The organism is Streptomyces sp. NPDC047117, from assembly GCF_040643545.1.
In the GTDB taxonomy this organism is placed as follows: Bacteria; Actinomycetota; Actinomycetes; order Streptomycetales; family Streptomycetaceae; genus Streptomyces.
Window position 1 is genome coordinate 173,014 of sequence record NZ_JBEYUN010000012.1, and the last position, 54,235, is coordinate 227,248.

The following is a 54,235-nucleotide window of genomic DNA, read 5'->3' on the forward strand; positions in this document are numbered from 1 at the left end:
GCCGCCAGGCAGGCGAAGGACCGCCACGAGCCCTCGGGGTCGTAGGCGTCACGCGCCGGGTCCCGCGGCGCGGCCGGCCGCTTCTCGACCATGTCCTCGTAACGGACACGCGCGGGCAGGGAGCCGAAGCGTGTGCGGCGTGCCGCGGAGGCGTGGTGTTCGGGGGTGTGGTGTTCCGCCAGGTCGTGGATGCCCATCATCATCTCCAGTCGATCGGTGGCCGGTGTGCGCTGTTTCAGAGGTGATCCGCGTCGACGACGGCCCGGGCGAAGGCCGCGGGGGCCTCCTGCGGGAGGTTGTGGCCGATGCCCTTCAGGGTGCGGTGGTCGTACGGCCCCGAGAACCGGTCGCGGTACGAGGCGCCGTCGCCCGGCGCGGTGAAGGGGTCCCGTTCGGCATCGAGGGTGACGGTCGGCACCTCGATGACCGGGCGGGTGGCGAGCTGTTTCTCCAGCCGGTCGTAGCGGCGCTCGCCGTCGGCGAGGCTCAGCCGCCAGCGGTAGTTGTGGAGCACGATGGCGGCGTAGTCGGGGTTGTCGAAGGCGGCGGCCGTGCGCGCGAACGTGGCGTCGTCGAAGTCCCACGTCGGCGACACGGTCTGCCAGACGAGCCGGGCCAGGTCGTGCCGCTTCTCCTTGTCCTCCATGGCGAGCCGGCCCCGCTCGGTGGCGAAGTAGTACTGGTACCACCACGCGTACTCCGCTGCCGGTGCCAGTGGTTGGAGGTTCGCTTCGAGGTTGGTGATGAGGTAACCGCTCACCGACACCAGTGCCTTGCAGCGCTCGGGCCACAGTGCCGCGATGACGTCGGCGGTCCGGGACCCCCAGTCGAATCCGGCGAGCACGGCCTTCTCGATGGCGAGGGCGTCCATGAGCGCGATGATGTCGAGGGCGATGGCCGACTGCTGGGCGTTGCGGAACGTCCGCGCGGAGAGGAACCGCGTCGTGCCGTGCCCCCGGAGGTAGGGGACGATCACGCGGTACCCCTTCGCCGCCAGCAGCGGGGCCACCTCGACGAAGCTGTGGATGTCGTACGGCCAGCCGTGCAGGCAGATGACCACCGGCCCGTGCGCGGGCCCCGCCTCGGCGTAGCCGACGTTCAACAGCCCGGCCCTGACCTGCTTCAGCGAGGCGAAGGAGGTGTGTCCGCCGGCGCCGGTGGCGGGTGCGTTCCCCGTCCCGGCCTCCTGCGGAGTGGCGGCGGAGGCGGCCGGGGCGCCGGGCAGGCCCGCCAAAGAGGCGGCGGCCGCGGTGCCCGTACCGAGCCCCAGGAACTTGCTGAACGTACGCCTGTCGATCATGCGAAGTCCTCCGCGCGTTCGATGAGTTGACCTGATGCCTGAGCCAGGTGCCGGGATCAAACGACGGTTCGCGACGTCACCGCTCTTGCCGTGCGCCATGACTTTGGCACGCGGCGCGTCACCGGTCAAGCCGGTGACGCGAGCGGAGTGGAAGTGGGAGTCAGGCGTCCGGGTCCAGCGCCTCCCGGATCAGTTGGACCGGGTGCCAGGCCGTGCGTTCCGTGCCGTGGAAGATCTGCTGGCGGCAGGAGACGCCGGTGGCGACGACGACCGTGGCAGCGGGTTCCGCGGTGATGGCGGGGAAGAGACGGTCGCTGCCGACGGTCATGGAGAGGTCGTAGTGCTCCGACTCGAAGCCGAAGGAACCGGCCATGCCGCAGCAGCCGGCGTCCAGTTCGGCGACCTCGACGCCCGGTATGCGCGACAGCAGGGCGACCGTCGCGGCCGTCCCGACCTCCGCCTTCTGGTGGCAGTGCCCGTGGTACAGCAGCTTCCGCCCGCGCAGCCAGGAGTCGGCGCGCAGCCGCAGCCGGCCGTCGTCCAGCGCCTCGGTCAGCAACTCCTCCACCTGGCGGACGCGGTGCGCGATGTCCCGGACGGCCGTGTCGTCGGGGAGCAGTGCGCGGTGCTCGTCCCGCAGCGTCATCACGCAGGAGGGCTCGCAGCCGACCACGGGCGATCCGGGCGGCGCTGACCGGGCGATCCGGTGCGCGAGGTCGAGCGCCTTGTCGCGTGCGTCGTCGAGCAGCCCCTTGGAGAGGCTGGAGCGGCCGCAGCAGCCGCCGCTCTCCAGCCGGACGTCCCAGCCCGCGCGTTCCAGGAGTTCGACGGCGGCCCGGCCGATCTCCGGCTCGGTGTAGGTGGTGAAGGAGTCGGCCAGCCAGGTCACCGTCCCCGCGGGCCGCGCGCCCGCCGCCGCGGTACGGCCACGGAACCAGCGCACCAGGTTCCGCCGCGCGAAGCGGGGCAGCGGCCGGGCCGGTGCGATGCCGAGCCGGCGGTCCAGCAGCCGGCGCAGCACCCCGGTACGGCCGGGCAGGTTGGACAGCGGTGCGGTGGCCGAGCCGAGCCGGTTGAGGAGGCGGATCGCGCCGAACACACGGGAGCGCAGCGGTACGCCGTGCAGGTCGTGGTGGTGGGAGAGCGCCTCGGCCTTGAGCGAGGCCATGTCCACGCCGAGCGGGCACTCGCTCTTGCACGCCTTGCACATCAGGCACAGGTCGAGCACCTCGTGCAGCCGCTCGTCGCCCAGCGCGCGCTTCGGGTCGGGCTCGGACAGCGCCTTCACCAGGGCGCCGGCCCGCCCGCGCGTGGCGTCCTCCTCGTTCCGCGTCGCCATGTACGAGGGGCACATCGTCCCGGAGTCCGCCTTGCGGCACAGGCCGATGTTCATGCAGCGGTCGGCCGCGCCGCGCATGCCGCCGACCACCTCGAAGTCCAGCCGGGTGCGGAGGGCTGGCGCGGGCGGCAGGGCCGGGTCGCGGAGGTGGTCGGTGAGGGCCGGGGCGTCCACGATCTTCCCCGGGTTCATCCGGTTCTCCGGGTCGAAGATCCGCTTCACCCGACGCATCGCCTCGTACAGGTCCGGGCCGAACAGCTCCCGGTTGAACTCGCTGCGTGCCAGTCCGTCGCCGTGCTCGCTGGAGTTGACCCCGCCGTACTCGGCGACGAGGTCCTTGACCTCCTCGGCGACGGCCCGCATCGTCTTCTGCTGGTGGGGGTCGGTGAGGTCGAGGAACGGGCGGACGTGCAGACAGCCGACCGAGCAGTGGCCGTAGAAGCCCGCCGTCAGCCCGTGCCGGTCCAGCACCGCCTTGAACCGGCGGGTGTAGTCGGCGAGATGGGCCGGGTCGACGGCGGTGTCCTCGACGAAGGCCAGCGGCCGATTGGTGCCTTCGCTGGCCGCCATCAGCAGGCCCAGGCTCGACTTGCGGACCTTCAGCAGCGCGGACTGCTCCGCCGGGGTGACCGCCTGGAGCGTGTGGTAGCCGTGGCCGTGCCGGTCCCACAGCGCGGCCAACCGCTGCAGCTGCCCGCGGAGTTCGGCCTCGTCGTCGCCGGTGAAGGAGACGAACAGCAGTGCTTCCGGATCGCCGTGCAGGATGGTGCCGAGCGAGGCGTACTCGATCTTCTGCCGGGACAGGTCGAGGATCGTCCGGTCCATCAGTTCCACCGCGGCCGGGTCGCAGGCCAGCGCGTCCTCGGTGGCGCCGATGGCCCCGGCGACGGAGGTGAAGTGGCCGACGGCGATGACGGTGTGCGCCGGCTCGGGGACGAGGTCGACGAGGGCCCGGGTGACGACGACGAGGGTGCCTTCGGAGCCGACGACGAACTTCGCCAGGTCGAACGGGGTGTCCTCGCGGGCCAGCCGGTCGAGGCGATAGCCGCCCGCGCGTCGCCAGAAGCGTGGGAACCCCTCCTCGATGGCGTCGGCGTTCTCCCGTACGAGGGTGGGGAGTTCGCGGTAGAGGCGGCCTTCGAGCGTGGCGGCCTCGGCGCGCCGCCGGCGTTCCTCCTCCGTCACCGGGCCGAGGCGGGCGGTCGTCGCGTCGGACAGCACCACGTCCAGGGCACGGATGTGGTCGATGGTCATGCCGTAGCGCAGGGAGCCGCTGCCGGCCGAGTTGTTGCCGGCCATCCCGCCGATGGTGGCCCGGTTGCTGGTGGAGGTGTCCGGGCCGAACATCAGGCCGTGCGGCGCGGCGGCACGGTTCAGCTGGTCCTGGACCACGCCCGGCTCCACCAGCGCGGTACGGGCCTCGGGGTCCAGCTCCAGGATGCGGTTCATGTGCCGGGACAGGTCGAGTACCAGCCCGGCGCCGGTGGTCTGGCCGGCCAGGCTGGTGCCCGCGCCGCGCGGCAGCAGCGGTACGCCATACTCCGCCGCGGCCGCCACTGCGGCCCGTACGTCGTCCGCGTGACGCGGGAACACCACCCCGAGCGGCATGATCGCGTACATGCTCGCGTCCCGCGAGAACAGATGGCGGGTGTACTCGTCGAACCGCACCTCCCCGTCGAGGTCCTCCCGCAGCCGCCGCTCCAGGTCGCGGGCGTGACCGGCGGGCGCCTCGGTGGCCGCGGTCCGGGGAGCGGGGGTGCCGTCGCTGATCGCTGTCATGGGCGGGGCTCCAAGTGAGCAATGGATACCGAGAGTTGGAGTGGCTGATGGCGGCCGGCAGGGGTGCGCAGGCTCGGGTCCGCCGTCGGGTCACGCCGCGCGCAGGTGCTCCAGCGCGTCGAGGGTGCCGGCCGGGTCGACGGGGACGTCCGCGAGTTCCAGGCCCATCTGGACGCCCGCGAGCGTGCCCGCCAGCGTCAGGTCGTTGAAGTGGCCCAGGTGGCCGATGCGGAAGACCCGTCCGGCGAGCCGGCCGAGGCCCGTACCGAGCGACATGTCGAAGCGTTCGAGGATGACCTTGCGTACGGCGTCGGCGTCGTGGCCGTCGGGGAGCAGTACGGCGGTGAGCGAGGCGGAGTGTTCGCGCTCGTCGGCGCAGAGCACTTCGAGGCCCCAGCCGCGGACGGCCGCCCGGGTCGCCGCGGCGTGCCGCCGGTGGCGGGCGAAGACAGCCGGCAGCCCCTCGTCGGCGAGCATGCGCAGCGCTTCGTCGAGGCCGTAGAGGAGATTGGTGGCGGGGGTGTACGGGAAGTAGCCCCGCTCGTTCGCCTCGATGACGGGGGCCCAGTCGAGGTACGCCCTGGGCAGCCGGGCGGTGCGCGCGGCGTCGAGGGCCTTGCCGCTGACGGCGTTGAAGGCCAGGCCCGGCGGGAGCATCAGGCCCTTCTGCGAGCCGGCGACGGTGACGTCGACACCCCACTCGTCGTGGCGGTAGTCGATCGAGCCGAGGGAGGAGATGGTGTCCACCAGCAGCAAGGCCGGGTGGTCCGCCGCGTCCATGGCCGCGCGGATGTCGGCCACCCGGCTGGTCACGCCGGTGGAGGTCTCGTTGTGCACGACGCAGACGGCCTTGATGCGGTGTGCGGCGTCCGCGGCCAGCCGGTCGGCGAGCGTCCCGGGGTTCGCGCCGTGGCGCCAGTCGCCGGGGACGAAGTCCACCTCCAGTCCCAGCCGGAGGGCCATCTCCCGCCAGAGGGTGGCGAAGTGACCGGTCTCGAAGCACAGCACCCGGTCGCCGGGGCTGAGGGTGTTGACCAGGGCGGCCTCCCAGGCCCCGGTGCCGGAGGACGGAAAGATCACCACCGGTCCCGCCGTGCCGAAGACCGGTTTGAGGGCGGGGAGCAGACGGCGCGTCAGCTCGGCGAACTCCGGGCCACGGTGGTCGATGGTGGGTGCCGCCATGGCGCGGAGCACCTGATCGGGGACGTTGGTGGGGCCGGGGATCTGCAGGAAGTGGCGGCCGGTGCGGGAGGTCATACGGTCAACTCCCCTTCCACGCTTGTGCCGTGAGACGGCACGACGTATCGTCTTGTGGCACGCGGAGCATAGGTGCGGTCCGTGGAGGGAGTCAACGGGTGCAGAACGTCCTCAACGCACTGCGGGCACTGGAGGAGATCGCCGCCCGGCAGCCGGTCGGCGTCGCGGACCTGGCGCGGGCCATGGAGCTCCCCAAGAGCACCGCGCAGCGCACGCTCACGACACTGCGCACCGCAGGCTGGATCAGGCCCGCGGCGGGCACGCCGACCCGCTGGGTCCTCACCACCAAGGCACTGCTGGTCGGGCGGCGGGCGGCCGGTGAACTCGGTCTGCGGGACGTGGCCGTACCGGTGATGGAGGAGCTGCGCCGCCGCACCGACGAGACGGTCCACCTGGCCGTTCCCGAGGGGGAGCGGATCATTCTGATCGAGCGGCTGGAGACGAGTCAGCCGGTCCGGATCATCCTGCCGCTGGGCCAGAACCTCCCCGCGCACGCCTCCGCCAACGGCAAGGCCGTCCTCGCCGCGCGCTCCGACGACGCCGTGGAGCGCTACCTCGCCGACGGGCTCGCCGGCTACACCGGCACGACGATCACCGACCCGGCCCGGCTGCGCGCCGAGATCGAGGGGATCCGGCGGCAGGGGTACGCCACGAACGGCGGGGAGTGGCGCGCGGACGTCTCGGCGGTGGCCGCGGCGGTACGGAACGATGCCGGTCTCCCGGTCGCGAGCATCAGTGTGAACGTGCCGACGAGCCGGATGGCCGCCACGTCCGAGGAGGAACTCGGTGCGCTGGTCGTCGCGGCGGCGAAGGAGGTCGAAGCCGCACTCGGTCAACTCCCGGGCGGACGCCGGGGCTGAGGGGTTCGTACGGCACCTCTTGACGCGGTGTGGCGCCGCTCACATACTCGCCCCGGATCGGAAGAAGTGTTCCGTCATGCGGAACATCTTTGGCGTGCGCGGACGCGCTCCGACGACGCCTGCCGCCGGTGGCGGGCGGCCCGTCGGCACGGCCTGCCCCGTGGCATGAAGGGGAGTCGCGCGCGCCTCTCCTCATGACCGTCGACCGAAGGCGAGGCAGCCTCGTGTCAGATCACGTCATCTCCATCATCGCGCTGGTGGTGGTGTTCGCCGTCGCCACCCTCACCTCCGTACACATGGGCGCCCTCGCCATCGTGGCCGCCTTCGTGGTGGGTACGGCCGTCGCCGGCGAGACCGCGGACGACATCTTCGGCGGCTTCCCCGGCGACCTGTTCGTCGTCCTCGTCGGCGTCACCTTCCTCTTCGCCATCGCCAGGAACAACGGCACCGTCGACTGGCTCATCCACACCGCGACCCGCGCGGTCCGGGGCCGCATCGCACTGATCCCTTGGGTGATGTTCCTGGTCACCGCGGTGCTGACCGGCGTCGGCGCGGTCGTCCCGGCAGCCGTCGGCGTCGTGGCCCCCATCGCCATCGGCTTCGCCACCCGCTACCGCATCAACCCCGTCCTCATGGGCCTGTTCGTCATCAACGGCGGCAGCGCGGGCGGCTTCTCCCCGATCAGCATCTTCGGCAGCATCACCAACGGCGTCGTCGCCCGCAACCATCTGCCGGGCGACCCCGTGCTGCTGTTCGCCGCCTCCTTCCTCTTCAACGCGGTGCTCAGCGTCCTCGTCTTCTTCCTCTTCGGCGGACGCAAGCTGATCGGGCAGCGGGCCCAGGACGTGACCGCCGGCGGCCCCGGCACACCCGCAGCCGACGACGACCGGCCGACGGGCGGTACGGGAGCCCCGGCCCGGCCGGCCGCGTACCCCAACGGCGGCACCGCGGCGACCCTCGCACCCGCGACCGCGCCCGCCGCCACCGGAGCGGACGGCAGCCCGCTCGCCGCCGCGCCCGTCACCCTCGACCGGATGCGCGCCCTCACCCTCCTCGGCCTGCTCTGCCTCGTCGTCGGCGCGCTCTTCTTCGACCTCGACGTCGGCCTCATGGCGCTCACCGTGACCGTCGTCCTGGCCCTCTTCTCGCCGAGCGCCGCCAAGGGCGCGGTCGACCGCTGCGCCTGGTCCACCGTCCTGCTGGTCTGCGGCATCGTGACCTACGTCAGCCTGATGGAGCGCATGGGCACCATCACCTGGTTGGGCGACAGCGTCGCCTCGGTGCAGGCCCCGCTGCTCGGCGCGCTGCTGATCTGCTTCATCGGCAGTGTGGTCTCCGCCTTCGCCTCCACCACCGGCATCCTCGGCGCGCTGATCCCGCTGGCCGTGCCGTTCCTCCTCGGCGGGCACGTCGGCGCGGTCGGCATGATCACCGCGCTGGCGATCTCGGCGTCCGTGGTGGACTCCTCACCGTTCTCCACCAGCGGCGCCCTGGTCACCGCCAACGCCCCCGAACCCGTCCGGGACCAGGTCTTCCGGCGGCTCATGGCCTGGGGGATGAGCATGACGGTGGCCGCGCCGCTGGCCACCTGGGCGGTCTTCGTCGTACCGGGGTGGCTCTGAGAGTGCGCGCGCCGCGGCGGCAGGGGCGCCTCAGCGCCCCGTCCACCGCGGCGGCTCCTTGCGCAGGAACGCCTCGACGCCGTGGTGGAAGTCCGCGCTGCCGAACACGGTGGAGACGAGGTCGTCACCGTCGGGCAGGGCCGCCCGGCGCAGCCGCGCCACCGCCTCCTTCGCCGCCCACATCGACAGCGGGGCGTGCGCCGCGAGCGTGCGTACCGTCTCCTCGACGGCCTCGTCCACCGTGTCCTCCGTGCACACCCGGGTGACGAACCCCGCGGCCGCCGACTCCTCCGCGTCCAGCAGCCGGGCCTGCAGCAGCAGATCGAGCGTGCGCCCGCGGCCCAGATGCTGGACCAGGAGCGACATGGTGTTCATGGACAGGCAGTTGCCGAGCGTCCGGGCGATCGGCGCGCCGAAGCGCGCGGCAGGCGTGGCGATGCGCAGATCGCAGACGGCCGCGAGGATCAGGCCGCCGCCGACACAGGGGCCGGTGACCACCGCAACGGTCGGTACGGTCACCGACTCCAGCCGGTCCACGACCTCGGTGATCCCCGCTTCGTACGCCACACCGTCCTGCCCGTCCCGGAACTCCCGGAACTGGCCGATGTCGGTACCGGCCACGAACGCCTTCCCACCGGCGCCGCGCAGCACCAGCACGCGGATGCCGTCCTCGCCGTCGGCCCGCTCACACGCCTTCCGTAGCCCCTCGTACATCCGCCATGTCATCGCGTTGTGCTGCGCGGGCCGGTTGAAGGTCACGGTGAGCACCGGCCCGAGGCGGTCCACCAGCAGTTCGTCGTCCGGGCCCGTCTCATCCATCGCCGCGCTCCTGTCCGTCGTTGTGGCCGTGGTCCGGACCGTGCACGACACCGGCAGCCATCAGCGCACTGATCCGCTCCGCCGGGTACCCCAGGTCCGCCAGCACCCCGGCGGTGTCCGCGCCGAGCACCGGCCCCGCCGTGTCCCGGCGGGTCGGGGTCGCGGAGAACCGCATGGGGGAGCCGAGCTGCCGTACCGGGCCCAGCAGCGGATGGCCGGCGTCCCACAGGAAATCGCGCTCGGCCAGGTGCCGGTCCGTGAAGACCTGATCGGTCGTCGAGATCGGCGCGCACGGCACCCCGGCCGCGTCCAGCCGACCGACGATCTCCGCGCTGTCGAGCGTCGCGGTGACGGCCTCGATCGCCGGGATCAGTGTGTCGCGGTGCGCGTGGCGGTCGGTGGTGGTCGCGTACCGCGCATCGTCGAGCAACTCCTCCAGCCCGAGCGCGGTGGCGAAGTCCTTCCAGGTCCGCGGCGTGATGGCCCCGACCGTCACCCAGCCGTCCCGGGAACGCACCGCCTGGTACGGCGCGTTGGTCTGGTGCGCGGACCCCAGCCGCTGTCCGGCCTCACCGGTGGCGAAGTAGCGGCCCGCCTCCCAGATGGTCAGCGACACCGCCGATTCCAGGAGCGACACGTCGATGTACTGCCCCTCGCCGGTGACGTCCCGGGCCCGCAGCGCGGACACCGCCGCCAGCGCGCCGTACAGCCCGCACACGAGATCGCACACCGGGACCCCCGCCTTCACCGGCCCGCTGTCCGGCTCACCGGTGATGCTCATGATCCCGGACCGGGCCTGCGCCATGATGTCCAGGCCGGGCAGGTGGGCCAGCGGCCCGTCCTGGCCCCAGCCGGAGGCGGAGACGTAGACCAGCCGCGGACAGGTGGCGCGCAGGTCCTCGTAGCCCAGCCCGAGCCGCCGCATCGCGCCCGGCCGCAGATTCTCCACCAGCACGTCGGCGGTGCCGGCCAGATCCCGCAGCAGCTCGGCGCCCTCCGGGGCCTTCAAATCCACCGTCACCGAGCGCTTGTTGCGGTTGAGCCGGAGGAAGGGCGAGCTCTCCGACCCGACGAACGGCCCGTTGGCACGCGTGGGATCGCCGGTGCCGGGGCTCTCCACCTTGATCACCTCGGCGCCGAGATCGGCGAGCTGCATGGCCGCGAACGGGGCGGCCATGTAGGCGCCGATCTCGACGACCCGTACGCCGCTGAGCGGGGCTGTGCCGTCCGGGGAGGGGGGCATGCGCTACCTGCCTCTCAGCCGGGCCCGGCCCGGCGGTACGGTCGGTTCTGCTGCGCCGTCCCGTGTCTACAGTCGGCACAACCCCGAGGCAAGAGGGCAGTGTTGCCCGGGTGTCGGGCGGTTCAGCGGAACAGCGCGCCCGACACCTCCGCCGCCCACTGCCACGGTGCGGCCGTGCCGCCCGGCTCGGAGTTGAAGTACTCCCAGCCGGCCACTCCTCCGAAGCCGCTGTACTTCGCGCGGAGGTTCGCCACCGTCCGGGTGAGGGCCGGCACGTCGACGTAGCCGTTGCCGTTGCCCGGGGAGGTCAGTGCGCCGGCGACCACCTTGTAGGCGGGGATCAGGCCGCGGCCGACGATCGCGTCGTAGTCGCGGGTGGCGGTCATGCTGCCCCAGCCGTTGTAGAACTGGGCGTTGAACCATGCGATGTCGCCGCCGCGGTCCCGGTACAGCTGCTCGTAGTCGAAGCCGGAGAGGTTCCCGCCGCCGCCGAGCGCGCTCGCCACCGGCGCGAGCGTGATGAGGAAATCCGGCCCGAAGTCGGCCCGCAGCGCGTCGACGACCCGCTCGATCCCGGCGAGCGACATCCGCTCCTCGACATCGAGGTCAACGCCGTCCAGACCGTAAGCGCGCAGGAAATCCCGCAGCAGCGGATAATACGTACTGAATTCGGAGTCCAGCCGCTGGAAGCTGCCCGGTGCCGCGCCGCCCAGCATGGCGAGCACGCGTACGCCCTGCCCCTGCATCGTCTTCAGGTCCCGCCACATCGGGGCGAACTTAGCCGCCTCCGGCGGGTCGTCGTTCAGGTGCACCGGCGCGTACGGCCCGTTCACGTCGTTGAGGTGAACTGCCGCCACCAGTACGTGTGTTGTGCCTGTACCGTGCTCGGTGAGGCCGAGCGGGGAGACGTACGTGCCGTTCGTGTACTGCGTCTGGTAATAGACGGCGAGCCGTCGGCCCGGCGCGGCGGAACCCGCCGCCCACGCCGGTGTTGCCGCGGTCATGGACAGTGCCATGGACGCGAGGAGCACGCCACGTCTGGTCATGTGCATCGGGTCTCTCCCTTTTTCCGGACGAACGCGGGCCGGGCCGCGGGCAATTCTGGCGAGAGAGGAATGCGGAAGGCCAGACCCCGGCGGCTACTAATGCGCTTTAGTGCCGCCGGGTGCGCGTCTCAGAAGGGCCGGGGCGGGAGCAGTACGGCGAGTTCCTGGGCCGCGCTCGCCAGGGCGGGGCGGAACGCCAGGAGTTCGTCGAGCGGCATGCGGAAGGCGGGGGCCGCGATCGAGAGCGCGGCGTGCGCGACGCCGTCCGGGCCGAGGATGGGGACGCCGAGCGCGCGGATGCCGGGCTCGTGCTCCTCGTCGGCGACCGCGTGCCCCCGGGCGCGCACCTCCTCGATCTCGGCCCGGAACGCGGCGCGGTCGGTGAGCGCGTGCGGGCCCAGTGCGGTCAGTTCGACGTCCTCGACGAGCGCCTCGCGCACCTCGGGCGGGGCGAACGCGATCAGCACCTTGCCCATCGACGTGCAGTGGACCGGGCCGTGCTTGCCGGGCTCGCCGCGCACGCTCACCTGCTGCGGGCCCTCCACGTGATGGATGTAGAGCTGCTTGTCCCCGTCCAGTACCGACATCAGGACCGCCTCCCGGCAGGTCTCGGCGAGCTTGCGCATCACCGGGAGCGCGACGCCCGTGAAGCCGTGCGCGTGCGAGACCCGCTGGCCGAGCTGGTACACCCGCAGCCCGAGCGTGTAGTGCTTCGCGCGCGCGTCGAACTCCACGAAGCCGTCCCGGGAGAGGGACTTCAGCAGCCGGTAGCACGTACTGGTCGGGAAGCCGGAGGCACGCGCCAGCTCGGAGAGGGTGACGCCGGCCGGGCGTTCGCCGAGCAGGGTGAGGACGTGCAGGGCCTTGCCGACCATGTCGGAGGGCGGAGCGGGGGAGGGGGCACTGGCGGACATGCCGCCAGTTTCGCACATCGTTTCTCGCATCGCGGCAAGGTTTTCTTCCATGCGGAAACAATCCGTTGACAGGCAGAAACGCGCCCGTCATTCTCTTTTTCAGCTTGCGGCAGCCCTTGCCGCATCGTGGCAAAACTACTGCGCTCTCTGCCCACCTGCCGTCTCGGGAGAAAGGCCTCCTGGATGTCGACCCCGCCTCCGGCCGCCGCCCCGGCGTCCGCCGCCGCCCTCAGCCGTCGGCGCTGGACCCGGCTGATGCCCGTGGTCTTCGTGACCTACAGCTTCGCGTACCTGGAACGCTCCAACTTCTCCGTGGCCGCCGCCGGCGGCATGGCCGACGACCTGCACATCACCGGCTCGGTCTCGGCCCTGCTCGGCTCGCTGTTCTTCCTCGGCTACTTCGCCTTCCAGATCCCCGGCGCGATCTATGCCGAGCGGCGGAGCGTCAAACGGCTCATCGTCTGGTGCCTGCTGCTGTGGGGCGTGCTCGCCACCGCCCAGGGACTCATCCCGGACGTACGCGTGCTGATGGTGGTGCGGTTCCTGCTCGGCGTCTCGGAGGCCGCCGTGCTGCCCGCGATGGTCATCCACATCACCCACTGGTTCACCTCCCGCGAGCGCGGCCGCGCCAACACCTGGCTCATCCTCGGCAACCCCGCCACCGTCCTCTGGCTCACCGTCGTCTCCGGCTACCTCGTCGAATGGGTCGGCTGGCACGGCATGTTCATCGCCCAGGGCGTCCCCGCACTGATCTGGGCGTTCGTCTTCCACAAGACCATCGACGACCACCCGCGCGACGCCAAGTGGCTCACCCCCGAGGAGCGCACCGCCCTCGAAGGCGCGCTCGCCGCCGAACAGCGCCGGCTGCCGCCCGGCGCCGGCGGTTACCTCGCCGCACTCCGCTCCCGCAACGTCCTGCTGCTCTCCCTCCAGTACTTCCTGTGGAGCCTCGGCGTCTACGGCTTCGTCTTCTGGCTGCCCTCCATCGTCCGCGCGGGCAGCGACGAGGGCATCGGCCTCACCGGACTGATCTCCGCGCTGCCGTACCTCTTCGCCTGCGCCGCGATGCTCTGGAACAGCCGCGCCTCGGACCGGGCCGGCGCCCGCAACCGGTACGTGTGGCCGTGGCTGCTGCTCGGCGCCGCCGGCTTCTACGGCTCCTACCTCCTCGGCGACGCCTTCTGGCTCTCCTACCCGCTGCTCTGCCTCGCCGCCGCCGGCATGTACGCGCCGTACGGCCCCTACTTCGCCACCATCCCCGAGCTGCTGCCGCAGAAGCTGAGCGCCGCCGCCGTCGGCCTCATCAACTCCTTCGGCGCGCTCGGCGGCTTCGCCGGCAGCTACCTGATCGGCACCCTGAACGACGTCACCGGTTCCACCGCCGCCTCGTTCCTCACCATGGCCGGCTGCCTGGTCCTCGCCGCCCTGCTGATGTTCGCGGTACGGGCGCCCCGGAGTTCAGCGGTCCAGGAGCCCCGGCCCGTCCCCACTCCGAAGGACGCCTGACAGCAGCATGCGCATCGCCCGAATCGCCCACGCCGGCGGCACCGCCCACGCCGTAATCGACGGAGACACCGCCGACCTGGTCGCCGATCCCTTCGCCGGCCCTTCCGCGGCCGGGGGAGCGGCGGACGGCGCCGCCGGCCGGGCACCCGTACGGCTCGGCCGCCGCCTCCCGCTCGCCGAGGTCCGGCTGCTCGCCCCCGTCGAGCCGCGCACCGTCGTCGGCATGGCACACAACACCGGCCCGGCCGACCGTGCCCTGCCGCCGCAGGCCTTCCTCAAACCCGCCCGCTCCGTCATCGGCCCCCACGAGCCGGTGCGCCTCCCGGACGGCATCGGACGCGTCGACGCCGAGGCCGAACTCGCCGTCGTCCTCGTCGCCTCACCCGCCGGACACACCCCCGACACCGTCCTGCGGACCGTCTTCGGCTGGACCGTCGCCAACGACATCACCGCCCGCGACCTGCAACGCAGCGACCCGCTGTGGACCTCCGCCAAGGGCCGGCCGGGCTTCACCCCGCTCGGCCCCTGGATCGAGACCGGCCTGCCCGCACCCGACGACACCGAGGTGGCCCTCGCCCTCGACGGCGTACCACTCCGCCCCGCATCGACCGGCGGACTCGCCCGCTCGATCGCCGAAATCCTTTGCTACGTCGGCGAGTTGCTGCCCCTCGGCCCCGGTGACGTCGTCCTCACCGGCGCGCCGGGGGAGTACGGCCCGCTCGTCCCCGGCGGCCGCGCCGACGCCACCGTCGCCGGCATCGGCACCCTCACCACCCCCGTACGCGCCGGAGGCCCCCGTTGACCCCCACCGCCGCTCCCGCAGCCCGGCCCCGACTCGACGTGGTCACGTTCGGGGAGGTCATGGGAATGCTCGTCGCGGCCGACACCGGACCGCTGGCCGATGTCACCCACTACACCCGCTCCCTGGCCGGCGCCGAGATCAACGTCGCCACCGGGCTGGTCCGCCTAGGCCACACCGCGGGCTGGGTGGGCCGGGTCGGTGACGATCCGCTCGGCGCCCACGCACTTGCGGCACTGCGTGCGGAAGGCGTGGACACCGGCCAGGTGACCGTGGACCCCGAGGCGCGTACCGGCTTTCAGCTCAAGAGCCGCGTCCTGGAGGGCGACCCGGAGGTGGTGTACTTCCGCAAGCACTCCGCCGGCAGCCGCCTCGCCCCCTCCGCAGCCGCCGACGCCTACGTACGCGACGCCCGCCACCTCCACCTGACCGGCATCCCCGCCGCCCTGTCACCCACGGCCCGCGCCTTCACCCACCGCGCCCTCGCCGCCGCCCGCGACTCAGGCCGTAGCGTCTCCTTCGACCCGAACCTGCGGCCGACGCTCTGGTCGGACCGCGCCGAGATGGTGCGGACCGTCAACGACCTCGCGGTGCGCGCGGACTGGGTGCTCCCCGGCCTGAGCGAGGGCCGGCTCCTCACCGGTGCGCGGGAACCGGCCGACGTGGCCCACTGGTACCTGGAGCGCGGCGTCCGCCGTGTCGTCCTGAAGGACGGTGCCCGCGGTGCCACCCTGTACGACGCCACGGGCGGGAGCTGGGCACAGCCGGTGTTCCCGGTCCGGGTCGTGGACACCGTGGGGGCCGGCGACGGCTTCGCGGCCGGGCTGATCAGCGCCCACCTGAACGGCCTCGGCCCGGCGGCGGCGCTGGCGAGGGCCGCCGCCGTGGGCGCGCTCGCCACCACCAGCCACGGCGACCGCGACGGCCTCCCCACCCGCGCCCGGCTGGACGCCTTCCTCCACTCCCGAACCGCCGCCTGAACCACCCCGAAGCACCCCAGCAACACAAGGAGTTGGCCCCATGGCCGTACAGCTGCAGATCGCCCTCGACCGGATGCCGCTGGCACGGGCGGTGCGGATCACCGAGGCCGTCGCGCCGCACACCGACTGGATCGAGGTCGGCACCTCGCTGATCAAACACTTCGGGATGCGGGCCGTGACCGAGGTCGCCGCGGCGGCCGGGCCCGTTCCCGTACTCGCCGATCTGAAGACCGCGGACGATGCGGTGTTCGAGTTCACCCTCGCCTACGACGCGGGCGCCGCCTCCGCGACCGTCCTCGGCACCGTCGCGGACGCCACCCTGGACGCCGCCGTACGCGTCGCCGAAGAGCGCGGCACCGAGACCGTGGTCGACCTGATGCAGACTACCGAGGAGCGGCGGGCAGCGCTCGCCGCGCGGCTTCCCGCCCACGCCGTGCTCGCCGCGCACGTCGGCAAGGACGCCCAGCTCACCGGCGGCAACCCGGCCGACCTCCTGGGGGACTGGCGGCACGGCCGCCGGGTCGCCGTCGCGGGCGGCCTGACCGCCGCCGACCTGCCGGCCTTCACCGGCCCCGACCCCGTACGCGTCATCATCGGCTCCGCCGTGACGGCCGCCGACGACCCCGAAGCGGCGGCCCGCTCCCTCGCCGCGGCCGCCGGCCGCTGACCCACCGACCCACTCACCCCACAAGCCCACCACGCAAGCCCACCACGCAAGGAACCCTCACCATGGCCGACCGCCCGGAACTCTCCACCACCGCAGCCCTGCTGAACACCGTGCAGGACGAGATGCGCGGCGTGCTCGGCGCCGTCGACACCGCCTCGCTCGACACGCTCGCGACCGTCCTCCTGCGCGCCCGCCGCGTCTTCGTCGCCGGCGAGGGCCGCTCCGGCTTCATGGCCAGGGCCTTCGCCATGCGGCTGATGCACCTCGGCCTGAACGTCCATGTCATCGGCGAGACCACCACCCCGGCCGTCGGAGACGGCGACACCGTCGTCGCCGTCTCCGGCTCGGGCACCACCGCCGGCACCGTGCGGGTCGCCGAACAGGCCGTCAAGGCCGGCGCCGAGGTGCACGCCGTGACCACCGCACCGGACTCCCCGCTCGGCTCCCTCGCCGCCACCGTCCTGCTGCTGCCCGCCGCGACGAAGTACCGCCGCGCCGGCGAGGCCGCCAGCGTCCAGCCGCTGTCCAGCCTCTTCGACCAGGCGACCCACGTGACCCTGGACGTGGTGGCACTCCGCCTCGCGAACCTCCTGGAGGTGGACAACGACCGCGCCCGCGCGGCCCACGCGAACACCGAATGACCGGCGCTGCGGCTGACACCGGCCGAGCCTGAGCACCTGCTGCACCTGGCCAGGCCCGCCGGAGTGCCGGGCGCGGAGACCGCCGGGCCGGAGGAGGTCCGGCGGCCGGTGCGGCTGCTGCTGGACCAGATCGCGCACAACCCGGCGTACGTCGTCGGCCGGTGGCTGGACCTGCTCGCCACGAACCGGCTCGCCGACCTGCTCCTCGCCGACTTCCCCCGCCTCCCGCAGCACGAGCGCAACCTCGCCCGGCAGCTGTTCCGCAACCCGGCGATGCGCACACTGTTCCAGGACCGGCGGGGCATCGCCGTCGACGCCGTCGGCTTCCTGCGCATGTCCACCGGCACGTACCCGGGCGACCCCAGGGCGACCGCGCTCATCACCGAACTCGCTTGCCACAGCCCGGAGTTCAGGAAGCTGTGGTCAGCGCACCACGTCCACCGCAACCCGCACGGCGTCCGCCGGCTGCGCCACCCCCGCGTAGGACCGCTGCCCCTCACGCACGAGTCCTTCGCGCTGCCCGGCGACCCCGGCCAGCACCTGGTCACCTACCAGGCCGAGCCGGGGTCGCCGTCGGAGCACGCACTGCGTGCCCTCACCGCCGAGTGACGGCAGCGGTCAGTCGTTGGCGGGATTGCCCGCCGTCAGTGCCGGGTCCCGGGTCGCCACCGGGGCCAGGATCTCCTCCATGGCCTTGAGCAGGTCGGCCTCCAGCCGCACCCCGGCCGCCTGGACGTTCTCCGTGACCTGCTCGGGCCGCGAGGCACCGATGATCGCGGCGGAGACATTGCGGTTCTGCAGCACCCACGCCACGGCCAGCTGCGCGAGCGAGAGCCCCGCGTCGTCCGCGAGCGGCCGCAGCTGCTGGACCCGCTCCAGCACCTCGTCCCGCAGCCAGCGCGCCACGAACGTCGCACCGCCCTTCTCGTCCGTGGCCCGCGTCCCCGCCGGCAGCGCAGCACCCGGCAGGTACTTGCCGGTCAGCACGCCCTGCGCGATCGGCGACCACACGATCTGGCCGATGCCCAGCTCCTCGCTCGCCGGCACCACCTCCGACTCGATCACCCGCCACAGCGCCGAGTACTGCGGCTGGTTCGAGATGAACGGGATCTTCAGCTCGCGGGCCAGGGCATGCCCCGCGCGCAGCTGGTCGGCGGTCCACTCCGACACACCGATGTAGTGCGCCTTGCCGGAGCGGACCACGTCGGCGAAGGCCTCCATGGTCTCCTCCAGCGGTGTGGAGTGGTCGTACCGGTGCGCCTGGTACAGGTCGACATAGTCGGTGCGCAGCCGGCGCAGCGACCCGTCGATCGACTCCATGATGTGCTTGCGGCCCAGCCCCCGGTCGTTCCGGCCGGTGCCGGTCGGGAAGTAGACCTTGGTGAAGATCTCCAGGCCCTCGCGCCGCTCGCCCTGGAGCGCGGTGCCCAGCACCGACTCGGCCCGCGTCTCGGCGTAGACGTCGGCGGTGTCGAAGGTGGTGATGCCCGCGTCCAGTGCGGCACGGATACAGGCGGTCGCGGCATCCTGCTCCACCTGCGAACCGTGCGTCAGCCAGTTGCCGTACGCGATCTCGCTGATGGTCAGGCCACTGCGGCCCAGGCGGCGGTATTCCACGGTGTCAGCTCTCCATCCATCGGACGTGAAGTCCCTGCGGGGACCATCCTGCCCCGCTTCGCCCCGCCCATCCGGTACGCCCCGGCGATCACATCCGGCCACAGGACTTTCCCGCGCACCTGCATGACTCCGGCGTACTGGGTACCCGGCGGGCCGATCCCCGGGGCAGGCGCGTGGCGCGCCGGTCTTCACGCGTGTCTGCCATGACGCGGACCGCGTGTGCACGGTAGAAGGACGGGTAGCCGGGGCCCCGCGACCGGAATGAGGAGGTCCCTTGACCAGGAAGAATATCTTTGTCGTCGGTATGGACGAGGGAAACCGCAAGGAACTGGAAGCCGTTCCCCACGCCGCCGAATACGCATTTCACGGCCTGCTCACCCCCGAAGAACTGCAGGAGGGGGAGGTGTCCGTGCCGGAACTGCTGGAAAAGGCGTACGGAATTCTGGACGCCTTCGAGGGCAGCATCGACGCCATCGTGACCTACTGGGACTTCCCCGGCTCGACCCTCGTCCCGATCCTCGGCGAGCGGTACGGCACCCGCCACACCTCCCTGGAATCCATCGTCAAGTGCGAGCACAAGTACTGGAGCCGGCTGGAGCAGCAGAAGGTCATCGACGAACACCCGCGCTTCGGCCGGGTGGACCTCACCGCCGAGCACCCGGAACCGCCCGAGGGCGTACGGTTCCCGATGTGGCTCAAGCCCGCCCTCTCCTATTCCTCGGAGCTCGCCTACGGCGTCAAGGACGAGGCGGAATTCCAGGAGGCGGTCGAGAAGATCCGGCAGGGCATCAGCCGGGTGGGGCGCCCCTTCGAATACATAATGGGTCAGCTGGAGCTGCCCCCGGAAATGGCCGGGGTCGGCGGCCAGGTCTGCCTCGCCGAAGAGGCGATCGAAGGAATTCAGGTGGCCGTGGAGGGCTATGTCCGCGACGGTGAGGTCACCGTGTACGGCACGCTGGACTCCATCAATTACCCGGACAGCTCCAGCTTCCTCCGCCACCAGTACCCGTCCACCCTGCCACCGGAAGTCGTCCAGCGGCTGCGCATCGCCAGTGAACGGGTGATGCGGCAGATCGGCATGGAAACGGCGACCTTCAGCATCGAATTCTTCTACGATCCGCACACCGACCGGATCAACCTGCTGGAGATCAACCCCCGGCACTCCCAGTCGCACGCCGAACTCTTCCACTACGTGCACGGCGAACCGAACCACCACGTCATGATCGCCCTGGCCCTCGGCAAGGACCCGGGATGGACGCCCGGACCTGGCCCGTACCGCATGGCCGCCAAGTGGTACTACCGCTGGTTCACCGACGCGGTGGTGAAGAACGTGCCCACCCCCGCGGACATCGAGCGCATCGAACAGGAGATCCCCGGCGTCCAGATCGAGATGGTGCCGGAAGAGGGCAGGCGCCTCTCCGAGAGCTCGCAGCAGGACAGCTACAGCTGCGAACTGGCACACATCATCACCGGCGCCGACAGCGTCGCGGAAATGACCGAGAAGTACGACCGCTGCGTGGCCGCCCTCAACCGGCACTTCGAGGGCACCCCGCCGCCGGCGACCACCGCCGCCTGAACACCCCGGCCCGTCGGCACGGCGAGCGCACACCGGCAATCGGAAAGGAGCACGGCAGCCGCATGCAGTACGTGAGCGACCTGCCCCACGCGACCAAACAAGAACACCACGTCGCGATCCCCATGCCCGACGGCACCCGGCTCTCCGCACACATCTGGCGCCCCGTCACCTCCGACGGGGAGCCGGTGCCGGCCGTCGTCGAGTACATCCCGTACCGCAAACGGGACCTGACCTCCGTCCGCGACTCGGTCCACCACCCCTACCTCGCCGGCCACGGCTACGCCTGCGTCCGCGTCGACCTGCGCGGCACCGGCGACTCCGAAGGGGTCCTGCTGGACGAGTACCTGGAACAGGAACAGGCCGACGCCGAAGAAGTGCTCGCCTGGGTCGCCGACCAGCCCTGGTGCGACGGCAACACCGGCATGATGGGCATCTCCTGGGGCGCCTTCGCGGCGCTCCAGGTCGCCGCCCGGCAGCCCGCGAGCCTGCGCGCCATCGTCATCGCGTCCTTCACCGACGACCGGTACAGCGACGACATGCACTACATGGGCGGCACACTCCTCTCGGACAACCTCGCCGAGGCCGGCACCATGTTCGCCTACGCCACCTGCCCGCCCGACCCCGCCGTCGTCGGCGACCGCTGGCGCGACATGTGGCACGAACGCCTGGAGGCCACCCGCCCCTGGGCCCTGGAATGGCTCCGCCACCAGCGCCGCGACGACTACTGGCGGCACGCCTCGGTATGCGAGAACTACGACGCCGTACAGGTGCCCGTACTGGCCTCCAGCGGCTGGGCGGACGGCTACTCCAACGCCGTGAGCCGCCTCCTCGGCAACCTCGACGTACCCCGCAGGGGACTCATCGGCCCCTGGTCGCACAAGTTCCCCCACCTCGGCGAGCCCGGCCCCGCCATCGGCTACCTCCAGGAAGTCGTGCGCTGGTGGGACCACTGGCTCAAGGGCGCCGACAACGGCGCCATGGACGGCCCCATGCTCCGCACCTGGATGCAGGAGAGCGTCCCGCCCTCCACCGCCTACGAGGAGCGCCCCGGCCGCTGGGTCGGCGAACCCACCTGGCCCTCCCCGCGCATCAAGCAGACCGTGCACCCCCTCACCCGGCACCGCATCGGCCCGCCCGACGAGGACGCCGCGGCAAACGGCACCCGGGACGAAGCCCGCGACGACGCCGTACGGGGCGACGCGCTGACCGTCGAATCCCCCCTCTCCGTAGGCCAGTTCGCCGGCAAGTGGGCCTCCTACAACGCACCCCCGGACCTCCCCTACGACCAGCGCGAGGAGGACGGCGGCTCGCTCGTCTTCGACAGCCCCCCGCTCAACGAACCCCTGGAACTCCTCGGCACCGCCACCGTCGAGCTGGAGGTCTCCGTCTCCCAGCCGGTCGCCATGGTCGCCGCCCGGCTCTCCGACGTCGCCCCCGACGGCAGCGCCACCCGCGTCACCTACGGCCTGCTCAACCTCACCCGGCGGGACGGCACCGGCACCCCCCAGCAGCTCGAACCCGGCCGCCGCTACCGTGCCACCGTGCAGCTCAACTCCATCGCACAGGCCTTCCCCGCCGGCCACCGCCTGCGCCTCTCCCTCTCCACCTCCTACTGGCCCCTGGCCTGGCCGCCGCCCCGCCCCGTCCGGCTCAGCGTCTACGAAGGCACCAGCGCCCTCACCCTGCCGGTACGCCCCAACGACGTACCCGACGACGTACCCGAGCCCGCCTTCGCCGAGCCCGAAGGCACACCGCCGATCCCCACCACCCAACTGCTCCCCGCCGAACAGCGCTGGGACGTCAAACGCGACCTGGTCAACTACCACAACGCACTGGAGATCGTGAAGGACGCCGGCCTCGTCCGCTACGAGGAAGCAGGCATCGACGTCGGCCGCCGCGCCTACGAGCGGTACACCTCCGTCGCCGACGACTTCTCCTCCGTACGCGGCGAGACCACCTGGACCATGCGCTTCCGGCGCGACGACTGGGACGTCCGCATCGTCACCAGCCAGGCCCTCCGGTCCGACGAGGACAGCTTCCACATCGACGCCACCCTCGACGGCTACGAAGGCGACCGCCGGGTCTTCTCCCGCACCTGGAACGAGACCGTCCCGCGCGACTCCCTGTGACACCGGGTACCCGGGCAGCGCGTCGACGGTGAAGGGGCGAACATGCGGTGTTTTGATGGCAGCATGGCGCGGCGCCGGATGCGGGACACGGTCGAGGTGGCGATGTGGTGGGCCGCCCTCCTCGCCCTGTGGACCGTCCTCATCAGCACTGTCGGCACACTGGAGCTCCTGGTCGGGGCCGCCGTCTCCCTCGTGGGCGCGGTCGCGGCCGGAGCCGCCCGGCGGGCGGTGACCGACCGGTGAACGGCTGGCTCGCGGCCGCCGCCGCACTCATGGCACTCGGCATCACCCCCGTCCTGTGGTACGCCGCCACCGGACCACTGCGCCGCCGCGTCGCCGCACAGAACACCGGCACCCTCCTCGTCTGCCTCGTACTCCTGCTGCTCGCCCGCGGCTACGACCGGCCCCCCTACACCGACGTCGCACTCGTCGTCGCCCTCCTCGGCCCCGTCGGCACCCTCGTCTACACCCGGCTGCTCGGCCCCGAAATGGGCGACGACCCCCAGCAGGGCCCCCGCACCACCGCCTTCGCCGTGGCCGCCACCCTCGCCGTGCTGCTGCCGCTGTGCCTCGCCGAGCCACCGGGCCGCTCCCTGATCAAACTCCTCGTCATCGGCGCCCTCCTCGTCGGCGGCAACCTCGTCTCCGCCAAAGCCCTGGCAGGCGCCCGCCCCAAGGAGGCGGACGACCGTGGCTGACCTGCTCATCGCCCTCGCACTGCTGCTCGTCGCCGCGGCCGCCACCGCCGCCGTCGCCGTACGCGAACCCGCCCGCCAGGCCCTCGCCCTCTCCCTCCTCGGCCTCACCCTCACCCTCCTCTTCACCGTCCTCCAGGCCCCCGACGTCGCCCTCTCCCAACTCGCCGTCGGCTCCGCACTCACCCCCCTGCTCGTCCTCCTCTCCGTACGCAAGGCCCGCCGCCGCTCCCTCGACCAGGTACGCGCCGAAAAGGAAGCGGAGAAGCGGCCATGAGCCGACGACAGCGGTTGTGGGTACTCCTCCTCGGCCTCGCCGGCGTCGCCGCACTCCTCGTCGCCGCCGCCCTCCGGCTCCCCGCCTTCGGCACCGACCACCACCCCTACGGCGACCGCGCCGTCCACGAAGCACTCGCCCGGCACACCGCCAACGCCATCGCCGCCGTCAACTTCGACCAACGCGCCTTCGACACCCTCGGCGAGGAATCCATCCTCTTCGCCGCCGTCCTCGGCACCGTCGTCCTGCTCCGCCAGGCCCGCGACGAACACCAGGTCGCCCCCGCGCCCGCCCGCGTCTCCGCCCCCGTACGCCGCTACGCGCTCGTCCTGCTCCCCGTCACCCTCGTCACCGGGCTCTACATCGTCGCCCACGGCCAGCTCACCCCCGGCGGCGGCTTCCAGGGCGGCGTCGTCGCCGCCACCGCCCTCCACCTGCTCTACATCGCCGTGGACTACCGCGCACTCGAACGCATCCGCCCCCTCAGCGTCTTCGAAGTGGGCGACGCTGCGGGCGAAGCCGCCTACCTGATCACCGGCGCCGCCGGACTCCTCGCAGGCACCGCCTACCTCACCAACGTGCTGCCCTTCGGCACCCTCAACTCCCTCGCCTCCGGCGGCACCGTCCCCCTGCTCAACGCCGCCATCGGCATGGAAGTCGCCTGCGCCGTCGTCGTCCTGCTCGCCCGCTTCCTGGACCAGGCCGTCGAGATCGAAGAGGAAGGCGAACACACATGATGGACGTCCTGCCCTACCTGGTCGCTGCCTGGATCTTCCTCGTCGGCTGCTACGGCCTCGCCACCAGCCGCAACCTCATCCACGCCGTCGGCTGCCTCGCCGTCTGCCAGGCCGCCACCTACGTCCTGCTGCTCGCCGTCGGCTACCGCGACGGCGGCACAGCCCCCGTCTTCGCCGACATCGCACCCCACTCCCGCCCCGTCGTCGACCCCGTCGTCCAGGCCCTCGCCCTCACCGACGTCGTCGTCGGCGCCACCGTCACCGCGCTCCTCCTCGCCCTGGTCATACAGGTCGCCAAACGGCACCACACCCTCGACCCGGACGAACTCTCGGAGCTGCGCGGATGAACCACCTGCTGCCGCTCGTCATCGCCACACCACTCCTCGGCGCCGCCCTCCTCGTCGCCGCCGGCCGCTTCGTCCCCCGCCCCGCCGCCGAAGCCCTCGCCTGCGCCTTCACCGCCGCCACCGCGGCCCTCGCCCTCCACCTGCTCCTGCACGCACCCGCACCCGTCATCGACTGGCTCGGCGGCTGGACACCCCGCAACGGACACAGCGTCGGCATCGCCCTCCACGCCGACCACCTCGCCCTCGGCACGGCGGCCCTCGTCTCCCTCCTCGTCCTCGCCGTCCTCGTCTACTCCTGGCGCTACTTCGACGAACCACCCCGCAAACACGCCGGCTCCTTCCCCGCCCTCGTCCTCCTCTTCCAAGCCGGCATGTGCGGCTTCGTCCTCACCGGCGACCTCTTCAACGCCTTCGTCTTCTTCGAACTCATGGGCGTCGTCGCCTACGCCCTCACCGGCTACCGCGTCGAAGCCGCCAAAGCCGTCCAGGGCGGCCTCACCTTCGGTGTCGTCAACTCCCTCGGCGCCTACGCCATGCTCATGGGCATCGGCCTGCTCTACTCCCGCACCGGCGAACTCGCCATGCGCCACATCGGCGCCGCACTCGACGCGCGCGGCGCCCCCGACGCACTCGTCCTCGCCGCCTTCGTCCTCCTCCTCACCGGACTCCTGGTCAAGGCCGCCGCCGTCCCCTTCCACTTCTGGCTCCCCGACGCACACGCCGTCGCCCCCACCCCCGTCTGCATGCTGCTCTCCGGCGTCATGGTCGAACTCGGCCTCTACGGCACCGCACGCGTCTACTGGACCGTCTTCGCCGGCCCCGGCGGCATCCCGCCCGAAGCCGTCACCCGCACCCTCCTCACCTTCGGCGTGCTCTCCGCCGCCGTCGGCGCACTCATGTGCTGGTACCAACGCCACATCAAACGGCTGCTGGCCTACTCCACCGTCGCGCACACCGGCCTCTTCCTCATCGGCCTCGCCCTGCTCACCCCCGAAGCCACCGGCGGCACCGCCCTCTACCTCCTCGGCCACGCCGGAGTGAAAGCCGCACTCTTCGCCTGCGCCGGCATCCTCCTCGACCGCTACGGCTCCATCGACGAGTACGCCCTGCACGGCCGCGCCCGCGAACTCCGCCTCACCGCCGCCTACTTCACCGCCGGTGGACTCGCCCTCGCCGGACTGCCACCGTTCGGCACCGGACTGGGCAAAGCCGTCACCGAGGAAGCCGCCGGGCCCTGGCTCACCGCCCTCTTCGTCCTCGTCTCCGCCGTCACCGGGGGAGCGGTACTCCGCGTCGCCGCCCGCGTCTTCGGCGGCCACGGCACCGCGCCCGCCCACGACGAGGAGCGCGAGACCAGCGGCGAGGGCGAACAACCCGAAACCGAGCAGCAACTCACCCGGGTACCCGCCACCATGCTCGCCGTCCCCGGCCTCCTGCTCGCCGGCGCCCTCCTCACCGGCCTGCTGCCCGCCCTGCACAGCGCGGTGGGCAGCGCCGCCGACGAAGCCCTCCCCGGCGTCACCGTGGCCCCCACCCCACCGCACTGGTCCGCCGCCGGCCTCCTCCTCGGACTGCTCTCCGCCGCCGTCGCCGCCGGCCTCGCCACCCTCGCCGTACGCCGCCCCCAGCACACCCGCAGCCGCCACTGGCTCGACCCCCTCCGCCTCCTCCACTCCGGCCACATCGGCGACTACATCGCCTGGACCCTCGTCGGCACCACCCTCCTCGGTGCCCTCACCTTGACCGGCCTGCTCTGAACCGAGTTCGGCACGCGTGAGGTCGACGGACCGTCTGTTGTGATCCCGGCGCGTCAGCACTGCCCGGTCGCCGCGGACCGCGAATCCGTCCGGCGCGGGGACGGGGCTGCGATAGCTGGTCACCTCGCCGGTGTTGGTCACCTCGCCGGTGGGCGGGGCGATCCGCGTCGGAAAGGTGCCGGCTCGGCTAGCCGCGGTCAGCCGTGGGCCGCTCCCGAGGCGTCACTCGGCACCGGCGCGCCCTCCGCCCCCGCCGGGGCCTCCGTGATGTCCAGGAAGACGTGGTCCGCCTGCGGCCACGTGCGCTCGACCTCATGCTTGATCCGCACGCAGACGAGCTCCACCCGCTCGCTGTCCATCCCCGGTGCCAGATCGATACGGGCCGCCAGCAGCCAGCTGTCCTCGCCGAGGCGCATCGTCAGCAGCTCAGCGACGTTGTCCACCTCCGACTGCGCCATCAGCAGCTCCTCGATGCTCTCCCGCAGCTCCGCGTCGACCGACTCGCCGATCAGATGGTCCCGCGCCTCCTTGCCGAGCCGGTACGCCACGAACACCAGAAGCAACCCGATGGCGAAGGACGCCGACGCCTCCCACACCGCCTCGCCCGTCACCAGATGCAGCACCATCCCGGCCGCCGCCAGCAGCACACCCAGCACCGCCGCACCGTCCTCGGCCAGCACCGTACGCAGCGCCGGATCGCTGCTGCCGCCCTTCTGCACGCGCAGCTGGTACACCGCACGGACCAGCGAACTGCCTTCCGCGACGAACGCCACCCCCAGCACGATCAGACCGGCTGTATAACCGCTCGGGGTCTCGTGCGACCCCTCGCGCAGCGCGTCGATGCCCTGGAAGAAGGAGAAACAGCCACCCATCACGAAGATGCCCACCGCGGCGAGCAGCGCCCAGAAATAGCGCTCCATGCCGTACCCGAACGGGTGCCGGTGGTCGGCGGGGCGGCGGCTGCGGCGCAACGCGGCGAGCAGAAAAAGCTCGTTCAGGCTGTCCGCGACGGAATGCGCCGCCTCCGACAGCAGCGCGGGCGAGGCGGACAGCAGACCGCCGACAGCCTTTGCGACCGCGATGAGGAGATTCGCCGCGAGTGCCACGACGACCGTCACGCGGGTCCGGCCGTCGGAATCCTTCCGCTTCACCATGAATCACCGCCGCCATTCGGGGGACGCGGGGGGTGCGATCGATCGGTAATACACATCAACGGAGCGTGTACCCGGTTCGATGAATGAGAACCGCGGACGAATTTCCGCAACAGCCGAATGCCGAAAAGGTGAGTGACGATGGTGGACGTCGGCTACACGATGATGACCGAACAGGCGGGCCCGCGCGAACTCGTCGACCATGTGGTCCTGGCCGAACGCGCCGGTTTTGATTTCTCGGTCACCTCGGACCATTACTTTCCCTGGCTGGCCTCGCAGGGCCATGCCCCGTACGCCTGGAGTGTGCTGGGCGCCGCGGCGCAGGCCACCTCGCGCATTCCCCTGATGACGTACGTGACCTGCCCGACCACCCGGTACCACCCCGCGATCGTCGCCCAGAAGGCGGCGACGATGCAGCTGCTCGCAGAGGGCCGGTTCCGGCTCGGCCTCGGCTCGGGCGAGGCCCTCAACGAGCACGTCGTCGGGCAGGGCTGGCCCACGGCACCGGTCCGGCTGGAGAAGCTGGAGGAGGCCATCGAGATCATCCGGGCGTTGTTCTCCGGCGACGAGGTGACGTACCACGGCGAGTACTTCGACGTGGACCAGGCCGTGCTGTGGGACCTGCCGGAGAAGCTGCCGGAGATCGGCGTCGCGGTGTCCGGCGGCCTGTCCTGCGAGATCGCGGGCCGCCTGGGCGATCTGGTGATCGCCACGGAGCCGAAGAGCGAGCTGCTGCGGAAGTTCGACGAGCACGGCGGCAAGGGCAAGCCGCGCATCGGCCAGATCCCGGTCTCCTACGACACGGACCGGGACGCGGCGATCGCCCGGGCGCACGACCAGTTCCGCTGGATGGTCGGCGGCTGGCCGGTCAACAGCGAGCTGCCGGGGCCGTCCGGTTTCAGCGGCGCGACGCAGTACGTACGCAAGGAGGACATCGCCGAGGCGTTCCCGTGCGGCGACGACGTCGAGACGTACGTGAAGGCGGTCAAGCAGTACGCGGACGCGGGCTTCACCGAGGTCGCCCTGGTCCAGATCGGCGGCGACCAGCAGGAACCGTTCATCGACTGGGCCCAGAAGAACCTGCTGGATGAACTGCGGGCGCTGTAGGGCGCTGCAGGGGGAGAGGGGGTGGGGGAGGGGGATGGGGCTGCGGAGGGGGAAGGGCGGCGGACCGTTTCCGCCCTTTCTTCCCCCATGGGGGTGCACGAGGTCCCCTTCTCAACACAGTAGTCGGGGGCACTGACACCGCCCCCGCCCCTCCCGGCCCCAACCCCGCCCCCGCCCCTCCCGGCCCCAACAGCCCCAGCCCCCGCTCCGTACCCCAGCCCCTACGACTCCTCGCGTCGCCTCCGGGCCTCCCGTTGCGGCTCCACCGTGTACTTCGGGTCTTCCGCCGAGGCGATGCCTGCGTGGAAGACGGCGAAGCGGGTGAGGGCCGAGCCGGTGAGGAGAGCCAGGCCGGCCGTGACCGCCGCCGGGCGGCTGCGGCCGGCGAGCAGGCCGGCGGTGGCCGCGCCCGCCACCGTCAGCGCTTGCGCGCAGCGCATCAGTTTGCCGGCCTTGCCCGTGCGGTACGTCTCGGCCACGATGCCGAGCCGCCGTTCGGCTGCGGTCGTCGCCGCCGTGTCGGCCGCCGCGGCCAGCAGCGCGGCGTACCGCGCGGGGGCGTTCTCCCCGGTGGGGGACGCCACCAGGGCCATGCCCGAGGCGCCGGCGGTCGCGGAGGCGGCGAAGAGGTACGGGAGTTCGCGGTGCGCGCCGTGCCAGGCGGGCACCGCCGTGTCGGCGGCGAGCACCGCGGTGTACGTCGCGACGGCCGGGCCGAGCAGCGCCGCGGCGCCGGTCGCCGCGGCTCCGGCGCGCGGCAGCCGGCCGGTCACCGCGCTCGCCGCCGCCGCGCCCGCCATCGGCCCGTACCCCGCCAGCAGCCAGGAGCCGACGCTCATCGGGGAGGTCGGCTTGCAGACGCGGAGCATGTTGGCGAAGCGGGACGGGCGGCCCAGGTCGTTGACCAGGGCGGCCGTGGAGAGGGAGATCGCCGCGAGGGAGGAGATCTTCATCGCCTTGGCCATCGTGGGGCGGCCGGTGAGGTGGGCGCCGGCGGCCAGTACGGAGCCGGCGCCCGCCAGGCCGCCGGTGAAGAAGTACCCGGCGATGTCCCGGGCCGCCCACGACGGTGCCTTGATGACGGGCCGGCCGTAGTACGAGTCGAACTCGGCGCGGGGCACCATCAGTTCCTCGCCCTTGCGGCGCCGCCCGCCGCCCTTGCCATCCTTGGGCCGGGTGCCGGTCGTCCCGCTCATCGCCGTCCCTTCCGTTGCAGGAGTGCGGGGAGTACGAAGGAGGCGGCGGCGCCGGCCGCCAGGGACAGGGCCGCCGCGCCCGCGTGCTTCCACATCGCGGGCAGGTCGCGGGTGGTGACCACCGGGTCCGGCGGCAGCCCGTACACCTCCGGTTCGTCCAGGAGGAGGAAGAACGCGCCGTCGCCGCCCACGCCGTCCTCCGGGTCGTGCCCGTAGAGCCGGGCCTCGGGAACACCCGCCTCCTGAAGCTGGTCGACGCGGAGCGCGGCGCGTTCGCGCAGTTCGTCCAGGGGGCCGAACTGGATGGAGTCGGTGGGGCAGGCCTTCGCGCAGGCCGGTTCCTGTCCGGCGCCGAGCCGGTCGTAGCACATCGTGCACTTGAAGGCCCGGCCGTCGTCCTTGCGCTGTTCGATCACGCCGTACGGGCAGGCCGGTACGCAGTAGCCGCAGCCGTTGCAGATGTCCTCCTGGACGACGACCGTGCCGTACTCGGTGCGGAAGAGCGAGCCGGTGGGGCAGACGTCCAGGCAGGCCGCGTGCGTGCAGTGCTTGCAGACGTCGGAGGACATCAGCCAGCGGATGTCCCCGGCGGGCCGCTGCGGATCGTCCTCGGCGAGGGGGAGGGACGTACGGCCGTCCGGTGCGGGGGGCTCCGCCGGGACCTGGCGGGGTGCGGACTGTTCGATGAAAGCGACGTGGCGCCAGGTCGAGGCGCCGAGGCCCTGGGTGTTGTCGTACGACATGCCGGTGAGCGACAGCCCGTCCTCGGGGATCGCGTTCCACTCCTTGCACGCCACCTCGCAGGCCTTGCAGCCGATGCAGACGGAGGTGTCGGTGAAGAAGCCCATGCGCGGGGGCGGGTCGGGGTGGCCGGCGTCGCCGGCCGGGTCCGGTTCCGGGCCGCTGAAGAGGCTGCCGGTTTCGAAGAAGACGCCGGTCATTCGGGCTGCTCGCCTCCGGTGTGCTCGGTGATACCGGCGCGCCGCCGGTAGTCGGCGACCAGCCGGGGCAGGTCGGGGCCGCGCGGCCGGCGGCCGGGGCGGATGTCGGCGGTCAGCGCCTTGTCCTCCTGGATGTGCGCGTTCGGGTCCAGCGCGATGGCCATCAGTTCGTTGGCGGCGTCGCCGGTCACCGTGCCGTTGGGGCCCCAGTGGAACGGCAGGCCGATCTGGTGCACGGTGCGGCCCTGTACGGTCAGCGACTTGATCCGCTCGGTGACCAGCACACGGGCCTCGACGGCGTTGCGAGCCGTGACGATCGTCGCCCAGCCCGTGTGCGTGAGGCCGCGCTCGGCGGCCAGCGCCGGGGACACCTCGCAGAAGAACTCCGGCTGGAGTTCGGAGAGGTACGGCGACCAGCGGCTCATGCCGCCCGCCGTGAAGTGCTCGGTGAGCCGGTGGGTGGTGACCACGTACGGAAAGATGTCCGCGCCGGGTTCGTCGCCGCTGGGGTGGTAGCGGTTGCCGGGGCGGGAGTGCAGCTGCCGGGCGGGAGACCGCGGGCGGTCGGGGTACAGGGCGTTGGTGAACGGGGAGTCCTGCGGCTCGTAGTGGGTGGGCAGCGGCCCGTCGAGCAGTCCGGCGGGCGCGAACAGCCAGCCCTTGCCGTCGGCCTGCATGATGAACGGGTCGTCGCCGCGCAGCGCGTCGACGCCCTCGGCGTCGTCCGCCGGTACGTACCCCGGTTCCTTGTCGGGGACGAAGTCCGGGATGTCGTGCCCGGTCCACCTGCCGGCGTCGGCGTCCCACCAGACGTACGCCTTGCGGTCGCTCCAGGGGGTGCCGTCGGGCGCCGCCGAGGCGCGGTTGTAGAGGATGCGGCGGTTGGCGGGCCAGGCCCAGGCCCATTCGGCGGCGACCCAGTCCTGTTCGGTGTGCGGCTTGCGGCGGGCGGCCTGGTTGACGCCGTCCGCGTACACCCCGCAGTAGATCCAGCAGCCGCAGCTCGTCGAGCCGTCGTCCTTGAGCTGGGTGTACGCGGAGAGCGGCGCGCCGTCGGGGCCGCGGCCGTTGATCTCCGCCAGTACGGCGTCGGCGACCGGCTCGTCCAGCTCGCCGTGGACCGGGTAGTCCCAGGCCAGGTCCTGGATCGCGCGGTCCATCGGGTCGGTGGAGGCGGCCAGTTTCTCCTTGATGCGGCGGCCGAGGTGGTACGTGAACCACAGGTCGCTGCGGGCTTCGCCGGCCGGCTCGACGGCGGCGTGGTGCCACTGGAGCCAGCGGTTGGTGTTGGTGAAGGAGCCGGACTTCTCGGTGTGCGAGGCGGCGGGGAGGAAGAAGACCTCCGTGCCGATGTCCTCGGTGCGCAGTTCGCCGGACTCGATCTCCGGGCCGTCCTGCCACCAGGTCGCCGATTCGATGAGGGAGAAGTCGCGGACCACCAGCCAGTCGAGGTTGGCCATGCCGAGCCGCTGGAGGCGGGTGTTGGCGGAGCCGACGGCGGGGTTCTCGCCCATGAGGAAGTAGCCCTTGCAGGCGCCGTCCAGCTGCGCGAGGACGATGTCGTACGCGCCGTGCGAGCCGGTGAGCCGTGGCAGATGGTCGAAGCAGAAGTCGTTCTCGGGCTGGGCCGCGTCCCTGTAATAGGCCTTGAGCAGGCTGACGAAATAGGCCCGCATATTGTTCCAGAATCCCTTGTCCGTACGGCTCGCCGTGACGAACGTGTCGAGATCCTCATGGGCGTGGGCGTGCGGCATCGGCAGATATCCGGGCAGCAGGTTGAACAGCGTCGGAATGTCGCTGGAGCCCTGGATGGAGGCGTGGCCGCGGAGCGCCTGGATTCCGCCGCCGGGCCGTCCGATGTTTCCCAGCAGCAATTGCAGGATGCTGGCCGCGCGAATGTACTGCGAGCCGACGGTGTGCTGCGTCCAGCCCACCGCGTACGCGAAGGCGCTGGTGCGGTCCGGGCCCGAGTTCTGGGTGAGGGCTTCGCAGACGCGCAGGAACGACTCCTCGGGGACGCCGCAGATCTCGGCCACCATGTCGGGGGTGTAGCGCGCGTAGTGCCGCTTGAGGATCTGGAAGACGCAGCGCGGGTGCTGGAGCGTCGGGTCCTGTGCGGGGTCGGACTCGGCCTGGGCGCCGCCCGAGCCGTGCGTCTCGGCGTGGGCCGCCTCGTGCAGCCGGCGGCCGGTCTCGGGGTCCTTCTGGAGGCGCTGGTCGTGCCGCTGTTCCACGTCGCCCGCCGGGGCCTGGACGCCGCCGCCCGCGTACTGCCAGGTCTCCGCGTCGTACCGGTGGTGTTCCTCGTCCAGGCCGGAGAAGACGCCGGCCAGGTCCTCGGTGTCCTGGAACTCCTCGCTGATCAGGGTGGCGGCGTTGGTGTAGGCGAGGACGTAGTCGCGGAATTCCTTGCCTTCGGTCAGGACGTGGTTGATGATCCCGCCGAGGAACGCGATGTCGGTGCCGGCCCGCAGCGGTACGTGCAGGTCGCACAGGGCGCTGGTGCGCGTGAAGCGCGGGTCGACGTGGATGAGGGTCGCGCCGCGTGCCTTGGCCTCCATGACCCACTGGAAGCCGACGGGGTGGGCCTCGGCGAAGTTGGAGCCCTGGATGACGATGCAGTCGGCGTGCTGGAGGTCCTGCATGAAGGTGGTCGCGCCGCCGCGGCCGAAGGACGTACCGAGGCCGGCGACCGTGGAGCTGTGGCAGACCCGTGCCTGGTTCTCCACCTGGACGATCCCGAGGCCGGTCAGCAGCTTCTTGATCAGGTAGTTCTCTTCGTTGTCCAGTGTCGCGCCGCCCAGGCTGGCGATGCCGAGGGTGCGGGCCACGCGCGCGCCCTTGGACTCCCACTGCCAGGTGTCGCGGCGGGTCTCGATCACCCGGTCGGCGATCATGTCCATGGCTTTGTCGAGATCGAGCGGCTCCCAGTCGGTGCCGTGCGGCCGCCGGTACAGCACCTGGTGCCGCCGCGCTTCGCCGGTCGTCAGCTGGAGCGTCGCCGACCCCTTGGGGCACAGCCGGCCCCGGCTGACGGGCGAGTCGGGGTCGCCCTCGATCTGCACGACCTTCTCGTCCTTGACGTACACCTGCTGACCGCAGCCGACCGCGCAGTACGGGCAGACCGACTGCACCACCCGGTCGGCGGAGTCCGTGCGGGGCCGCAGCCGCTCGGTGTGCTCCGACATCGCGGCGCGTCCGCGGCCGAGCGGATCCTTGCCGGTGAGCTGCCGGTACACGGGCCAGTCGCGGATCAGCCGCTGTACGCCCATGGATCCTCCAGCTGTCGGCGTCTGCTGAGCGGGTGCGGGGGTCGGGACGAATGCCTCCAGGGTTGCCCCTGGTGCGGACGGGTGCCCGGCGACATGCCGCTCACACCCGCCGATCGGGGGAGCCGGGCGCGGGGCCGGTGGCCGGACGGATACCGGCGTGTCCGAGGTGAGAAGCGCGGCCCACCGGTCAACCCTGGAGGTGTGAGTACTACCGCCCTCATCGTCATCGACATGATCAATACCTACGACCACGAGGACGCGGAGCTGCTGCTGCCGTCGGTGCGCAAGGCACTGCCCGCGGTGGTCCGCCTCATCGACCGGGCCCGCGAGGACGGCGTACCGGTGATCTACGCCAACGACAACTTCGGGGAATGGCGCTCGCACCACGGCGAGATGCTGGAGACCGCGCTGGCCGGGCCGCACGCGGAGCTGGTGGCCCCCGTCCGCCCCGACGACTCCTCGCTGTTCATCGTCAAGGCCCGGCACTCGATCTTCTTCGAGACCCCGATGACGTATCTGCTGTCGCAGCTGGGCATCGACCACGTCGTGCTGTGCGGGCAGGTCACCGAGCAGTGTGTGCTGTACTCGGCGCTGGACGCGCACATCCGGCACCTGAAGGTCACCGTCCCGGACGACGCCGTGGCACACATTCACCCGGACCTCGCCGACGCGGCGCTGCAGATGATGGAGCGCAACATGAACACCCACCTCTGCACCGTCGACACGCTGGACTGGGAGGCGGCGGCGCGGCGTGATTGACCGCCGCCGTGCCGGGAACCCGGGGCGGGAAAGAAGCCGAGCGGAACGCGAGGCGCGTTCCGCGGTAGGAAGGGAGCGCATGATGCCCAGCGGCTCCAACGCCAAGCGCGAACGGCAGTACGAGCACATCAAGGAAGGCGCCGAGAAGCGGGGCACCTCCACCGGCCGGGCGAAGGAGATCGCCGCGCGCACGGTCAACAAGGAGCGGGCACGCTCCGGCGAGGCGAAGAGCGCGAGCAAGGAGTCCACGCGGGACCCGAAGTCCGCGCCGGAGCGGGGCGGACAGCGGGCGGGCAAGGGGACGGGTCCGAAGGGCCCGACCAAGGACCAGCTCTACCGCGAGGCCAAGGAGAAGAACATCGACGGCCGCTCCTCGATGACCAAGGACGAACTGGCCAAGGCGCTCGGCCGCTGACCGCCCGCGCCGCCTACCGGCCGTCCTCCGGATGCGCCAGGTCGTACGGGCGCGGGTACGGCCCCGGGCGGAAGGCGAGGTACCGCGCCGCCGTCGTCGGGTCGGACCGCCGCGCCTCCGCGTTGAGCGCGCCGGGCGTGGTGTCGCCCCACCGCCCGGTCCCGGCCCGGCGGTCGACCGTGTGCAGTGCGGCGAGCTGCTCGGCCGGTGTGAACGTGCAGTGCCCGGCGTTGTCGACGAACCCCTGACGCAGCATCCCGTCGGCCCCGGCAGCGGTGACGGCCCGGCGGTGCGCCGAGCCGACCTGGACGGGGACCAGCGGGTCGCCGGTGGTGTGCACGTCCAGCTGCGGGGTGCGCAGCTTGCCGGTGAAGGCGATGTTGCGCGTCATGTAGCGGACGGCCGCGGGGTCGGCCTTGATGCGGGGCGCGCCGGCGAGCGTCCGCAGGTCCTCGTCCAGGGACAGCCCGGCCGCCGCGTACAGCGCCTCGGCCTCCTTGTACCCGGCCGACCGGCGGAGCATCGCGGTGTAGTCCACGCCGCTGTTCCACGCCATGTTCCCGCCCGCCCGCTGCTCGGCCTCCTGGCGGCGCCGGAAGCCGGCGTCCACCAGCATCGTGCTGACGGCCCGGTACTGGTTGGCCTGCTGCGTCTCGTAGTCGTCCGGTGCGGGCCGGTCCCGCTTCGGGTCGTTCCAGCCGGGGATGTTGTGCAGCGCGGCGGCCAGCGCGATGCGGGCCCGACCGGTCGCGGTGTGCTGTGCCTCGGAGACGACGCTGCCGAGTCGGCTGCCGGCCCGGTCCGCCTCGTCCGCGTCGGCGAAGCCGGTCAGCGGGATGCCGGAGCCGGGTGCCAGCAGCGTCTTCAGCGCGAAGACCGGATCGAGGGTGGAGTTCCAGTTGGCGACACCGCCCTGGACGAGGCCGCACAGGGACAGCGAGCCGTCGATGCGGCCGGGGTGCCGCTCGGCGATCGCGGTGGTGACCAGGCCGCCGTAGGACTCGCCCCAGGCGAGCGTGCGGCGGGCCGGTCCCACCCGCCCGGCGAAGGCGTCGAGGGTGGCGACCTGGTCGGGCACGGCCTGCTCCACCGCCCAGCCGGTGCCGGCGTACGAGGAACCGGCGAGCGCGTACCCCTCCTTCAGCAGCAGCTTCTTCGTGGCGTCGTCGGAGGCGTCCACGGCTTCGTTCGGGGCGCCCGCGGGCCGGTACCCGTGGCTGAACAGCAGCAGGGTGCCGTTCCAGCGGGCCGGGGTGTCGATGACGTACGTGGCACCGGAGGGCAGGGTGCCTTCGAGGCGGCGGGGTTCGGCCGGCGCGGCGGTCGCGGGCGGCACCGCGGCGGTGAGGAGCAGCGCGGCGACGGCCGCGAGCAGCCCCGCCTGGTTACGTGACCTCATCGATGGGCTCCTTCCGGTCGGAACGGTTCTGTGGGTGCTGTTCGGCGCCGAACCGGTCGCGGCTGGTCTCCCTGACCCGCCACACGGTGAGCGCGGTGACGGCGGCACCGGCGGTCAGCAGCAGGGCGATGGGCGTGCTGCTTCCGTACGCGGCGAGCAGGCCGCCGGCGATCAGCGGGGAGAAGCCCGCGCCGAGCAGGGTCGCGGTCTGGTAGCCGAGGGAGGCGCCGGTGTAGCGGACCCGGGTGCCGAACATCTCGGTGAGCAGCGCGCCCAGCGGCCCGTACATGGTGGACTGGGCGACGCCGTGCCCCAGGACGAGCGCGAGGATCAGCAGTCCGGGGCGGCCGGTGTCGACCAGCGCGAACACCGGGAACGCGGTGGCGGCCGAGAGGACCGCACCGGCCAGCACGACCGGCCGCCGCCCGAACCGGTCGGACAGCGCCCCGGCGCACGGCAGCACGAGCAGGGCCGTGCAGGAGGCGAGGGTGACGCCGGTGAGGACCTGGGTGCGCGAGAAGCCGTGGCCGACCGCGTAGGAGACCATGAAGCTGGTCAGCAGCGACTGGGCGGTGAACGCGCCGATGCCGGCGCCCGCGGCCATCAGTACGGCGCGCGGCCTGCGCACCACGTCGAGCAGCGGCAGCCGGGCCGGCGCCCGCTCCTCCTTCAGCGCGCGGAACAGCGGACTCTCGGTGACCTTCAGCCGTACGTAGAGGCCCGCGAAGAGCAGGACCAGGCTGAGCAGGAAGGGCACCCTCCACCCCCAGGCGCGGAACTGCTCGTCGGGCAGGGCGGCGACGAGGGTGACCACGGCGGTGGACAGGACGGTGCCGAGCGGGGCGCCCAGCTGGGTGAGGCTGGTCCAGCGGCCGCGCGGCCGGCCGCCCGCGTGCTCGGCGACCATCAGCGTCGCCCCGCCCCACTCGCCGCCGATGGCGATGCCCTGCACCACGCGCAGCAGTACCAGCAGGACGGGCGCCCACACGCCGATCGTGCCGTACGTCGGCAGCAGCCCGATGAGGAAGCTGCCGACGCCCATCAGCACCATCGTCGCCAGCATCATCGACTTGCGGCCGAGCCGGTCGCCGAAGTGGCCGAAGACGATGCCGCCGAGCGGCCGGGCGACATACCCGGCGGCGAAGGTGCCGAACGCCGCGACGGTGCCGGCGGCGGGATCGGCGGCGGGGAAGAACAGGTCGCCGAAGACGAGCGCGGCGACCGTTCCGTAGACCAGGAAGTCGTAGAACTCCACGGCCGTGCCGAGCAGGCCGGAGAGCGCGACCCGTCTCAGCTGCCGGGCGTCCGTGGCGTCGCGCACGGCGGTCATCCGTAGAAGCGGGAGAGGCTGCGCAGGACGCAGGCGGGCTTGGTGCCGTCCTCGATCTCCACCGTGCCGTCCACCGCGATCTGCACGCCGCCCTTGACCTCGTCGACCGAGGCGAGGGTGGCGGCCAGCCGGATACGGGAGCCGACCGTCACGGGGGAGGGGAAACGGACCTTGTCCAAGCCGTAGTTGACCTTGGTGGTGACGCCCTGCACGTCGAGCAGTTCCGTGAAGAGCGGGATGAACAGTGAGAGCGTCAGGTAGCCGTGCGCGATCGGCGCGCCGAACGGTCCCTGCGCCGCCTTCTCGGGGTCGGTGTGGATCCACTGGTGGTCGCCGGTGGCGTCGGCGAAGGTGTCGATGCGGTCCTGGGTGACCTCGATCCAGTCGCTGGTGCCCAGGTCGCTGCCGGCGAGCTTCTTCAGTTCGTCGAGGCCGTTGACGGTGACGGTCATGTCGCATTCCTTTGGTCAGGAGTCGGTGGACCCGTAGCGCCGGCGCACCCGGGACTTGAGGAGCTTTCCGGAGGCGGTGCGCGGGAGTTCACCGGCGAGCACCACGGATTTGGGGAGCTTGTACTTGGCGAGCCGGCCGGTCAGGGTGGCCAGCACCTCGTCGGGGTCGAGGGCCGCGCCCTCGCGGGGGACGACCACCGCTCGCGGGACCTCGCCCCACTTGTCGTGCGGCACGCCGATGACCGCGCACTCGACGATGTCGGGGTGGGCGAGGAGGAGGTCCTCGATCTCGGCGGGGTAGATGTTCTCGCCCCCGGAGATGATCATGTCCTTGAGGCGGTCGACGATGAAGACGTATCCGTCCTCGTCGATCCGGGCCGCGTCCCCGCTGCGGAACCAGCCCTCCGTGAAGGAGGCCGCCGTCTCCTCCGGCAGCCCCCAGTAGCCCGGCATGACATGGGGCCCGCGGACCACGACCTCGCCCCGCTCGCCGACGTCGACCGGGGTCAGGCCGGGCCCTACCACGCGTACGTCGCTGAAGAAGTGCGGTACGCCCGCGGAGCCGGCCTTGCCTGCCGCGTGCTCGGCGTCGAGGAACAGTGTGCCGGGGGACGCCTCCGTCATGCCGTAGCCCTGGAGGAAGGTCAGGCCCCGTTCCTGGTACGTGGCGATCAGTGGGGTCGAGACCGGTGAGCCGCCGCAGGTCAGGATGCGGAGGGAGGACAGGTCCGCGTCGGCCCAGCGCGGATGCCGGGCCACCTGCTCGAACATTGTCGGGACCCCGAACATGAAGGTGATCCGGTGCTGTTCGATCAGGTCGAAGGTGGCCTCCGGGTCGAAGGCCTCGACCAGGACGCAGGTACCGCCCTTCAGGAGGACCGGCAGGGCGAGCATGTTCAGGCCCGCCGTGTGGAACAACGGGGCGGATACCAGGGCGCGTTCGTCGGCGATCAGATCGGTGTCGACCAGGACGTTGATCGCGTTCCAGGTCAGATTTCCGTGCGTGAGCATCGCACCCTTGGGGCGGCCGGTGGTCCCCGAGGTGTACATGATGATGCAGGTGTCGTCGGCGGTGACCGGTTCGTCGATGGGCTCGTCCGACGCCGACGCGAGCAACTCCTCGTATTCGTCACCCACTTCGACGTACGTGCGTACATCGCCCGCATCGGCCAGGTCCGCGACGAGCCCGGCGTGCGACGGGCCGTACAGGAGGACCTTCGCGCCCGAGTCGGCCAGCTGGTGGGCGATCTCCGGGCCGGTCAGCCGGGTGTTGAGCGGGACGAAGACGGCGCCCAGCGCGCCGGCGGCGAACAACGTCTCCAGGAAGGAGGGGTGGTTGGGGCCGAGATAGGCGATCCGGTCGCCGCGCCGGACCCCGGTGGCGCGCAGCGCGCGGGCCAGCCGGGTGGTGCGGTCGTGCAGCTCCGCGTAGGTGGTCGCCGCGCCCTCGTGGCGGACGGCGATACGGTGCGGGGTCTTGCGGGCCCGGCGGGCGGGCCACGACCCCAGTCCCTCGTTGCGCACAGCGGCTCTCCTTGCGGTGGGGTCAGGCGAGCCCGAGCAGCCGGGCGGCGTTCTCCTTGAGGATCTTCGGCCGGACGGCTTCCTTGATCTCCAGCTTGTCGAAGTCCGCGAGCCAGCGGTCCGGCGTGAGCACGGGGTAGTCCGAGCCGAACAGCACCTTGTCCTTGAGCAGGGTGTTGGCGTACTGCACGAGCTGCGGCGGGAAGTACTTCGGTGACCAGCCCGACAGATCGATGTGCACCCCGGGCTTGTGCGTGGCGACCGCCAGCGCCTCGTCCTGCCAGGGGAACGACGGATGAGCCAGGATGATCTTCAGGTGCGGGAAGTCGGCGGCCACGTCGTCGACGTGCAGCGGATTGGAGTACTTCAGCCGGATCCCGCCGCCGCCGGGCACGCCCGCGCCGATGCCCGTCTGTCCGGTGTGGAAGAGGGCGATCGCGCCGGTCTCCTCGATGACCTCGTACAGCTCGTACGCCAGCCGGTCATTGGGGAAGAACGCCTGGATGCTCGGGTGGAACTTGAAGCCGCGTACGCCGTACTCCTCCACCAGCCGCCGCGCCTGCTTCACGGCCGCCCTGCCGCGGTGCGGGTCGAGCGAGGCGAACGGGATCAGCACGTCGGCGTTGTCGGCGGCGGCCTCGGCGACCTCCTCGTTGGGCACCGGGGCGGTGCCGGTCGCGGACTCGGCGTCCACGGTGAAGACGACGGCCGCCATCCGCCGCTCGCGGTAGTACGCGGCCATCTCCGGCAGCGTCGGCTTACGGTTGCCCTCGACCTTGAAGTACGCACTGGAGGCGTCGGCCAGCCCGGCGTCCAGGGAAGCCTGCCCCTTGCTCGACACCTCGGCGTGCGTGTGCACGTCGATGGCCACCAGCTCGTCCACGTTCATCGCGCTGCGGGTCATGGCTCACGCCTCCGGGATCACGGGGGCGGGGATGCCCACGGACTGCGGCTCGCGGCCCACGGACGTGTGCCAGGCCGCCGCGACGGACTCCGGGCGCCAGCCCCCGTCCGCGTACGCCACCGACACCTCCTGCGGGTGTGACCACAGCGCGAGCTTGTCGCCGCCGATGCCGACACACTGGCCGGTGACGTCCTTCGCGGCGTCCGAGGCGAGGAAGGGCACCAGCGCGGCGCAGTCCTCGGCGGTGCCGAACCCCTCGCCCTTGCGCAGGAATTCCGGCAGCGGCTCGCCGCGCCGCATCGCCTCGATGTACGGCGCGAACGCCGGGATGGTCTCCGTCATCGCGGTCGCCGCGACGGGCACGATCGCGTTGACGGTGATCCCCGCCCTGGCCAGCTCCATCGACCAGGTGCGAGTCATCGCGGCGATGCCGGCCTTGGCCGCCGCGTAGTTGGTCTGGCCGAAGTTGCCGCGCTGCCCGGCGGGGGAGCCCACCAGGATCAGCCGGCCGCCGTCGCCCTGCTCCCGCATCCGCACGGCGGCGGCCCGGGCGCAGGTGAAGGTGCCCTTGAGGTGGGTGGTGAGCACGGCATCGAAGTCGTCGTCGGTCATCTTCCACAGCACCCGGTCGCGCAGGATGCCCGCGTTGGTGACCATCACGTCCAGCCGGCCGAACTCCTCGACGGCGCGGGCCACCAGCCGGTCCGCCGCCTCCGCCGTGCCGACGGCGGCGGCCTCGGCGACGGCCCGGCCGCCGGCCTCCGTGATGCTCTTCGCGGCCTCCTCGGCCACGGCCTCGTCGAGGTCGTTGACGACGACGGAAGCGCCGGCGGCGGCGAGCGCCGAGGCGTAGGCGAAGCCCAGGCCACGGCCGGAACCGGTCACGACGGCGACCTTGCCGGTGAGGTCCACGGGGGTGGGGGAAGCGGGTCCGGACATGGTGCGGTCCTCTCAACAGGCATGCGGAATACGGGTGTTGACGTCAGGGGTGAGGGGCGGGCCGAGGGCCGGTTCGGCCGGCGGCCCCGCCGTGATCGAAGCTAAGACCAATCATTGTTAACGTCAATGGTTGTTCTCGTAATCAAAAATGCGGCATGCTGGGTCCGCTGGTGAGATGGAGAACCGGAAAGACCGCCCCGCACCGGGGGCACGGAACAGGGAGCGCCATGACCGCCCAGGGAACGCCCGCCGCGCAGGCCAGGCCCGTCGACGCCGACGAGCCGTGGATGCGGGGGCTGCACGCCGACACCGGATACCTGCTCTACCGGCTCGGCCTGCGCTCGGGGCAGCTGTTCAACGCCGCCCTCCAGGAATCGGGCCTCCGGCTGCGCCACTACGCGCTGCTGCGGTACCTCGCCACGGTCGAGGGCGCACCGCAGCGGGAGCTGAGCGAACGGCTCGGTTACGACCCGAGCGCCATCGTCGGCCTCGTCGACGACCTCGAACGCCTGCACCTCGTGGAGCGCCGCCCGGCCCCCGCGGACCGGCGCCGCCGCATCGTCGTCCTTGCCGACGCGGGCCGTACGTACCTCCGTGACACCGACGAGGCCAGCCACCGCGTCACCGACGAACTGACCGGCCCCCTCACCCCCGAGGAATCCGCGACGCTGCACGCACTGCTGCTGCGGGTCGCGCAGACGGGCGACGCGTAGGCGCCGGGGGCGGTCTGCCGGTGGTCGACGCGCCGCTCAGGACGTGGGGACGCGTGTGAAGCGCCCCGCGATGTGCAGGTCCGCCTCGATGCCGGCCACGGCGGCCCGCAGCTCGGGCAGGACGTCCGTGAGGCATTCCTCGGCACTGCGCCGCACGGTGTGCATCGCGACGTTCACCGCCGCCACCACCTCGCCCGCACCGTTGTGGACCGGCACCGCGAGCGACCGCAGGCCCTCCTCCAGCTCCTCCTCCACCAGTGCGTGGCCCTGGTCCGCGACCCGGTCGAGGAGGGCGGTGAGTTCGGCGGGGCCGGTGACCGTGTGCGGGGTCAGTGGCCGCAGTTCGGTGCGGGCGAGCCGGGCGTGCCGCTCGGCGGGCGGCAGGCCGGCCAGCATCACCCGGCCCAGCGCGGTGGCGTACGCGGGCAGCCGGGTGCCGGTGGTGATGTTCACGCTCATCACGCGGGTGGTGGCGACCCGTGCCGTGTACTGGATGTCGTCCCCCGCGAGCACGGCCAGGGAGGCGGAGTCGTGTACGCGCGCGGCGAGCGTGGCGAGGTGCGGTGCCGCGATCCGGGGGAGCGTGGTGCGGGAGAGCGGGGGGTAGCCGAGCGCCAGCACGCGCGGGGTGAGCCGGAAGGCGCGCCCTTCGGAGGCGACGTACCCCAGGTGCTCCAGGGTGATCAGGGCGCGGCGGGCGGTGGCCCGCGCCAGGCCGGTCGCCTCGGCGGCCGCCGAGAGCGTCAGCTCGGCCCGGCCTTCGCCGAACGCGGTCAGCACGGTCAGGCCGCGGGCCAGCGACTCGATGAACTCCCGCCCCAGCTCCTGCTTGGACGCGGCGGTCCAGGCGGCGAGCGGCGCGGGTGACGGCACGTCCGCCTTTGGCGGCGCCTCCTGGGCCCGGACCAGCTCCCGCTCCATCGCGGCCACCGTCTCGCGCAGCCGGGGCAGCAGTGTGTCGCGCAGGGACGCCGCACTGTGCCGGCTGGTGTGGCTCACCACGCTCGCCGCGCAGGCGACCGAGCCGTCCGGGGCGCGCACCGGCACGGCCAGCGCGACCAGTCCCGGCTCGATCAGCTGGTCGTCCAGCGCCCAGCCCTGCGCACGCGCCTGCCGGGCGCGTTCCTCGAAGTCGTCGCTGCCCCCGTCGCCGTCGCCCGTGGCCCGGCCGGCGTCGAGCGGCGGTACCGCCGGGAAGCCGCGGTGCTCAGGATCGGCGGCCCGGCGCTCCCGCCAGCGGGCCCACTCCGCCTCGGACCATCCGGCGGCGAACAGCGAGCCCGGCGCGGTGCGCTCGGCGGGCAGCAGGTCGCCGATGCGGAAGCTCAGGGACATCGCGCGGCGCCGGGTCGCCTGGTGGAGGAAGCGGATGCCGTCCCGGTCGGGCACCGCGAGCGACACCGACTCGTCCAGCGCGTCGGCCAGCGCGTCGGCGTGCCCGCCGAGCAGGCCGGGCAGCCGCAGTGCGGCGAGGTAGGCGTTGCCCAGCTCCATGACGCGCGGGGTGAGCACGGCGTCCCGGCCGTCCAGCCGTACGTACCCCATCCGCGCCAGGGTCGCGGTCACCCGGTCGACGGTGGAACGGGCGAGGCCGGTGGCGCGCTCCAGCTCGCTCGGGCTGAGTGTGCCGTCGGCCTCGGTGAGCCGGCGCAGCACGGCGATGCCGCGCATCAGCGGCGTGACGGCCTCGGCCGGCACCTCGTCGGTGGCGGCGGGCGGCATGGTGTCGGTCGGTGGCATCGGCTCTCCGTCGCGGTCTGTGCAGGACACCGTAAGGAATGCGGACGGCCGCCCGCACCGCGGGTCCGCGGCTCGGTGGACCTGGGCCGTTGCCGGTGAACCGTTGACAGGCGGCAGCGCCGCGCGCAAACTCTGCGGAACGCCAGTGAATAATACTTCACCATGCGAACATCCTGCACAAGCCCGCATCCTGGGACGACGGAGAGCGGGCCCGTCCTCGACGACGAGGAGAGACGTATGCACACCACCGTCGGGATCATCGGCGGCGGCCCCGCCGGCCTGCTGCTCGCCCGCCTGCTGCACACCGCCGGCATCGACAGCGTCCTGCTGGAGCGCCGCGACCGCCAGTACGTGGAGCAGCGCCAGCGCGCCGGAATCCTGGAACAGGCCACCGTGGACGCTCTCCGGGCGTGCGGTGCCGGGGCCCGGCTGGACGCCGAGGGCATGGTCCACGACGGGATCGAGCTGCGCTTCGACCGGCGCGCCCACCGTCTCGACTTCCCCTCCCTCGCCGACGGCCGGCGGGTGACGGTGTACGCACAGACCGAGGTCGTCAAGGACCTGATCGCGCTCCAGCTCGCCGAGGGCGGCCCGCTGCTCTTCGAGGCCGAGGTGCACGCGGTCGAGGGCGCCGACACCGGCCGGCCGTCGATCCGCTACACCCACGAGGGCAAGGAAAAGACCCTCACCTGCGACTACGTCGTCGGCTGCGACGGCTTCCACGGCGTCGCCCGCAACGCCGTACCGGAGCACCTGCGCACCACCTACGAGCGCGTCTATCCGTACTCCTGGCTCGGCATCCTCGCCGACGCGCCGCCCGCCGCCGACGAGCTGATCTACGCCCACTCCGACCGCGGCTTCGCCCTCGCCAGCATGCGCTCCCCGTCCGTCAGCCGGCTCTACCTCCAGGTCCCCAACGGCACCGACCCCGCCGACTGGTCCGACGACCGCATCTGGGACGAGCTGGACGCCCGCTTCGCCCTCGCCGCCGACCCCGGATGGCGCCTCAAGCGTGGCCCCATCACCAGCAAATCCGTCCTCCCGATGCGCAGTCACGTCACCGAGCCGATGGCCTACGGCCGGGTCCTGCTGGCCGGCGACGCCGCCCACATCGTGCCGCCCACCGGCGCCAAGGGCCTCAACCTCGCCGCCGCCGACGTCATCGTCCTGGCCCGCGCCTTCGCGGACTGGGGCACCACCGGCGCCACCGACCTGCTGGACTCCTACTCCGACACCTGCCTGCGCCGCGTGTGGCGCGCCGAGCACTTCTCGTACTTCATGACCACCACCCTGCACACCGCCCCCGACCAGTCCCCCTTCGATACCCGCCTGCAGATCTCCCAGCTCGACCGCATCGCCAGCTCCCCGCACGCAGCGGCCGAGCTGGCCGAGAACTACACGGGCCTGCCGCTGCCGACAGCACCGGTGGTCTGACCCGTACCGTCTCACCCGTTCGGACGGTGGTGGTCGGCGAGGGTGCGGGGGCGTGGTCAGGCTGTGACGGGTACGCGGGTACTCCGCAGCCCCGGACGGAAAGGCACATCCATGGCACGCGCGGCACTCTTCGACGTGGACGGCACGCTCGCCGACACCAACCATCTGCACGTCACGGCCTGGTGGGAGGCGTTCCGGCAGCGCGGGCACCGGGTGCCGATGACCGCCATCCACCACGCGCTCGGGCGCCCGTCGAACGACCTGATCGGCCACGTGCTGGGGGAGGACCGGGACACCGGCCAGGACGCGGACATCAGCGCCGCGCACAAGACGCTGTACGGGACGTACTTCGACCGGCTGCCCGCGCTGCCGGGCGCCGGCGACCTGCTGCGCGCCCTCGCCCGGCGGGGCTGGCACAACATCCTGGTCACCTCGGCGGGCGGCTACGAGCTGGGTGCGCTCCGCCGGGCCATCGACGCCGACGACGCCATCACCGACACCGCGAGCGCCGACGACGTGAAGGAGGGCAAGCCCGCGCCCGAGCCCGTGGAGTACGCCAGGGAGCTGGCCGGGGTGTCCGCCGGGCAGGCGGTGTTCGTGGGGGACTCGGTCTACGACATGCAGGCCGCGACCCGGGCCGGGGTCCGGGCCGTCGCCCTGCTGTGCGGCGGGATCCCGCGCACCGACCTGGAGGAGGCCGGCGCCGCCGAGGTGTACGCCGACCCCGCGGAGCTGCTGGACCGGCTCGGGAACAGCCTCTTCGCCGAGGTGGCGGACGAAGCGTGAGCCGGGCGGAGCGCCCCGTGATGCCGGATATGACGTGTCCCACCATCATGAGTTGAGGCCCCGCGCGAAGGGCACCCGGACGGTCCCCGTAAGGACGGATCGGAGTGTTATGACTCGGAAGAGCGAGCAGAACGAGAACGGCCGCAGCGCGGCGAAGGGCGCGGGCCGGGGCGACCCCCGGGACCGCGACACCGCGGCGAAGGAGGTGCTGGCCGAGTTCGAGGACGCCGAGACCCGAGTGGCGGAGCCCGAGGAACGGCGGCACGTCGTCGGCGAGAGCGGCGACCCCCTGACCACCAGCCTGGACGCCCAGGAGTCCGTCGACGAGGACGAGCGCGCCGAGGCCGGCACCCGGCGCGACCCCGACCGGCCCCGGCACACCCGCCCGCCGCGCGCGGACGAGGACTGAGCAGCGTGGCGGCGCCCCTTTCCGCGCTGTCCGACAGCACCCTCCCGCTCCTGGTGGAGGGGTACGCCTGGCTGCCCGACCGGCGGCGCCGCAACGGCGGCGCGCCGGTCCGTACCCGGCTGCTGGGCAAGCCGGCGATCGCGCTGCACGGCACCGACGCCGTGCGGTTCTTCTACGACGAGAGCCGTATCCACCGGCGTGACGCACTGCCGGGACCGGTCCTGGACACTCTCTTCGGCCGCGGCGCCGTGCACACGCTCGACGGCGAGCGGCACCGCGTACGCAAGGCCCTCTTCGTGCACCTGCTCAAGGACCGGGAGAGCATCGCCGACCTGACCGAGCGCGCGACCGCCGAATGGGAGCGCGCCCGCGCCGACTGGGCCGGCCGGTCACAGGTCGTCCTCTTCGACGCGTTCGCGCTGCTCCTGACCCGTACCGTCTGCGGCTGGGCGGGCATCCCGCTCGACGACGAGGCGGCCCGGGAGACCGCGGACGACCTGGTCGCCATGGTGGACGGCTTCGCGACGCCGGGACCGCGCCACTGGCGGGCCCGCCGCGCCCGCCGCCGCCAGGAGGAGCGGCTGGCCCGCCGCATCGAGGACGTCCGGCGCGGCGGCCCCGGCCACACCGAGCACGGTGCCCCGGCCGGTGCGGCGCTGGCGGAGGTGGCCCGGCACCACGAGGCCGACGGCGCCCCGCTGGACCCGCACACGGCCGCCGTGGAGATCCTCAACGTCATCCGGCCGACCGTCGCGGTCGCCTGGTTCCTGACCTTCGCCGCGCACGCGCTGCACCGCAGGCCCGAGCAGGGCGCGCCGCTCGCCAAGGGCGACACCGGGTACGCCCGGGCCTTCGCCCACGAGGTACGCCGCTTCTACCCCTTCGTGCCGTTCCTCGGCGGGCTCGCCGCCCGCGACCTGGAGTGGCGGGGCGAGCCCGTGGCGGCCGGCACGATGGTGCTGCTCGACGTCTACGGGTACCTGCACGATCCCGAGCTGTGGCCGCGCCCGTACACCTTCGACCCGACACGCTTCACGGACGCCGAGCCGGGGCGCGACGACCTCATCCCGCAGGGCGGCGGCGAGGTCTCAGGCGGGCACCGCTGTCCGGGCGAGGACATCGTGCTCGCCCTCCTCCAGACGCTCGTCCCCCTGCTGGCCCGGCTGGAGTACCGGGTGCCGGAGCAGGACCTGAGCATCCCGCTGCATCGCGTACCCACCAGGGTGAACAGCGGCTTCGTCGTCACCGACGTGCACTGAGCGACCCCACACACGCGGGCGGCCCGGCACCCGCCGGACCGCCCGCCCCCGCCCGCCCGGACTCACGCTGCCCGGGGCTCCTCCCGTACGACCTCGGAGGGCTTCTTGTCGTCGCGCAGGCCGAGGAAGCGGGGGTGGCGGAGCATGCCGTCCCTGGTCCACTCGGTGAAGCCGACCTCGGCGACCAGCTCGGGGCGCACCCAGTGCGCGCCACGCTCCCGTACCGGGTCCCCGAACGGCGAGCGGGCCTGCTCACGGTCGTCGAGGAGGCCGCGGATGCGGTGCAGCGTCGCCCGGTCGTAGCCGGTGCCGACCTTGCCCGCGTACCGCAGTGTGCCGTCCGCGTAGTAGCCGAGGAGCAGCGCGCCGAAGCCGACGCGGCTGCCGGCCGGCTCGGTGAAGCCGCCGATGACGAACTCCTGGCCGCGGGCGCACTTCAGCTTGAGCCAGTCGCCGGAGCGGCGCGGCACGTACGGCCCGTCGGCCCGCTTGGCGATCAGCCCCTCCCAGCCCCGCTCGCAGGCGTCGGCCAGCTCCTCCGGGCCGCCCTGGTTGCGGTGCGGGGTGAAGCGCAGCGGGGAGACGAAGCGCAGGGCGCGGCGGAGCAGTGACTTACGGGTGCGCAGCGGCAGCCGGGTGAGGTCCTGGCCGTCCAGCCGCAGCAGGTCGAAGACGTAGTACGTGACCGCCACCGAGCTGGCGCGGGCCTGCGCGGGGTCGGTGATGCCCATCCGCTGCTGGAGGCGGGAGAACTCGGTACGGCCGCCGGAGAACGCGACGACCTCGCCGTCCACGGCGAAGTCCCGGCAGTCCTGGGCGGCCAGCGCGTCGACGATCTCCGGGTAGGTGCCGTCCATGGAGCGGCCGGTGCGGGACAGCAGCGTCGCACGGTCCCCGTCGCGGACGGCCAGCGCCCGGACGCCGTCGAGCTTGCGCTCGAAGATCCAGTCCCGGTCGAAGTCCCGGCGGTCGGAGAGGACCGCGAGCATGGGGTGGGCTGCCAGCTCCTCGCCCGGAGGCGCGGCCGCCAGCAGCCGCCGTTGTGCGCCGGGCAGCGACTCCAGCAGTTCTCCCGCCACGGTTAGCTCTTCCCGTCCGCTTCGGTGCCCTCGTCGGCCGCGACCTGCTTGAGCGTCCGGCCGCTGCGCGCCGATCTGGCCCGGCGCGGGTCCGGGGCGCCGCGCTTGCCGGCCCGCTCGTCGTTCTCCTTGACCAGCAGCCAGGACTCCCGGCCCTCGGACTCGGCCGTGCGGAAGCGGGTCAGCGCGTACCCGCCGTGCAGCTTCTCGCCGTCCATCCAGAACGTCACGTGCCCGTGCTCCAGCCGCTCCGCGAAGGTGGCGTCGCGGTCCTTGCGCTTCTTCGGCGGCAGCGGGCGGTACGTCCCCTGGTCCCACACGATGACCGTGCCGCCGCCGTACTCGTCCTGCGGGATCACCCCTTCGAACTCCCGGTACTCCATCGGGTGGTCCTCCGTGGGCATGGCCAGCCGCTTGTCGTGCGGATCGGTGGACGGGCCCTTCGGCACCGACCAGGACTTCAGGACCCCGTCCACCTCCAGCCGGAAGTCGAAGTGCATCGTGGAGGCGTCGTGGATCTGCACGACGAAGACCGGATCTGCGCCGTCGGCGGACGGCGCGCCGGCGTCCTGCTGCCCCCGCGGCTCACGGGTCCGCTCGAAGTCGCGCTTGCTCTGGTACGTCGTGAGGCCTCGCTCGCCCTGCACGCCAACCCCTTCCTGCCGGTGCCCGCTGTGGTCACTCTCGCGCACCGGCACGTACGGCGCACGCGGGCGCGGCGGCCGGGGCGGTCACGCGGAGCGCAGGGTGAAGGGATGGCCCGCGGGGTCCCGGAAGGTCCGCAGCTCGTCGGGGCCCTCGCTCCGCGGGGAGTCCATCGGGCTGCCGCCGTAGTCGATCACCTGGCGCTCCACGTCGTCCATGCGGTCCTTGGGCACCGTCAGGTGCAGATGGGCCTGCTGGGAGTCGTCGGGCCGGGGCCAGGAGGACGGCGCCGCGCCGTGGTCCCGCTGGAACGCCAACCGTGTGCCGTTCCTGCTGGTGATCTCGATGAGTTCGACGCCCAGCTCGGCCGGCAGCTCGGCGCCCAGGAGCTTGGCGTAGAACTCCGCGACCGGTTCGGGCTCCGCACAGTCCAGCACCAGCACCGCGGTGTCGACGTGGACGGGGGGTTCCTGGAAGGGGCCGGCGCCCGCGTTCTCTGTCATCACCTGTGTCTCCCGTTCCGGAGCCGTCCGGCGGTGCCGCCCGCCGGAGTGGGCCGCCCGGCCGTCGCCGGGTGGTGCCGGTCCGGGTATCCGCGTGCCGCCGCTTCATGCACCGGGCGGGGCGGGAGCGAGGCCGGGGGAGCCGTGCGTCGGCCGGTCCGCGCGCGGACCGGCCGAGCTGTCCGTTGTTCGGGTGTCGAGGTGCTTCCTTTCCTTGTTCCGCCCTCCGCTACGACCGCTTGCCGACTTTCGCGGCCGCGCCCGCACAGGTCATCCCGAGCAGCACGGTGAGGGCGCCGATGATGACGTTGTTCCAGATGACTCCCGCGTCGGGGCTGCTGCCGACGATCCACGGCGAGAGGATCAGCCACACGCCGATGGCGGACATGGCCCAGCTCATGCCGTACATCCGCTCCGGCGTGACGGTGAATCCGAGTGCCAGCAGGCCGAGCGCGATGCCCAGGATGAGGTTGTGGGCCACGAGGGCGGGCTGGTTCGCGGTGAAGTGGAGTGTCCACGGCGAGATGGCGCAGTACAGGCCGATGAGGAAGACCGGTCCGTCCACGAGCGCCACGTCGCGACCGCCGAGCATGCGGGCGTACCGGTCCCGCATCTCGGGAACATCAGGGTGACTGGCGATATCGCCTCTGGTGTGTGAGACGTCTGCCATCAGACTCGTCTCCTTCGATCTCTTCTCTGCGGCCCTGTCTCCTGAAGTGGTAAGCGCCGCTACGGCTATCTTGCGCTTATTTCGTCCTTATGTGTAGCGGAGAGCGGTAGGCCCGGTTCCGGACCGTCCGCGGCCCCGCGGTGCGGCCGGTTCCGGCCGTCTCGGGCGTCGGGGTACGGGTACTCGCCCGCCGTCCCGCACGACGAGACGAGAGGGGCCCGCACGACATGGCCGAGAAGCAGAAGAACGTCGTGGAGCTGCTCGAACAGCAGCACCAGCAGATCCGCCGCCTCCTGGACGACGTCGTGAACAGCAAGGGCGAGGACCGCAAGGCGGCCTTCCACCGCGTCGTACGCCTGCTGGCGGTGCACGAGACGGCCGAGGAAGAGGTCGTCCACCCGTACGTCCGCGATCACATCGAGGGCGGCGAGAAGGTGGTCGGCGAACGGTTGGAGGAAGAGAAGCGCGCCAAGGAGATGCTGAGCAGGCTGGAGGACATGGACACCGAGTCCCAGGAGTTCATCGACCTCTTCAAGGAGCTGAAGACGGCTGTGCTGGAGCACGCCAAGGCGGAGGAGAAGAGCGAGTTCACCCACCTGCGCGCGGTCTCCGACCAGCGCGCGATGCGGGGGCTGGCCAAGGCGGTCGAGGCCGCCGAGGCCGTGGCACCGACCCACCCGCACCCGGGCACCGAGTCCGGGCTGAAGAGCGCGGTCACCAGCCCGGTGGCCGCCGTGGTGGACCGCACCAAGGACGCGATTCGCGCTGCCATGGGCAAGCACTGACCGGTGGAAGAGATGACCGGTCGGTGAACCCACAGACGGCCCCGCCTCCACGGCGGGGCCGTCGGCCCGTGGCGCCGGGACCCGGCACGCCAGGCACCACGGAGCTTTCCCGTCACCGGTCCCTCACCGGTGCTCCTCCTACCGGTCCTCCTCCCGCGGCAGCAGCGAGCCGAGCGGGCCCAGATCGAGGTTCAGCTCGTCCCGCCCCACGTCGTACCGCGTGCACAGCTCGTCCATCCGGCGCTCCAGCAGCATCAGCGTCATCCCGATGCGCTCCTCCTGGTCGTCGGAGAGGTCGCCCTGGTCGACGCGGCGCAGCGCCTGCCGCTCCATGAGCTGGTGCAGCAGCTCCACGACGGTCAGCACCAGCCGTACGAGATCCCGCTCGACGCTCTCCTCGTCCAGCTCCACCCGCCTGCTCACGGCCGCACCGCCTCCTCGACCCGCACCGTGGCGGCGGGCCGCGAGGGGCCCGTCACCCGCAGCGGATCCGCCGCGGCCGGCTCCTCCGGGGCGAGCCCGGCGAACGGCGACGGCACGTTCTCGTTGACCGAGCTGATCAGGGCCCGCAGATCCACCCGCACCAGGTCCACGTCGGCGATACGCAGGGTCAGGTCCCCGGCGATCACCACGCCCCCGGCCAGCAGCCGGTCCAGCAGATCGATCAGGGCCACGGGGGTGCTGGGGGAGGGGGTGCTCATGGTGCCTCCTCCGGCAGATCGGTGAAGGAGTACGGCGCCCACGGACCGGTCAGCTCGATCCGCAGGGCGGGGGAGCGGGCCGCCAGCTCCCCGACCCGTTCGGCGAACTCCCCGGCCTGCTCGCGGCGGACCAGGTAGGCGCCGTTCAGGAGGTTCGCGCCGCGGGTCACGGCGGCGCGGGTGCCGGCGGGCGCGTGGCCGTCGGCGTCGGCCGCGCCGGACGCGGCGACGGCCTCGGCCAGCCGCGGGTCCTGCGGGCGGTGCAGCCGGCTCTCCTCGGCGGCCTGCGTCAGCGTGTCGTGCACCGCCCGCGCCAGCCCGTCGGACTCCTGCCGCGCGGTGTCCCGGACCTTCCGATCGCGCAGTCGCCGCCGCAGGAACTCCCGGCCGGACTCGGCGCCGGCCGCCGGCCGCGCGGCGGACTCGTGGCCCGCCGCCGGCCGGGAGTCGTCCGACGCCCGGGCGTACGCCTTCACGCCCCACTCCAGCCGACCGTCAAGCCGCGCCAGCAGCAGTTCGAACCGCTTCGCGTTCGCGGCCAGCACGGCCCGGACGGATTCCTCGTCGCGGTACACCGTGACCAGCCGCAGCGGCAGCACGCCGACCTCCGCGGCGGTCTCGTCCACGACCCGGCGGTGCGCCCGCGCGGTCGATTCCAGCCACGCCAGGTCCTCCAGGCGTTCGTGGACCTGCGGCTGGTCGAACTCGGCCGCCGGCACTGTGGAGACCAGCGCCGCCAGCGGCCCCTCGGCCACCGTGTGCACGGGCGCGTCCCCGATGCCGAGCAGGCCGCCCGGCGGCCGCGCGCCGCTCCGGAGAACGGCGTAGGCGTACATCAGCCTGCCGTTGTCGTGAGGCGTGGTCACGGTGCCTCTTCCTTTCCGTCCTCCAGGGCGTCCCGCCGGCCCTCCAGGGCGGCGATGCGCTCGCGCAGCTCGGCGTTCTCCCGGGCCAGTTCCTGCTGCTCCCGGTCCTCCCGGTCCAGCTCCCTGCGGCGGGCGCCGGCCGACAGCGACGGGTCGTCCCGCCACCAGTCGATGCCCATCTCTTCGGCACGTTCCACCGACGCCACGATGAGCCGCAGCTTGATGGTCAGGAGTTCGATGTCGAGCAGGTTGATGCGGATGTCACCGACGATCACCACGCCCCGGTCCAGGACGCGTTCGAGGATGTCGGCGAGGTTGGCGCCGCCGCCGGCGCCGGTTGCGGGATACGACATGGGGCGCGTGCTCACCTCACCCGTTCCGGCTCGGGCTCGTCCTCGTACTCCTCGGCGTCGGCGTCCTCGGCGTCCTCGTCCTCGTACGCCTCCGGCTCCTCGTCGGCGTACTCCTCCTCGTCGCCGGCTTCCTCGTCGCCGAACTCCTCGTCGTCGTAGGCCTCTTCCGGCTCCTCCAGGTCCTCGGAGTCCTCCGGGGCGTCCTGGTCCGCCGCGTCCGCGGGCTCCTCCCGCTCGTCCGCCGCCGCGTCGGCCGACTCCGGCTCCTGTTCCTCCTCGCGGTCCACCGCGTCCTCGTGGGACTCGACGACCTCACCGTCGCGGATCTCCCCGCGCCAGCTGCCGGTCGGCTCGCCGCGCAGCATCACGAAGCGGCGGAAGTGCTTCAGGTCCAGCCGGGCCCGCCGCCCCTGCGCGCGCCAGATGTTGCCGGTCTTCTCGAAGAGACCCTTCGGGTAGTACTCGATGACCAGCAGGACGCGGGTCAGCTCCGGCGCCAGCTCGTGAAAGGTGACGACCCCCTTGAGGGACGCCTTCGCCCCCTGCGCCGTCCAGGCGATGCGCCGGTCCGGCAGCTGCTCGGTGACGGTCGCCTGCCAGCTGCGGGTGGACCAGAAGACCTTGGCGCGCCAGTTGGACGTGGTGTCGTCGGTGCGGTCCACGTTCTGCACGCCCTTGGCGAAGGAGCTGAACTCCTGGAACTGCGTCCACTGGTCGTAGGCGGTACGTACCGGCACCCCGACGTCCGTGTCCTCGACGACGGTGACGAACTTGCCCTGTCCGGTGCCCGTCCGGGTGCCGCCGCCCGCCTTCTGCAACGTTTCCTTGATCCGCTCCTTCGCGCCGGTCGCGCCGGCGCCGACGGCAGCCCGCAGCGGCCCCTCGCCCTCGGCGAGGCGACGGCCGCCGTCCAGCACCATCCGGCCGAGGCCGGGGCCGTTGCCCTCGGCCATGTCCTGCAGCCGGGTGGTGGCGGAGCCGAGCTTCTTGCCGCCG

At 72.3% G+C, this 54,235-nt stretch carries 54 protein-coding genes (2 of these 54 running past the window's edge); 25 read left to right on the forward strand and 29 right to left on the reverse strand.

Annotated elements, in window-relative coordinates:
* From ABZ840_RS23640 to ABZ840_RS23655, 4 genes are all read right to left on the reverse strand, one after another.
* Positions 1-197 carry the 5' portion of a hypothetical protein gene (locus ABZ840_RS23640; RefSeq protein ID WP_361562093.1) on the reverse strand. It extends 16 nt beyond the left edge of the window, so 197 of the gene's 213 nt are visible here — the first part of the coding sequence; the start codon lies at positions 195-197; its stop codon lies off the left edge, out of view.
* Between the two features lie 38 nt (positions 198-235).
* On the reverse strand, positions 236-1,300 hold the full coding sequence (locus tag ABZ840_RS23645; RefSeq protein ID WP_361562094.1) for an alpha/beta hydrolase: 1,065 nt from the start codon (positions 1,298-1,300) through the stop codon (positions 236-238).
* A 160-nt stretch (positions 1,301-1,460) separates the two neighbouring features.
* Positions 1,461-4,418: an FAD-linked oxidase C-terminal domain-containing protein gene (locus tag ABZ840_RS23650; RefSeq protein ID WP_361562095.1), complete on the reverse strand. Its 2,958-nt coding sequence runs from the start codon at positions 4,416-4,418 to the stop codon at positions 1,461-1,463.
* Positions 4,419-4,508: 90 nt separating this feature from the next.
* On the reverse strand, positions 4,509-5,675 hold the full coding sequence (locus tag ABZ840_RS23655) for an aminotransferase class V-fold PLP-dependent enzyme (protein ID WP_361562096.1): 1,167 nt from the start codon (positions 5,673-5,675) through the stop codon (positions 4,509-4,511).
* A 98-nt stretch (positions 5,676-5,773) separates the two neighbouring features.
* Between ABZ840_RS23655 and ABZ840_RS23660 the strand changes: the two genes are divergently transcribed.
* Complete coding sequence (locus tag ABZ840_RS23660) at positions 5,774-6,535, forward strand: IclR family transcriptional regulator (RefSeq protein ID WP_361562097.1); 762 nt, start codon at positions 5,774-5,776, stop codon at positions 6,533-6,535.
* Between the two features lie 224 nt (positions 6,536-6,759).
* Entirely contained in the window at positions 6,760-8,157 is a 1,398-nt protein-coding gene (locus ABZ840_RS23665; RefSeq protein ID WP_361562098.1) for an SLC13 family permease, read from the forward strand.
* Positions 8,158-8,187: 30 nt separating this feature from the next.
* On the opposite strand, the gene ABZ840_RS23670 is transcribed toward ABZ840_RS23665, so the two are convergent.
* From ABZ840_RS23670 to ABZ840_RS23685, 4 genes are all read right to left on the reverse strand, one after another.
* Positions 8,188-8,976 (reverse strand): enoyl-CoA hydratase, encoded by a 789-nt coding sequence (locus tag ABZ840_RS23670; protein WP_361562099.1) that lies wholly within the window; start codon positions 8,974-8,976, stop codon positions 8,188-8,190.
* A complete protein-coding gene (locus tag ABZ840_RS23675) occupies positions 8,969-10,219 on the reverse strand; it encodes a CaiB/BaiF CoA-transferase family protein (RefSeq protein WP_361562100.1) in 1,251 nt (416 codons plus the stop codon). Before ABZ840_RS23675 ends, ABZ840_RS23670 begins: the two co-directional genes overlap by 8 nt.
* Positions 10,220-10,341: 122 nt before the next feature.
* Positions 10,342-11,265 carry a glycosyl hydrolase family 18 protein gene (locus tag ABZ840_RS23680; protein WP_361562101.1) on the reverse strand — a complete coding sequence of 308 codons (924 nt, stop codon included), beginning with the start codon at positions 11,263-11,265 and terminating at the stop codon, positions 10,342-10,344.
* Positions 11,266-11,393: 128 nt separating this feature from the next.
* Positions 11,394-12,179 carry an IclR family transcriptional regulator gene (locus tag ABZ840_RS23685; RefSeq protein ID WP_361562102.1) on the reverse strand — a complete coding sequence of 262 codons (786 nt, stop codon included), beginning with the start codon at positions 12,177-12,179 and terminating at the stop codon, positions 11,394-11,396.
* A 183-nt stretch (positions 12,180-12,362) separates the two neighbouring features.
* Between ABZ840_RS23685 and ABZ840_RS23690 the strand changes: the two genes are divergently transcribed.
* From ABZ840_RS23690 to ABZ840_RS23715, 6 genes are all read left to right on the forward strand, one after another.
* The gene (locus ABZ840_RS23690) at positions 12,363-13,685 is read left to right on the forward strand and encodes an MFS transporter (protein ID WP_361562103.1); all 1,323 of its coding nucleotides are present in this window, start codon (positions 12,363-12,365) and stop codon (positions 13,683-13,685) included.
* Positions 13,686-13,692: 7 nt separating this feature from the next.
* Positions 13,693-14,487 carry a fumarylacetoacetate hydrolase family protein gene (locus tag ABZ840_RS23695; protein ID WP_361562104.1) on the forward strand — a complete coding sequence of 265 codons (795 nt, stop codon included), beginning with the start codon at positions 13,693-13,695 and terminating at the stop codon, positions 14,485-14,487.
* Positions 14,484-15,464, forward strand: a complete 981-nt coding sequence (locus ABZ840_RS23700; protein ID WP_361562105.1) for a sugar kinase — start codon at positions 14,484-14,486, stop codon at positions 15,462-15,464. Before ABZ840_RS23695 ends, ABZ840_RS23700 begins: the two co-directional genes overlap by 4 nt.
* Before the next feature lie 40 nt (positions 15,465-15,504).
* Positions 15,505-16,131 carry an orotidine 5'-phosphate decarboxylase / HUMPS family protein gene (locus ABZ840_RS23705; protein WP_361562106.1) on the forward strand — a complete coding sequence of 209 codons (627 nt, stop codon included), beginning with the start codon at positions 15,505-15,507 and terminating at the stop codon, positions 16,129-16,131.
* A 62-nt stretch (positions 16,132-16,193) separates the two neighbouring features.
* Positions 16,194-16,772 (forward strand): 6-phospho-3-hexuloisomerase, encoded by a 579-nt coding sequence (gene hxlB / locus ABZ840_RS23710; protein WP_361562107.1) that lies wholly within the window; start codon positions 16,194-16,196, stop codon positions 16,770-16,772.
* 63 nt (positions 16,773-16,835) lie between these two features.
* On the forward strand, positions 16,836-17,381 hold the full coding sequence (locus ABZ840_RS23715; protein ID WP_361562108.1) for a hypothetical protein: 546 nt from the start codon (positions 16,836-16,838) through the stop codon (positions 17,379-17,381).
* 9 nt (positions 17,382-17,390) lie between these two features.
* On the opposite strand, the gene ABZ840_RS23720 is transcribed toward ABZ840_RS23715, so the two are convergent.
* Positions 17,391-18,389 (reverse strand): aldo/keto reductase family protein, encoded by a 999-nt coding sequence (locus ABZ840_RS23720; protein ID WP_361562109.1) that lies wholly within the window; start codon positions 18,387-18,389, stop codon positions 17,391-17,393.
* Positions 18,390-18,693: 304 nt separating this feature from the next.
* Here ABZ840_RS23720 and ABZ840_RS23725 point away from each other — a divergent pair, with 304 nt between their 5' ends.
* The 8 genes from ABZ840_RS23725 (at position 18,694) to ABZ840_RS23760 (ending at position 25,907) form a co-directional block, all read left to right on the forward strand.
* The gene (locus tag ABZ840_RS23725) at positions 18,694-19,965 is read left to right on the forward strand and encodes an ATP-grasp domain-containing protein (RefSeq protein ID WP_361562183.1); all 1,272 of its coding nucleotides are present in this window, start codon (positions 18,694-18,696) and stop codon (positions 19,963-19,965) included.
* Between the two features lie 62 nt (positions 19,966-20,027).
* A complete protein-coding gene (locus ABZ840_RS23730; RefSeq protein WP_361562110.1) occupies positions 20,028-22,094 on the forward strand; it encodes a CocE/NonD family hydrolase in 2,067 nt (688 codons plus the stop codon).
* 63 nt (positions 22,095-22,157) lie between these two features.
* Entirely contained in the window at positions 22,158-22,337 is a 180-nt protein-coding gene (locus tag ABZ840_RS23735) for a hypothetical protein (protein ID WP_361562111.1), read from the forward strand.
* A complete protein-coding gene (locus ABZ840_RS23740; RefSeq protein WP_361562112.1) occupies positions 22,334-22,792 on the forward strand; it encodes an MrpF/PhaF family protein in 459 nt (152 codons plus the stop codon). The genes ABZ840_RS23735 and ABZ840_RS23740 overlap by 4 nt, the downstream gene beginning before the upstream one ends.
* Positions 22,785-23,066, forward strand: coding sequence for a DUF4040 domain-containing protein (locus tag ABZ840_RS23745; protein WP_361562113.1), 282 nt, complete (start codon positions 22,785-22,787; stop codon positions 23,064-23,066). Before ABZ840_RS23740 ends, ABZ840_RS23745 begins: the two co-directional genes overlap by 8 nt.
* Positions 23,063-23,803 (forward strand): MnhB domain-containing protein, encoded by a 741-nt coding sequence (locus ABZ840_RS23750; protein ID WP_361562114.1) that lies wholly within the window; start codon positions 23,063-23,065, stop codon positions 23,801-23,803. Before ABZ840_RS23745 ends, ABZ840_RS23750 begins: the two co-directional genes overlap by 4 nt.
* Positions 23,800-24,150: a sodium:proton antiporter gene (locus ABZ840_RS23755; protein ID WP_361562115.1), complete on the forward strand. Its 351-nt coding sequence runs from the start codon at positions 23,800-23,802 to the stop codon at positions 24,148-24,150. Before ABZ840_RS23750 ends, ABZ840_RS23755 begins: the two co-directional genes overlap by 4 nt.
* Positions 24,147-25,907, forward strand: coding sequence for a complex I subunit 5 family protein (locus ABZ840_RS23760; protein WP_361562116.1), 1,761 nt, complete (start codon positions 24,147-24,149; stop codon positions 25,905-25,907). Before ABZ840_RS23755 ends, ABZ840_RS23760 begins: the two co-directional genes overlap by 4 nt.
* 197 nt (positions 25,908-26,104) lie before the next feature.
* Here the strand turns inward: ABZ840_RS23760 and ABZ840_RS23765 are convergent, their stop codons facing one another.
* Entirely contained in the window at positions 26,105-27,061 is a 957-nt protein-coding gene (locus ABZ840_RS23765; protein WP_361562117.1) for a cation diffusion facilitator family transporter, read from the reverse strand.
* Between the two features lie 138 nt (positions 27,062-27,199).
* Between ABZ840_RS23765 and ABZ840_RS23770 the strand changes: the two genes are divergently transcribed.
* Positions 27,200-28,165, forward strand: a complete 966-nt coding sequence (locus tag ABZ840_RS23770) for an LLM class F420-dependent oxidoreductase (RefSeq protein ID WP_361562118.1) — start codon at positions 27,200-27,202, stop codon at positions 28,163-28,165.
* Positions 28,166-28,386: 221 nt separating this feature from the next.
* Here the strand turns inward: ABZ840_RS23770 and nrfD are convergent, their stop codons facing one another.
* Genes nrfD through fdh form a run of 3 tightly spaced genes read right to left on the reverse strand, consistent with a single transcriptional unit; the run spans position 28,387 to position 33,574 of the window.
* Positions 28,387-29,361: an NrfD/PsrC family molybdoenzyme membrane anchor subunit gene (nrfD, locus tag ABZ840_RS23775; protein ID WP_361562119.1), complete on the reverse strand. Its 975-nt coding sequence runs from the start codon at positions 29,359-29,361 to the stop codon at positions 28,387-28,389.
* Positions 29,358-30,302: a 4Fe-4S dicluster domain-containing protein gene (locus ABZ840_RS23780; protein ID WP_361562120.1), complete on the reverse strand. Its 945-nt coding sequence runs from the start codon at positions 30,300-30,302 to the stop codon at positions 29,358-29,360. Before ABZ840_RS23780 ends, nrfD begins: the two co-directional genes overlap by 4 nt.
* Positions 30,299-33,574 carry a formate dehydrogenase gene (gene fdh / locus ABZ840_RS23785; protein WP_361562121.1) on the reverse strand — a complete coding sequence of 1,092 codons (3,276 nt, stop codon included), beginning with the start codon at positions 33,572-33,574 and terminating at the stop codon, positions 30,299-30,301. The genes ABZ840_RS23780 and fdh overlap by 4 nt, the downstream gene beginning before the upstream one ends.
* Positions 33,575-33,775: 201 nt before the next feature.
* Here fdh and ABZ840_RS23790 point away from each other — a divergent pair, with 201 nt between their 5' ends.
* Positions 33,776-34,333 carry an isochorismatase family cysteine hydrolase gene (locus tag ABZ840_RS23790; protein ID WP_361562122.1) on the forward strand — a complete coding sequence of 186 codons (558 nt, stop codon included), beginning with the start codon at positions 33,776-33,778 and terminating at the stop codon, positions 34,331-34,333.
* Positions 34,334-34,415: 82 nt separating this feature from the next.
* Entirely contained in the window at positions 34,416-34,748 is a 333-nt protein-coding gene (locus ABZ840_RS23795) for a plasmid stabilization protein (RefSeq protein WP_361562184.1), read from the forward strand.
* Positions 34,749-34,761: 13 nt separating this feature from the next.
* On the opposite strand, the gene ABZ840_RS23800 is transcribed toward ABZ840_RS23795, so the two are convergent.
* From ABZ840_RS23800 to ABZ840_RS23825, 6 genes are read right to left on the reverse strand one after another with little or no spacing between them, the layout of a single operon-like run.
* On the reverse strand, positions 34,762-36,147 hold the full coding sequence (locus tag ABZ840_RS23800) for a hypothetical protein (RefSeq protein ID WP_361562123.1): 1,386 nt from the start codon (positions 36,145-36,147) through the stop codon (positions 34,762-34,764).
* Entirely contained in the window at positions 36,134-37,477 is a 1,344-nt protein-coding gene (locus ABZ840_RS23805) for an MFS transporter (RefSeq protein ID WP_361562124.1), read from the reverse strand. Before ABZ840_RS23805 ends, ABZ840_RS23800 begins: the two co-directional genes overlap by 14 nt.
* Positions 37,474-37,929, reverse strand: a complete 456-nt coding sequence (locus tag ABZ840_RS23810) for a MaoC family dehydratase (RefSeq protein WP_361562125.1) — start codon at positions 37,927-37,929, stop codon at positions 37,474-37,476. The genes ABZ840_RS23805 and ABZ840_RS23810 overlap by 4 nt, the downstream gene beginning before the upstream one ends.
* A 15-nt stretch (positions 37,930-37,944) precedes the next feature.
* Positions 37,945-39,453, reverse strand: coding sequence for an o-succinylbenzoate--CoA ligase (menE, locus tag ABZ840_RS23815; RefSeq protein WP_361562126.1), 1,509 nt, complete (start codon positions 39,451-39,453; stop codon positions 37,945-37,947).
* 22 nt (positions 39,454-39,475) lie between these two features.
* Complete coding sequence (locus ABZ840_RS23820) at positions 39,476-40,342, reverse strand: amidohydrolase family protein (protein WP_361562185.1); 867 nt, start codon at positions 40,340-40,342, stop codon at positions 39,476-39,478.
* Between the two features lie 18 nt (positions 40,343-40,360).
* Positions 40,361-41,296: an SDR family NAD(P)-dependent oxidoreductase gene (locus tag ABZ840_RS23825; RefSeq protein ID WP_361562127.1), complete on the reverse strand. Its 936-nt coding sequence runs from the start codon at positions 41,294-41,296 to the stop codon at positions 40,361-40,363.
* Positions 41,297-41,523: 227 nt separating this feature from the next.
* On the opposite strand from ABZ840_RS23825, the gene ABZ840_RS23830 reads away from it, so the two are divergent.
* On the forward strand, positions 41,524-42,009 hold the full coding sequence (locus tag ABZ840_RS23830) for a MarR family winged helix-turn-helix transcriptional regulator (protein ID WP_361562128.1): 486 nt from the start codon (positions 41,524-41,526) through the stop codon (positions 42,007-42,009).
* Between the two features lie 36 nt (positions 42,010-42,045).
* Here the strand turns inward: ABZ840_RS23830 and ABZ840_RS23835 are convergent, their stop codons facing one another.
* On the reverse strand, positions 42,046-43,749 hold the full coding sequence (locus ABZ840_RS23835) for an IclR family transcriptional regulator C-terminal domain-containing protein (protein WP_361562129.1): 1,704 nt from the start codon (positions 43,747-43,749) through the stop codon (positions 42,046-42,048).
* Positions 43,750-43,986: 237 nt separating this feature from the next.
* Here ABZ840_RS23835 and ABZ840_RS23840 point away from each other — a divergent pair, with 237 nt between their 5' ends.
* The 4 genes from ABZ840_RS23840 (at position 43,987) to ABZ840_RS23855 (ending at position 47,637) form a co-directional block, all read left to right on the forward strand.
* Entirely contained in the window at positions 43,987-45,183 is a 1,197-nt protein-coding gene (locus ABZ840_RS23840) for a 4-hydroxybenzoate 3-monooxygenase (RefSeq protein WP_361562130.1), read from the forward strand.
* 111 nt (positions 45,184-45,294) lie between these two features.
* Positions 45,295-45,969 carry an HAD family hydrolase gene (locus tag ABZ840_RS23845; protein WP_361562131.1) on the forward strand — a complete coding sequence of 225 codons (675 nt, stop codon included), beginning with the start codon at positions 45,295-45,297 and terminating at the stop codon, positions 45,967-45,969.
* 109 nt (positions 45,970-46,078) lie between these two features.
* Complete coding sequence (locus ABZ840_RS23850; RefSeq protein WP_361562132.1) at positions 46,079-46,378, forward strand: hypothetical protein; 300 nt, start codon at positions 46,079-46,081, stop codon at positions 46,376-46,378.
* Positions 46,379-46,404: 26 nt separating this feature from the next.
* Positions 46,405-47,637: a cytochrome P450 gene (locus ABZ840_RS23855; RefSeq protein WP_361562186.1), complete on the forward strand. Its 1,233-nt coding sequence runs from the start codon at positions 46,405-46,407 to the stop codon at positions 47,635-47,637.
* Between the two features lie 62 nt (positions 47,638-47,699).
* On the opposite strand, the gene ligD is transcribed toward ABZ840_RS23855, so the two are convergent.
* From ligD to ABZ840_RS23875, 4 genes are all read right to left on the reverse strand, one after another.
* Positions 47,700-48,716, reverse strand: a complete 1,017-nt coding sequence (gene ligD / locus ABZ840_RS23860) for a non-homologous end-joining DNA ligase (protein WP_361562133.1) — start codon at positions 48,714-48,716, stop codon at positions 47,700-47,702.
* A gap of 2 nt (positions 48,717-48,718) precedes the next feature.
* Positions 48,719-49,363, reverse strand: coding sequence for a DNA polymerase ligase N-terminal domain-containing protein (locus tag ABZ840_RS23865; protein ID WP_361562134.1), 645 nt, complete (start codon positions 49,361-49,363; stop codon positions 48,719-48,721).
* Between the two features lie 84 nt (positions 49,364-49,447).
* On the reverse strand, positions 49,448-49,864 hold the full coding sequence (locus tag ABZ840_RS23870) for a VOC family protein (RefSeq protein WP_361562135.1): 417 nt from the start codon (positions 49,862-49,864) through the stop codon (positions 49,448-49,450).
* Between the two features lie 229 nt (positions 49,865-50,093).
* Positions 50,094-50,534, reverse strand: coding sequence for an SPW repeat protein (locus ABZ840_RS23875; RefSeq protein ID WP_361562136.1), 441 nt, complete (start codon positions 50,532-50,534; stop codon positions 50,094-50,096).
* Positions 50,535-50,761: 227 nt separating this feature from the next.
* On the opposite strand from ABZ840_RS23875, the gene ABZ840_RS23880 reads away from it, so the two are divergent.
* The gene (locus tag ABZ840_RS23880; RefSeq protein WP_361562137.1) at positions 50,762-51,319 is read left to right on the forward strand and encodes a hemerythrin domain-containing protein; all 558 of its coding nucleotides are present in this window, start codon (positions 50,762-50,764) and stop codon (positions 51,317-51,319) included.
* 138 nt (positions 51,320-51,457) lie between these two features.
* Here the strand turns inward: ABZ840_RS23880 and ABZ840_RS23885 are convergent, their stop codons facing one another.
* The 5 genes in view from ABZ840_RS23885 to ABZ840_RS23905 are tightly spaced (at most 11 nt apart) and all read right to left on the reverse strand, a layout consistent with a single transcriptional unit that may run on beyond the window.
* Positions 51,458-51,742 (reverse strand): gas vesicle protein K, encoded by a 285-nt coding sequence (locus ABZ840_RS23885; RefSeq protein ID WP_361562138.1) that lies wholly within the window; start codon positions 51,740-51,742, stop codon positions 51,458-51,460.
* Complete coding sequence (locus tag ABZ840_RS23890) at positions 51,739-52,020, reverse strand: gas vesicle protein (protein ID WP_361562139.1); 282 nt, start codon at positions 52,018-52,020, stop codon at positions 51,739-51,741. Before ABZ840_RS23890 ends, ABZ840_RS23885 begins: the two co-directional genes overlap by 4 nt.
* A complete protein-coding gene (locus ABZ840_RS23895) occupies positions 52,017-52,886 on the reverse strand; it encodes a GvpL/GvpF family gas vesicle protein (RefSeq protein ID WP_361562140.1) in 870 nt (289 codons plus the stop codon). The genes ABZ840_RS23890 and ABZ840_RS23895 overlap by 4 nt, the downstream gene beginning before the upstream one ends.
* Complete coding sequence (gvpJ, locus tag ABZ840_RS23900) at positions 52,883-53,239, reverse strand: gas vesicle protein GvpJ (protein ID WP_361562141.1); 357 nt, start codon at positions 53,237-53,239, stop codon at positions 52,883-52,885. The genes ABZ840_RS23895 and gvpJ overlap by 4 nt, the downstream gene beginning before the upstream one ends.
* Positions 53,240-53,250: 11 nt before the next feature.
* A protein-coding gene (locus ABZ840_RS23905; protein WP_361562142.1) for an SRPBCC family protein crosses the window boundary here: on the reverse strand, positions 53,251-54,235 show its 3' portion. The gene runs 131 nt beyond the window's last position; the window shows 985 of its 1,116 coding nt (coding positions 132-1,116); its start codon lies off the right edge, out of view — the gene reads right to left on this strand; its stop codon occupies positions 53,251-53,253.

Excerpts from the sequence above, each read along its gene's own strand:
- ABZ840_RS23645 (WP_361562094.1), bottom strand. The coding sequence starts at position 1,300 with ATGATCGACAGGCGTACGTTCAGCAAGTTCCTGGGGCTCGGTACGGGC.
- ABZ840_RS23650 (WP_361562095.1), bottom strand. The coding sequence starts at position 4,418 with ATGACAGCGATCAGCGACGGCACCCCCGCTCCCCGGACCGCGGCCACC.
- ABZ840_RS23655 (WP_361562096.1), bottom strand. The coding sequence starts at position 5,675 with ATGACCTCCCGCACCGGCCGCCACTTCCTGCAGATCCCCGGCCCCACC.
- ABZ840_RS23670 (WP_361562099.1), bottom strand. The coding sequence starts at position 8,976 with ATGGATGAGACGGGCCCGGACGACGAACTGCTGGTGGACCGCCTCGGG.
- ABZ840_RS23675 (WP_361562100.1), bottom strand. The coding sequence starts at position 10,219 with ATGCCCCCCTCCCCGGACGGCACAGCCCCGCTCAGCGGCGTACGGGTC.
- ABZ840_RS23680 (WP_361562101.1), bottom strand. The coding sequence starts at position 11,265 with ATGACCAGACGTGGCGTGCTCCTCGCGTCCATGGCACTGTCCATGACC.
- ABZ840_RS23685 (WP_361562102.1), bottom strand. The coding sequence starts at position 12,179 with ATGTCCGCCAGTGCCCCCTCCCCCGCTCCGCCCTCCGACATGGTCGGC.
- ABZ840_RS23690 (WP_361562103.1), top strand. The coding sequence starts at position 12,363 with ATGTCGACCCCGCCTCCGGCCGCCGCCCCGGCGTCCGCCGCCGCCCTC.
- ABZ840_RS23695 (WP_361562104.1), top strand. The coding sequence starts at position 13,693 with ATGCGCATCGCCCGAATCGCCCACGCCGGCGGCACCGCCCACGCCGTA.
- ABZ840_RS23705 (WP_361562106.1), top strand. The coding sequence starts at position 15,505 with ATGGCCGTACAGCTGCAGATCGCCCTCGACCGGATGCCGCTGGCACGG.
- hxlB (WP_361562107.1), top strand. The coding sequence starts at position 16,194 with ATGGCCGACCGCCCGGAACTCTCCACCACCGCAGCCCTGCTGAACACC.
- ABZ840_RS23725 (WP_361562183.1), top strand. The coding sequence starts at position 18,694 with ATGGACGAGGGAAACCGCAAGGAACTGGAAGCCGTTCCCCACGCCGCC.
- ABZ840_RS23730 (WP_361562110.1), top strand. The coding sequence starts at position 20,028 with ATGCAGTACGTGAGCGACCTGCCCCACGCGACCAAACAAGAACACCAC.
- ABZ840_RS23735 (WP_361562111.1), top strand. The coding sequence starts at position 22,158 with ATGGCGCGGCGCCGGATGCGGGACACGGTCGAGGTGGCGATGTGGTGG.
- ABZ840_RS23750 (WP_361562114.1), top strand. The coding sequence starts at position 23,063 with ATGAGCCGACGACAGCGGTTGTGGGTACTCCTCCTCGGCCTCGCCGGC.
- ABZ840_RS23755 (WP_361562115.1), top strand. The coding sequence starts at position 23,800 with ATGATGGACGTCCTGCCCTACCTGGTCGCTGCCTGGATCTTCCTCGTC.
- ABZ840_RS23760 (WP_361562116.1), top strand. The coding sequence starts at position 24,147 with ATGAACCACCTGCTGCCGCTCGTCATCGCCACACCACTCCTCGGCGCC.
- ABZ840_RS23765 (WP_361562117.1), bottom strand. The coding sequence starts at position 27,061 with ATGGTGAAGCGGAAGGATTCCGACGGCCGGACCCGCGTGACGGTCGTC.
- ABZ840_RS23770 (WP_361562118.1), top strand. The coding sequence starts at position 27,200 with ATGGTGGACGTCGGCTACACGATGATGACCGAACAGGCGGGCCCGCGC.
- nrfD (WP_361562119.1), bottom strand. The coding sequence starts at position 29,361 with ATGAGCGGGACGACCGGCACCCGGCCCAAGGATGGCAAGGGCGGCGGG.
- ABZ840_RS23780 (WP_361562120.1), bottom strand. The coding sequence starts at position 30,302 with ATGACCGGCGTCTTCTTCGAAACCGGCAGCCTCTTCAGCGGCCCGGAA.
- fdh (WP_361562121.1), bottom strand. The coding sequence starts at position 33,574 with ATGGGCGTACAGCGGCTGATCCGCGACTGGCCCGTGTACCGGCAGCTC.
- ABZ840_RS23795 (WP_361562184.1), top strand. The coding sequence starts at position 34,416 with ATGCCCAGCGGCTCCAACGCCAAGCGCGAACGGCAGTACGAGCACATC.
- ABZ840_RS23800 (WP_361562123.1), bottom strand. The coding sequence starts at position 36,147 with ATGAGGTCACGTAACCAGGCGGGGCTGCTCGCGGCCGTCGCCGCGCTG.
- ABZ840_RS23805 (WP_361562124.1), bottom strand. The coding sequence starts at position 37,477 with ATGACCGCCGTGCGCGACGCCACGGACGCCCGGCAGCTGAGACGGGTC.
- ABZ840_RS23810 (WP_361562125.1), bottom strand. The coding sequence starts at position 37,929 with ATGACCGTCACCGTCAACGGCCTCGACGAACTGAAGAAGCTCGCCGGC.
- ABZ840_RS23820 (WP_361562185.1), bottom strand. The coding sequence starts at position 40,342 with ATGAACGTGGACGAGCTGGTGGCCATCGACGTGCACACGCACGCCGAG.
- ABZ840_RS23825 (WP_361562127.1), bottom strand. The coding sequence starts at position 41,296 with ATGTCCGGACCCGCTTCCCCCACCCCCGTGGACCTCACCGGCAAGGTC.
- ABZ840_RS23830 (WP_361562128.1), top strand. The coding sequence starts at position 41,524 with ATGACCGCCCAGGGAACGCCCGCCGCGCAGGCCAGGCCCGTCGACGCC.
- ABZ840_RS23835 (WP_361562129.1), bottom strand. The coding sequence starts at position 43,749 with ATGCCACCGACCGACACCATGCCGCCCGCCGCCACCGACGAGGTGCCG.
- ABZ840_RS23840 (WP_361562130.1), top strand. The coding sequence starts at position 43,987 with ATGCACACCACCGTCGGGATCATCGGCGGCGGCCCCGCCGGCCTGCTG.
- ABZ840_RS23845 (WP_361562131.1), top strand. The coding sequence starts at position 45,295 with ATGGCACGCGCGGCACTCTTCGACGTGGACGGCACGCTCGCCGACACC.
- ABZ840_RS23850 (WP_361562132.1), top strand. The coding sequence starts at position 46,079 with ATGACTCGGAAGAGCGAGCAGAACGAGAACGGCCGCAGCGCGGCGAAG.
- ABZ840_RS23870 (WP_361562135.1), bottom strand. The coding sequence starts at position 49,864 with ATGACAGAGAACGCGGGCGCCGGCCCCTTCCAGGAACCCCCCGTCCAC.
- ABZ840_RS23875 (WP_361562136.1), bottom strand. The coding sequence starts at position 50,534 with ATGGCAGACGTCTCACACACCAGAGGCGATATCGCCAGTCACCCTGAT.
- ABZ840_RS23880 (WP_361562137.1), top strand. The coding sequence starts at position 50,762 with ATGGCCGAGAAGCAGAAGAACGTCGTGGAGCTGCTCGAACAGCAGCAC.
- ABZ840_RS23890 (WP_361562139.1), bottom strand. The coding sequence starts at position 52,020 with ATGAGCACCCCCTCCCCCAGCACCCCCGTGGCCCTGATCGATCTGCTG.
- gvpJ (WP_361562141.1), bottom strand. The coding sequence starts at position 53,239 with ATGTCGTATCCCGCAACCGGCGCCGGCGGCGGCGCCAACCTCGCCGAC.